Below are 54,512 nucleotides of genomic sequence, written 5' to 3'. Positions count from 1 at the left end.
GCCGGCCGAATTGGCCACCACGTTGCGGTTCAGCACCGAGACCGTGCCGTCGCTCGTCGCCTCGACCGCCGACTGCTCGGCGCCACGGGTCGCCGCGCCGCCGATATGGAAGGTGCGCATGGTGAGCTGCGTGCCCGGCTCGCCGATCGACTGCGCCGCAATGACGCCGACCGCCTCGCCGATATTGACCGTCGTGCCACGCGCCAGGTCACGGCCATAGCAATGGCCACAGACGCCCGACCGCGCATCGCAGGTCAGCACGGAGCGGATATAGACCTCCTCCACCCCGGCCTTCTCTATGCGCTCGGCATCGGCTTCCTCGATCAGCGCGTTGCGCGGCAGCAGCACCTCGCCCGTCGCCGGGTCGAGGATCTCGCGCTGCACCGTCCGGCCGAGGATCCGCTCGGACAGCGAGGAGACCACCTCGCCGCCATCCATCACCGCGCGCACGGTGATGCCGCGCTCGGTGCCGCAGTCGTTCTCGACGATGATGCAGTCCTGCGCCACGTCGACCAGCCGGCGGGTCAGGTAGCCGGAGTTCGCGGTCTTCAGCGCCGTGTCCGCCAGGCCCTTGCGGGCGCCGTGGGTGGAGTTGAAGTACTCAAGGACGGACAGACCCTCCTTGAAGTTCGCGATGATCGGCTGCTCGATGATCTCGCCCGAGGGCTTGGCCATCAGGCCGCGCATGCCGGCCAGCTGGCGCATCTGCGCCGGCGAGCCACGGGCACCGGAATGCGACATCATCCAGACGCTGTTGGTGACGCGGCCGACCTCCTGGCGGGAGATCTCCTTCATCATGGCGCCGGCGACCTCGTCCGTGCAGCGCGACCAGGCGTCGACCACCTTGTTGTACCGCTCGCCGGCCGTGATCAGGCCGTCCAGGTACTGCTGCTCGAACTCCTTCACCTCGGCCTTGGTGCGCGCGATGAGCCCCTCCTTCTCGGCGGGGATCATCATGTCATCCTTGCCGAAGGAGATGCCCGCCTTGGCCGCCTGGCGGAAGCCCAGCGACATCAGGCGGTCGGCGAAGATCACCGACTCCTTCTGGCCGCAATGGCGGTAGACCGCGTCCATCACGTCCGAGATGGTCTTCTTGGTCAGCTGGCGGTTGACCAGCGCATAGGGCAGCGCCGCGTCATGCGGCAGCAGCGCGCCGATCATCATCCGGCCCGGGGTGGTCACCACCCGCTCCGTGATCCGCTGGCCTTCCACGTCCACGCCCTGACGGCGGGCGCGGATCTTGGTGTGCAGCGTCACCACGCCGGCGGCCAGCGCCTGCTCGATCTCGCCCATATCGGCGAAGGCCGGCGCCTTCTGCTCGTCGGCGACGCGGTACTCCGGCGTCTCCAGCGACAGGTAGTAGAGCCCGAGGACGATGTCCTGGCTCGGCACGATGATCGGCTTGCCGTTGGCCGGGCTGAGGATGTTGTTGGTCGACATCATCAGCACGCGCGCTTCCAGCTGCGCCTCAAGCGACAGCGGGACGTGCACGGCCATCTGGTCGCCGTCGAAGTCGGCGTTGAAGGCGGTGCAGACCAGCGGGTGCAGCTGGATCGCCTTGCCCTCGACCAGCACCGGCTCGAAGGCCTGGATGCCCAGCCGGTGCAGCGTCGGCGCCCGGTTCAGCATCACCGGATGCTCGCGGATGACCTCCTCGAGGATGTCCCACACCTCGGGACGCTCCTTCTCCACCATCCGCTTGGCGGCCTTGATGGTGGTGGCGTGGCCGTACTTCTCGAGCTTCGAGTAGATGAAGGGCTTGAACAGCTCCAGCGCCATCTTCTTCGGCAGGCCGCACTGGTGCAGCTTCATCTCCGGCCCGACGACGATGACCGAACGGCCCGAATAGTCGACGCGCTTGCCCAGCAGGTTCTGCCGGAACCGGCCCTGCTTGCCCTTCAGCATGTCCGAGAGCGACTTCAGCGGGCGCTTGTTGGCGCCCGTGATGGCGCGGCCGCGGCGGCCGTTGTCGAACAGCGCGTCGACCGATTCCTGCAGCATGCGCTTCTCGTTGCGCACGATGATGTCCGGCGCCCGCAACTCGATCAGCCGCTTCAGGCGGTTGTTTCGGTTGATGACGCGGCGGTACAGGTCGTTCAGGTCGGAGGTCGCGAAGCGGCCGCCGTCCAGCGGCACCAGCGGGCGCAGCTCGGGCGGGATCACCGGCACGACGTCGAGGATCATCCACTCCGGGCGGGCACCGCCCTCGGCGAAGCTCTCGATCATCTTCAGCCGCTTGACCAGCTTCTTGCGCTTGGCCTCGGAGGTGGTCTCCTTGAGGTCGGCGCGCAGCTGCGTGCTCTCGCGGTCCAGGTCGATGGCGGCCAGCATCTGCTTCACCGCCTCGGCCCCGATGCCGACGGAGAAGGCATCCTCGCCGAACTCGTCCTGCTTGGACTGGTACTGCTCCTCGGTCAGCAGCTGGTGCAGCTTGAGGTCGGTCAGGCCCGGCTCCAGAACCACATAGGATTCGAAGTACAGGACCTTCTCCAGCTCCTTCAGCGACATGTCGACCATCAGGCCGACGCGCGAGGGCAGCGACTTCATGAACCAGATATGCGCGACCGGCGAGGCCAGCTCGATATGGCCCATCCGCTCGCGGCGCACCTTGGCCAGCGTGACCTCGACGCCACACTTCTCGCAGATGATGCCGCGGAACTTCATCCGCTTGTACTTGCCGCACAGGCACTCATAGTCCTTGATCGGACCGAAGATGCGCGCGCAGAACAGCCCGTCCCGCTCCGGCTTGAAGGTGCGGTAGTTGATCGTCTCGGGCTTCTTGATCTCACCATAGGACCAGGAGCGGATCTGCTCCGGGCTGGCGATGGTGATCTTGATCTGATCGAACGTCATCGCCTGGCCGGTCTGGCCCAGGATCTTCATCAGCTCGTTCATGCGGCCGTCCTCTCAAGGTGAGGCCGCCGCGCCGGGGTGACCCCGGCGCGGCTGAGCAAAGGGTGTTGATCGCGCGGCAGCATCACGCCGGGCGGTTTTCCAGATCGACGTTCAAGCCGAGCGACTTCAGCTCCTTCACCAGAACGTTGAAGGATTCCGGAATGCCCGCCTCGAAGTTGTCCTGATCGCGCACGATCGCCTCGTAGACCTTGGTGCGGCCGGACACGTCGTCCGACTTCACCGTCAGCATCTCCTGCAGCGTATAGGCGGCGCCATAGGCCTCCAGCGCCCAGACCTCCATCTCGCCGAAGCGCTGGCCGCCGAACTGCGCCTTGCCGCCCAGCGGCTGCTGGGTGACGAGGCTGTAGGGGCCGATGGAGCGGGCGTGGATCTTGTCGTCCACCAGATGGTGCAGCTTCAGCATGTAGATGTAGCCGACCGTCACCTTGCGCTCGAAGGGCTCGCCGGAGCGGCCGTCGATCAGCGTGGTCTGGCCGGAGGCGTCCATCCCCGCCTTCTCCAGCATCGTCTCGATGTCGGAGATGCGGGCGCCGTCGAAGACGGGCGTCGCGATCGGCACGCCCTTCTTCAGGTTCTCGCCCAGCTCGATCAGCTGCTCCTCGGTCATGTCCTCGATGTCGCGGCCGAAGATCTCTTCGCCATAGACATCGCGGAGCTTGGCCAGGAGGTCGTCGCGCGCGGCGCCGACCCGGCGGTAATCCTCCACCAGCTCGCCGATCTGGCGGCCGACATTGGCGCAGGCCCAGCCCAGATGCGTCTCCAGGATCTGACCGATGTTCATGCGCGAGGGCACGCCCAGCGGGTTCAGCACCAGATCCACCGAGGTGCCGTCCGGCAGGAAGGGCATGTCCTCCACCGGGACCACGCGGGAGACGACGCCCTTGTTGCCGTGCCGGCCGGCCATCTTGTCGCCCGGCTGCAGCTTCCGCTTCACCGCGATGAAGACCTTGACCATCTTCATCACGCCGGGCGGCAGCTCATCGCCGCGCTGCAGCTTCTCGACCTTGCTGTCGAACCGCTTCTGCAGCTTCTCGACCGCCGCGTCGAACTCGCGCTTCAACGCCTCGATCTCGACCATGATGGCGTCGTCCTGCACGCCGATCTGGCGCCAGGTGGCCTTGGCGAACTGGTCCAGCACCTCGTCGGTGATGACGGTGCCCGACTTCACGCCCTTGAAGCCGCCGCTGGCCTTCTGGTTCAGCAGCCGCTCGCGCAGGCGGGAGTGGAAGCTCCGCTCCTGGATCGCCTTCTCGTCGTCGCGGTCCTGCGCCAGGCGCTCGATCTCGGCGCGATCGATCGCCATGGCGCGCTCGTCCTTGTCGACGCCGCGGCGGTTGAACACGCGCACATCGACCACCGTGCCGGTCGTGCCGGGCGGCAGGCGCAGCGAGGTGTCGCGCACGTCGGAGGCCTTCTCGCCGAAGATGGCGCGGAGCAGCTTCTCCTCCGGCGTCATCGGGCTCTCGCCCTTCGGCGTCACCTTGCCGACCAGGATGTCGCCCGGGTTCACCTCGGCGCCGACATAGACGATGCCCGCCTCGTCGAGGTTGCGCAGCGCCTCCTCGCCGACATTCGGGATGTCGCGCGTGATCTCCTCCTGGCCCAGCTTGGTGTCGCGGGCCATCACCTCGAATTCCTCGATATGGATCGAGGTGAAGACGTCATCCTTGGCGATGCGCTCGCTGATCAGGATGGAGTCCTCGAAGTTGTACCCGTTCCACGGCATGAAGGCGACGAGCACGTTCCGCCCCAGCGCCAGCTCGCCCAGCTCGGTGGACGGGCCGTCGGCGATGATGTCGCCGCCCGCCACCTGGTCGCCCACCTTCACCAGCGGGCGCTGGTTGATGCAGGTCGACTGGTTGGAGCGCTGGAACTTCCGCAGGCGGTAGATGTCGACGCCCCGGGTGGTGCCATCCTCGTCATTCGTGGCCCGCACCACGATGCGGGCGCCGTCGATGCTGTCCACCACGCCGCCACGGCGCGCCACGATGGTGGCGCCGGAGTCGCGCGCGACCGCGGCCTCCATGCCGGTGCCGACCAGCGGCGCGTCGGAGCGCACCAGCGGCACGGCCTGCCGCATCATGTTGGAGCCCATCAGCGCGCGGTTGGCGTCGTCGTTCTCCAGGAACGGGATCAGCGCCGCGGCGACGGAGACGAGCTGCTTCGGCGAGACGTCGATCGCCGTCACCTCTTCCGGCTTCACCAGCCGGAAGTCGCCGCCCTGGCGGACGGAGACGAGGTCGGAGCGGAACTCGCCCGTCTCGGCATCCACCTCGGCATCGGCCTGGGCGACCACCAGCTTCTCCTCCTCCATGGCGGAGAGGTAGCGGGGGGAGCCGGTGATCTTGCCGTCCTTCACCAGGCGGTACGGCGTCTCGATGAAGCCGTACTTGTTCACCTTGGCGAAGGTGGCGAGGCTGTTGATCAGGCCGATGTTCGGGCCTTCCGGCGTCTCGATCGGGCAGATGCGGCCGTAATGCGTCGGGTGCACGTCGCGCACCTCGAAGCCGGCGCGCTCGCGCGTCAGGCCGCCCGGACCCAGCGCCGAGAGGCGGCGCTTATGCGTCACCTCGGAGAGCGGGTTGGTCTGGTCCATGAACTGCGACAGCTGCGAGGAGCCGAAGAACTCGCGCACGGCGGCGGCGGCGGGCTTCGCGTTGATCAGGTCATGCGGCATGACGGTGTCGATATCGACCGACCCCATGCGCTCCTTGATCGCGCGCTCCATGCGCAGCAGGCCGACGCGGTACTGGTTCTCCATCAGCTCGCCGACCGAGCGCACCCGGCGGTTGCCGAGGTTGTCGATGTCGTCGATCTGGCCCTTGCCGTCCTTCAGCTCCAGCAGGGTGCGGACGGTCGCGATGATGTCCTGCTTGCGCAGGGTGCGCACCGTGTCCGGCACGTCGTCCAGGCTGAAGCCCAGGCGCATGTTCATCTTGACGCGGCCGACCGTGGAGAGGTCGTAGCGCTCGGCATCGAAGAACAGGCCGCGGAACAGGGTCTCGGCGGTCTCCGGCGTCGGCGGCTCACCCGGGCGCATCACCCGGTAGATGTCCATCAGCGCCTCGTCGCGCGAGGCGTTCTTGTCCACCGCCAGCGTGTTGCGCAGCCAGGGGCCGACATTCTGGCCGATCGCCAGCGTCGGCAGCGCGTCGAGCCCGGCCTGCTCGATGGCGGCCAGCTTCGGCTCGGTCAGCTCGTCGCCGGCCTCGGCCCAGATCTCGCCGGTGGTGAGGTCCACCAGATCCTCGGCGACGAAGCGGCCGAGCAGCTCGGCGCGGCTGACCAGCACCTCCTTGGTGCCGGCCTCGGCGATCTTGCGGGCCAGACGCGGCGTCAGCTTGGTGTCGCGCTCGGCGACCACCTCGCCGCTCTCGGCATCGACCAGGTTCTCGATCAGCTTCACGCCGCGGAAGGAGTCCGGCACGAAGGGCTGGCTCCAGCCCTTGGCGCCACGGCTGAAGACGACCTGGTCATAGAAGGTGTTGAGGATCTCCTCGGCGTCCATGCCGCGGATCTCGCCCGCCTCCAGCGCCTCGCCGCGCTCGGCGCGCAGGGCCTCGGTGCGCTCGGATTCCAGGGCATAGAGCAGCGTCGTGGCGGGCAGCTTGCGCTTCCGGTCGACACGGACGTAGCAGATGTCCTTGGCGTCGAACTCGAAGTCGAGCCAGGAGCCGCGATAGGGGATGACGCGGGCGGCGAACAGGTACTTGCCCGAGGAGTGCGTCTTGCCCTTGTCGTGGTCGAAGAACACGCCCGGGGAGCGGTGCATCTGCGAGACGATGACGCGCTCGGTGCCGTTGATGATGAAGGTGCCGTTGTCCGTCATGAGCGGCATGTCGCCCATGTAGACATCCTGCTCCTTGATGTCGCGGATGGAGCGGCTGCCGGTGTCCTCGTCCAGGTCCCAGACGATGAGGCGCAGACGCACCTTGAGCGGGGCGGCGAAGGTCAGCCCCCGCTGGATGCATTCCTCGACATCGTACTTGGGCTCCTCCAGCTCGTACTGGACGAATTCCAGGCGGCCACGGCCGGCGAAGTCGTCGATCGGGAAGACCGACTTGAAGACCTCCTGCAACCCGGTGTTCGTGCGCGCGTCCGGATCGACCCCCATCTGCAGGAAGGTCTCATAGGAGGCCCGCTGCACGTCGATCAGGTTCGGCATCGGTGCCACTTCGGGCAGACGCCCGAACGACTTCCGGATGCGCTTCCGCCCGGTGAACGACTTCGTGATTGCGTTCATGCCCGTCCTGCTTCCCTTCGCTCCGGCCCAATCGCCCCGGCCGGCGGGTTACCCCACCTCACGCCACGCGGGATCGGCCCCGCGAAACGCAGTCGCGGGCAGGAACCCGGAGGCCCCCGCCCGAACCTTGCTCAAGCTGGCCCGGCCCCTCGCCAAGGCAAGGGGCCGGTAAAACTCACTTGACCTCGACCTTGGCGCCGTTCTCTTCCAGCACCTTCTTGATCTTCTCGGCCTCGTCCTTGGAAACGCCTTCCTTGACGGTCTTCGGCGCGCCCTCGACCAGATCCTTGGCCTCCTTCAGGCCCAGACCGGTGATGGTGCGGATTTCCTTGATGACGTTGATCTTCTTGTCACCCGAGGCGGCGAGGACGACCGTGAACTCGGTCTGCTCCTCGGCCGGAGCGGCGGCGGCGCCACCGCCGGCAGCCGGAGCAGCGGCCACGGCAACAGGAGCGGCGGCGGAGACGCCCCACTTCTCTTCCAGCAGCTTGGACAGCTCGGCGGCTTCCAGAACGGTCAGGCTGGAGAGCTCGTCAACCAGCTTCGCGAGATCGGCCATGTCTTGTATCCTTCCAAATAGTCGCTTGGCATGATGAATGCAATCCCCGGGCGGCGGGGCCGGACCGGCCCCCTTCCCCACCCGGGTGTCTTCCGCGAAAGGCGCCGCTTAGGCCGCCTCGTCCTTCTTGGCGTAAGCCGCCAGCACCCGGGCCACCTGCCCGCCGGGTGCCTGAAGCACGCCGGCGATGCGCGTCGCGGGGGTCTGGATGAGCCCCAACAGCTGCGCACGCAGGGTTTCGAGCGAGGGAAGGGTGGCCAGAGCCTTCACGCCATCGACGTTCAGGGTCTGCTCACCGATCGCCCCGCCCAGGATCACGAACTTCTCGTTACCCTTGGCGAACTCCACGGCGGTCTTCGCCACGGCCACCGGATCCGTCGACCACGCGAGCGCGGTCGGACCCTTCAGCAGCGGCGAGATGCCCTGGAAGCGGGTGCCGTCGAGGGCGAGGGTGGCCAGCCGGTTCTTCGCGACCTTATACGTCGCGCCCGCCGCCCGCATCCTGCGCCGCAGATCACTGACATCCGCGACCGTGAGACCCTTGTTCTGGGCCACGAGCACGAACGACGTATCCGCGAACACATCCGCGAGGGAGGCCACGAACGCACGCTTCTCCGTACGATCCAACTCCCGTCTCCACACGGTGACCGGTGCCTTCTGGAAGGGCCCCGGCCGGTTCACACGGGGGCTCGCCGCCGGATTGGCGGCTCGCCCCGGTTCGCCTGTCTGAGTCTGCGGAAGACCAAGTCCATCACGCCGGCAGCGCGAGGCGTCGCCGGTCAGATCTCCTGGCATCCCCATCTCACGCCTGCGGGGCGGCCGCCCCCTTAAGGCCCGCCATCGCGGGCCACATGCGCTCTCGGACAGGTTGTCAGGGGCCGGCCTCGACCGGCCCCCTGCCCGCGCGCCACCGGAGCGGCGCGCGTATCTCGCTGCGGCCGGCGCGCTCCCCGGGGGAGCCCGCCGCGCCGGATCAGGCCGAGGCCGCCAGGGAGGCGACGTCGACCTTGAGGCCGGGACCCATCGAGGAGGACACCGCCACCTTCTTCACATAGGTGCCCTTGGCGCCGGTCGGCTTGGCGCGCTGGATCGCCTCGATGAAGGCGCGCGCGTTCTCGACCAGCTGCTCCTCGGAGAAGGAGACCTTGCCGATGCCGGCGTGGACGATACCGGCCTTCTCGGCACGGAACTCCACCTGGCCGGCCTTGGCGGCGGCGACGGCGCCCTTGACGTCCATCGTCACCGTGCCGAGGCGCGGGTTCGGCATCAGGCCGCGCGGGCCCAGGATCTTACCGAGGCGGCCGACGATGCCCATCATGTCCGGCGTCGCGATGCAGCGGTCGAACTCGATGGTGCCGCCCTGGACCAGCTCCAGCAGATCCTCGGCGCCGACCACGTCGGCCCCGGCGGCCTTCGCCTCCTCGGCCTTCGGGCCACGGGCGAAGACGCCGACGCGCACGGTCTTGCCCGTGCCATGCGGCAGGGAGACCATGGAGCGGACCATCTGGTCGGCGTGGCGCGGGTCGATGCCGAGGTTCATCGAGATCTCGACCGTCTCGTCGAACTTCGCCTTGGCGCTCGACTTCACCGTCGCGATCGCCTCCGGCAGCGCGAACAGCTTGTCGCGGTCCAGACCGGCATAGATCGCCTTCAGGCGCTTACCCTGCTTGGCCATGGATCAGCCCTCCACCACGGACATGCCCATCGAGCGGGCGGAGCCTGCCAGCATGCGCACGGCGGCCTCGACGTCGTTGGCGTTCATGTCCTTCATCTTGGTCGCGGCGATCTCGCGCAGCTGCGACTTGGTCACGCGGCCGATCACGCCACCCTTGCCCGGGGTCTGGCTGCCCTTCTCGAGCTTGGCCGCCTTCAGCAGGAAATAGGTGTTCGGGGGCGTCTTGGTGACGAAGGAGAAGGTGCGGTCGGAATACGCGGTGATGACGACCGGCGTCGGCGTGCCGGGCTCCATCTGCTGCGTCGCCGCGTTGAACTCCTTGACGAACTGCATGATGTTCAGGCCGCGCTGACCCAGCGCGGGGCCGACCGGCGGCGAGGGGTTCGCCTTGCCGGCGGGGATCTGCAGCTTGATATAGCCGACGATCTTCTTCGCCATGACTCGTTCCTCTGTGCGTTCAGAGGCGCGCGGTGCTGACGGCTGTCCCCGATAGGCTGGGGCCGGGCCTCCCGCGTCCCTGAGAAAAACGCCGCAACAATCCGGGCGCGCAACGGCGCGCGCCACGGGCGGGATGCGGCGGAGGCGCGCCTATACCGGGCCGGGCGGGGAGAGTCTAGCGGAGTCCTCGCCCCGCGCCGCGCATGGCTCGCCTGCGCCCGCCGCGGCAGCCACCTCCACCCTCCCCCGGCGTTATCCCGGAAGCCGATAGCCGGCATCGGCGGCCGCGATGACAAAATCCTTTGCATCCTAATGATGAGGTTTCTATCTGCCCGCCATGCCTGCCCCGCCCCCCCTGCCGTCGCTGGAGGCCCTCCGCCGCTTCGGCGGCCATTTCCAGCTCATCGGTCGCGCCTGGCGCCGGGAGGCCGATCTCTGCCTGGCACCGCTCGGGCTCACCCAGGCCACCGCGGCCCCGCTGCTGCTGCTCCGCGCCCGTGTCGGCGCGCCCTGCCGCCAGCACGAGCTGGCCCAGGCGCTGGGGATCGAGCAGCCCTCGCTGGTGCGGCTGCTGGACCAGCTCGGCGAGGCCGGCCTCGTCGAGCGCCTGGCCGACCCCGCCGACCGCCGCGCCCGGCTGATGCACCTGACCCCCGCCGGCGTCACCGCCGCCGGCGAGGCGGATCGCCGCCTCGGCGCCCTGCGCCTGCGGCTGCTGGGCGGCGCCGCGCCGCAGGACCTGGCCGCGGCCCTCCGCGTGCTGGACGGCATGCGGGTGGCGCTCGGCGGCATGGCCGCTTCGGCCGGGCCCGGGTCGGCGCCGGAAGGCCGCGACTGATGCCCACCGCCCCCTCCCTGTCCGACTGGCTCTTCTCGGCCCGCAGCTTCGCCGCGGCGGCGCTGGCCCTGTTCATCGCCTTCTCGCTCGACCTGCCGCGCCCCTACTGGGCGATGGCCACGGTCTACATCGTCTCGCAGCCCTTCGCCGGGGCGGTGCGCGCCAAGGCGGTCTGGCGGCTGGCCGGCACCCTCGGCGGCGGCGTCTTCGCGATCCTGGCGCTGCCCAACCTGGTCGACGCGCCGGCGCTCTTCGCCCTGGTCATGGCCTGCTGGATCGGCGGCTGCCTGGCCGCCTCGATGGTCGACCCGACCCCGCGCAGCTACGCCTTCATGCTCTCGGGCTACACCGCGGCGCTGATCTGCTTCCCCATCGTGGACAGCCCCGGCACCGTCTTCGACACCGCCGTCTCGCGCATGATCGAGATCAGCCTCGGCATCCTCTGCGCCTATCTGATGCACGGCGTGCTCTTCCCGAAGCAGGGCACGCCCAGGCTGCTCGACGGCACCCGCGCCTGGCTCGCCGACCTCGCCCGCTATGGCGCCGACAGCCTGGCGGGCGAGCACGACCCGGATCGCTTCTCCGCGGAGCGGCGCCGCATCGCCCGGGATGGCGCCGCCCTGCGCCTGCTCTTCCTGCAGGCCCGCTACGAGGCGCCGGACCGCCGCGCCCAGCTGCTCTGGCTGCCCCGGCTGCACGAGCGCGCCCGGGCCCTGCCCACCCTGCTGACCGCCATCGGCGAGCGCGTCCGCACCCTGGCGGCGCTCGACCCCGCCGCGGCCGAGGCGCTGCGCCCGCTGCTACAGGCGATCTCCGACTGGATGGCGCAGAGCATCGACGCGCCGGCCGGCCCGGCCCGCACGCTCGGCGCCCGGCGGCTGGAGGAGCGGCTGCGGGCGATGCAGGAGGCGCCGCCCCCGCCCGGTCTTTCCCCCGGTCTCTCTCCCGGTCTCTCCCCCTGGGCCGCGCTGGTGCGCCAGGGCCTCCTGGAGCGGCTGCGCGAGCTGATCGACGCCTGGCGGGAGTGCCGCCTGCTGACCGAGCGCATCCTGGCCGAGCGGCCGCAGGAGACGGCCCCCGACGAGCCGGAGCCGGTGCCGGGGCATCTCGACCCGCTGCTGGTCGCCCTCTCGGGCCTGGCCGCCGGCCTCGCCACCCTGGCGGGCTGCGCCGTCTGGATCGTCAGCGGCTGGGCGCACGGCTCCAGCCTGGCGATGATGAGCGCCGTCGCCCTGTGCATCTTCGCGCAGCTCGACGACCCCGCGCCGGCGCTGCGCAAGTTCATCCTCGGCGCCGCCCTCGCCGTGCTGATCGCCGGCTTCTATCTTTTCGCCGTGCTGCCGCGGATCGACGGCTTCCCGCTGCTGCTGCTGGTCCTGACGCCGACCTATCTGATCGCCGGCGCGCTGATCGCCCAGCCGGCGATGACCGCCATGGCCCTCTCGGTGGCCGCCACCGTGCCGGCGGTCATGACCCTGCAGGAGACCTACAGCGCCGACTTCGCCGGCTACGTCGATGGCGGCCTCGCCACGCTGGGCGGCCTGGTCCTGGCGCTGGCGATCACCCGGCTGGTCCGCTCCTTCGGCGTGTCCTGGCGCGTCGGCCGGCTGGTGGCGGCCGACCGGCGCGACCTCGCCCGGCTCGCCGAGGGCCATGCGCCCGCCGACCTGCGCCGCATCCTCGGCGTCATGCTGGACCGCTTCGAGGCCCTGGCCGCCCGCCTCTCGGCCGCCGACGCGCAGACCGTGCGCCTGACCGAGCTGGCCGACCTGCGGGCCGCGCTCAACGTGCTGCGCCTGCGCGAGCTGATGGCCGGGCTGCCGCCCGCCTCCCGCGCCCGCGCCGAGGCGGCGCTGCAGGCCCTGGCGGCCGAGGCGCGCGGCCGGCTGCCGCGCGAGGCGCTGCTGGCGCCGCTGGACGACGCCCTGCTGACCTGCGCCGCCGAGACGGCACGCGGCGCCCGCCGCGCCGCCCTCGCCCTCTCCGGCATCCGCCTCGCCCTCTTCCCAGAAGCCGGCCCGCCCCAGGCCGGGCCCGAGCGGAGCCTCGCCGCATGATCGCGGAGATCGACCTCTACGGCATCTTCCTGCCGGCCCTGCTGGTCTGGGCGCTGCTGGCCCTGCCGGCCTCGGTGCTGCTGCGCCGGCTGCTGCGGGCGCTCGGCGTCTACCGCTGGGTCTGGCACGCGCCGCTCTTCGACTTCGCCCTGTTCCTCATCACCCTGGGCGGCCTGGTCGCCTTCTCGGAGATCATCCTGCCATGACGCCGCTGCTTGCCCGCGGGCGCCTCGCCTCCGTGGCGCGTCTCCTGCTCACCCTGGCGCTGGTCTGCGCCGCCGGATTGGTGGGCTGGCAGCTCTGGCGCTACTACATGGAGGCACCCTGGACGCGGGACGGCCGGGTGCGCGCCGACATCATCGGCATCGCCCCCGATGTCTCCGGCTTCGTCTCCGAGGTTCTGGTGGCCGACAACGCCACCGTCACCCGGGGCCAGCCGCTGTTCCGCCTCGACCGGGCCCGCTTCGAGCTGGCGCTGCGCCAGGCCGAGGCGGTGGTGGAGAGCCGCGCCGCCACCCTGGAGCGGGCACGCCGCGACGAGCGCCGCTACGACCGGCTGAACGAGGGCATCGTCTCCGTCCAGCGGCAGGACCAGGCGCATTCCGACGCCGCCGCCGCCCAGGGCGCCTGGGAGGAGGCCCAGGCGCAGCGCGACCTCGCCCGGCTGAACCTGGAGCGCAGCGAGATCCGCGCCCCGACCGACGGCACCGTCACCAACCTCACCCTGCGCCCCGGTGCCTATGTCGCGGCCGGCACCGCGGTGCTGGCCCTGGTCGATGCCGACAGCCTGCATGTGCAGGGCTATTTCGAGGAGACGAAGCTCGGCCGCATCCATCCCGGCGATCCGGCCCGGGTCACGCTCATGGGCCTGCCGGGCACGCCGCTCACCGGCCATGTGGAGAGCATCGCCGGCGGCATCGCCGACCGGGAGCAGGGCAGCGGGCTGGTCGCCAACGTCAACCCGACCTTCTCCTGGGTGCGGCTGGCGCAGCGCGTGCCGGTGCGGATCCGCCTCGACCCGGTGCCGGAGACGGTGCGGCTGATTCCCGGCCGGACCGCCACGGTGGTCATCATGCCGGACGGCGTCGCGCCGTCCCTGCTGCGGCCCTAGAGCGGATCCCGATCAGGTGGAAGCACCTGATCGGGTGAAGATGCTCGCAAAAACAAATGGCCAGAGCGTTTGCCGTGAGCCAGGGCGAACGGAAAATGCTCCAGGTCAGGGCGGCGGCCCGGAGCGGAGTGCTATCCGCGCGGCCCGCCGCCGAGCGCGCGCCACGCCGCCCCGCCCGCCAGCAGGCCGGCGAGCAGCGCCAGGACCAGCCCGCCCACCACCGTCTCCTCCGCCGCCGGCAGCACCGCCATCAGCCAGGCCGGCCCGTGCGCGGGCAGGAATTCCACCCGGGGCGGCAGCAGGAGGCGGCCGATCGCGTACTCGGCCGGCAACAGGATGGCATGGGTCAGGGGATTGCCGAGAGCAAGGCAGGTGCCACCGGCCACCGGCAGGCTGCCGCGCAGGATCAGGGCGAGAAGGGCGGCGACGGCGAGATGCAGGCCGAAGGCCGGCAGCATGGCGGCGGCAGCTCCGGCGGCGACGCCCCGCGCCACATGCGTAGCGCCGCCCGGGGAGGCCATGAGGCTCTCCCAGCGGCCCCGCAGCCCCTGGATCAGGCCGCGGAGCAAGGCAAGGGCCTCAGACCTTCTCGACCTGGGCGTATTCGAGCTCGACCGGGGTGGCGCGGCCGAAGATGGAGACGGAGACCTTCACGCGGCCCTTCTCCTCGTCCACCTCCTCCACCGAGCCCATGAAGCTGGTGAAGGGACCGTCGGCGACGCGCACCTGCTCGCCCACCTCGAAGACGATGGCGGGCCGCTTGGGCTTGTCGGCGCCCTCCTGGACCTGCTGCACGATGCGCAGCGCCTCGGCCTCGCTGATCGGGCTCGGGCGGTTGCGGGCGCCGAGGAAGCCGGTGACCTTGGGCGTGTCCTTGACCAGGTGCCAGGCCTCGTCGGTCATCTGCATCTTCACCAGCACGTAGCCGGGGAAGAACTTGCGCTCGGAATTGACCTTCTGGCCGCGCCGCACCTCCGTCACCTCCTCGGAGGGGACGAGGATGTCGCCGATCTTGTCAGCCAGCCCCTTCTGGGCCGCCTGCTCCTTGATCTGGCTCGCGATCTTCTTCTCGAAGCCCGAATAGACGTGAACGACGTACCACTTCATGTCGGCCATGGAACCGCTCCCGCCCTCAAACACCGAAGCCGAACAGCAGGCTCATCGCGAGCTGGATGAGCTTGTCGGTCGCCAGGAAAAACACCGCCGCCAGGGCCGAGAGCGCCAGGACCAGGCCGGTGGTGATCAGCGTCTCCTTGCGCGTCGGCCAGGTGACGCGGGACACCTCCTGCCGCACATCGCGGATGAACCCCGCGGGATCGAGCTTCGCCAAAACTGCCAACCTTACCTGGTTCCTGGGAAACGACTCTCTGGGAAACACAGCGCGGGCGGTCTCCGGACCGGAGCCACCCCGCAAGACCCGGCCTCGCGCGGCGGGCCGGGCCGGGCCCCGGACTCCTTCGGGGGCCGCACCGGCATCAAAGCCTGGACACTGGCAGGGGCGGAGGGTCTCGAACCCCCAACCTCCGGTTTTGGAGACCGGCGCTCTAGCCAATTGAGCTACGCCCCTGCGCGGCGCCATCGCTGCGCGAGGCTGGGTCTATAAGTCAGCCGGCAACCCCTGTCGAGGGGCCGCCGACATGCAGCACCACGGTGCGCCCCAGCTTGTCGTGCCAGCACTGCCGGCGCGGATCCCAGAGCATCCAGAAGTAGCCGAGGCAGAGCGGCAGGGCGGAGAGGATGTAGCTGCAGTACCGCGCCAGGAGCCGCGGGAAGGAGGCGGGCGCGCCGGTCTCGGCATCGACGATGCGAAGCCCCAGCGCGAGCTTGCCCGGCGTGGCCTGCCGCAGCACCCAGAAGAGCAGGATGATCAGCGCCAGGATGAGCTGCACCATCAGCTCCGACAGCAGGCCGGGGTCCTGCTCGGCGGGATCGCCGCCCTGCAGGGAGATCGACATCGCCTGCACCAGGCCGAGCAGGAATCCCACCGGCAGCAGGCAGAGGAAGTCGATCAGCTGCGCCCCGAGGCGGCGGCCGAAGCTGGCGTAGCGGCTGCCGGCCCAGCCGGGCGGCAGGGGGTCCAGTCTGCTGGGCATCGGCCGTGCTGTCCTTCTGCGGTCCGGGCGGAACTGTAGAGGATTCCGCCGCCCGCCACCCGCCCGGCACAAAAGCCCGCGCAAAAAAAGAGCGGGCGGCCCCCGGGGGACCGCCCGCTCCCTTTCCCCACGCGCCGGCCAGGCCGGCGCGGGAGGCGGATCAGTTGCTGATCTTGGCGACGACGCCGGCGCCGACGGTGCGGCCGCCCTCGCGGATGGCGAAGCGCAGGCCCTCGTCCATGGCGATCGGCGCGATCAGCTCGACGTCCATCGACACGTTGTCGCCCGGCATCACCATCTCGACGCCTTCCGGCAGCGTCACCACGCCCGTCACGTCCGTCGTGCGGAAGTAGAACTGCGGACGATAGTTGGTGAAGAACGGCGTGTGACGGCCACCCTCCTCCTTCGTCAGCACATAGGCCTCCGCCTTGAACTTCGAGTGCGGCTTGATCGAGCCCGGCGCCGCCAGAACCTGGCCGCGCTCCACGTCCTCGCGCTTCGTGCCGCGCAGCAGCGCGCCGATGTTGTCGCCCGCCTCGCCGCTGTCCAGCAGCTTGCGGAACATCTCGACGCCCGTCACCGTCGTCTTCGTCGTGTCCTTCAGACCGACGATCTCGACTTCCTCGCCGACCTTGATGATGCCGCGCTCCACGCGCCCGGTCACCACCGTGCCGCGGCCCGAGATCGAGAACACGTCCTCGATCGGCATCAGGAACGGACGGTCCTTCGGGCGCTCCGGCTGCGGAATGTAGGCGTCCACCGCCTCCATCAGCTTCAGCACCGCCTGCTCGCCCAGCTCCGGGTTCTTGTCCTCCAGCGCCATCAGCGCCGAGCCCTGGATCACCGGAATGTCGTCGCCCGGGAACTGGTAGGAGGACAGCAGCTCGCGCACCTCCATCTCCACCAGCTCCAGCAGGTCGGGGTCCGCCATGTCGCACTTGTTCAGGAACACCACCAGCGCCGGAACGCCAACCTGGCGCGCCAGCAGGATGTGCTCCCGCGTCTGCGGCATCGGGCCGTCGGCCGCCGACACCACCAGGATCGCGCCGTCCATCTGCGCCGCGCCCGTGATCATGTTCTTCACGTAGTCGGCGTGGCCCGGGCAATCCACATGCGCGTAGTGACGGTTCGCCGTCTCGTACTCGACATGCGCCGTCGAGATCGTGATGCCGCGAGCCCGCTCCTCCGGCGCCTTGTCGATCTGGTCATACGCCGTGAACGACGCACCGCCCGACTTCGCCAGAACCTTGGTGATCGCCGCCGTCAGCGACGTCTTGCCATGATCCACATGCCCGATCGTGCCAATGTTGCAGTGCGGCTTCGTCCGCTCAAACTTAGCTTTCGCCATCTATCGTCACCCTGTCGGTCCAGCGCCGATACCGGCGCGACATCCGGCCCTCTGCCCCGCACCCGGCTCCAGCCCCTCGGCAGAGAGATGGAGCGGGTGACGGGAATCGAACCCGCACAACCAGCTTGGAAGGCTGGGGCTCTACCATTGAGCTACACCCGCACCGCACGGGGCCCTTGCGGGCCACCGCGCCGTGGCGCCGTCCAACCGGGGAGGATTGCCGCCCGGCCGGTGCCGCGATGCCTCGCGGCGACAGGCCGGATATGGAGGGGGTTGGATTCGAACCAACGTAGGCGCAAGCCAACGGATTTACAGTCCGTCCCCTTTAGCCACTCGGGCACCCCTCCGCGCTTTCCCCGGCCGGCGGGAGCGCCGCGCACTATCCGGTTTCGGCACCGCCTGTCAACGCACCCCGCGCGAAGGGGGCGAAGAATCCGCTCGCTTCGCCCGCCGCCGCCCGCCGGCCCCGTCATTCGCTTGCTTTGTCCCCGCCGATCCGCAGGATGCCGCCATGTCCCGCCCCCCTCGCCGGCCGGAAGGCCCGCGCCGCCCCGCCCGTACCCCCTTCCGCGCCACCTCCGCCCCGGCCACGCCGGCGCCCGAGCCGCGACAGCCGGACCGCCACCGCGAAGGCGCGCGCGGCCGCCCCGACGCCGCCGGCGAGGCCGCGCCGGCGCGCGACCGCGACCGCGCCGAGGGCGGCACGCTCTGGCTCTACGGCCTGCACACCGTCGCCGCCGCCCTGGCCAATCCGCGCCGCCGCAACCGCCGCCTGCTGCTGACCGCCGAGGCCGAGCAGGCCCTGGCCGCGCGTCTGCCCCGGCCCTGGCCGCTGCAGGCCGAGCGGGCCGAGCGGGGCCGCTTCCAGACCTTCCTGCCGGAGGACGCGGTGCACCAGGGCGCCGCCCTGCTGGCCGAGCCGCTGCCTCCGGTGCCGCTGGACGAGGTGCTGGCCCGTTCGCGCGGCACCGTCCTGCTGCTCGACCAGGTGACCGATCCGCGCAATGTCGGCGCCATCCTGCGCTCCGCCGCCGCCTTCGGCGCCGCCGCGGTGGTCATGCAGGACCGCAACGCGCCACCCGAGACCGGTGCCATGGCGCGCGCGGCCGTCGGCGCGCTCGACGGCGTGCCGGTGGCGCGCGAGGTCAATCTGGCGCGCACCATCCAGACCCTGCAGAAGGCCGGCTACTGGGTGATGGGCCTGGCCGGGGAGGCGCGCGAGGAGCTGGCCCGCGCCAGGCCGCGGGACCGGCCGGTGGCACTGGTGCTCGGCGCCGAGGACAGCGGCCTGCGGCGGCTGCAGCGCGAGACCTGCGACGAGCTGGTGCGGCTGCCGATCTCCGGCGCGGTGGAGAGCCTGAACGTCTCGGTGGCCGCCGCCGTGGCGCTCTACGAACTGGCGCGCGAGGGCTGAGGCCACCGCGCCTTCAGCTTTCGTCAAGCCTCCGGCGGGCAGGCTGCGCCGGCCGCCCCTGAGGCGGGAACCCTGGCCAGGATGGCACAACCTTGGACTGAGCAACCATGGCCCTCGCCACCTGGCATGACTTCACCGAACAGCAGCAGCTCGCCCTGTCGCAGGAGGCGCTGCGCCGCGCCGCGCAACTCCTGGCCGGCCAGGCCGAGACCCTGGCCCACGAGATGGAGGAGGGCGCCCTGATCGACCAGGGCGGGCCGGAGGCGCTGCGCCTCTTCGCCAGCGTCGTTCGCGCCACCACCGAGGATGCCTTCGGCCCCGCCCGGCGGGCCTGACCGCAACCCCGCCCCCGATCGCCCAGTCCCTTGATCGCACAGCGATATTTGCACGCCACGCGGCGATTCGCCCGCCTCCGCCCTTGCCCGGACACGGCGAGGGGCGCATGGTCCGCGGCATCCATGGCCATTGGGAGTGACGGGCGATGAGCGTGACGGCAACCGGGAGCAACGCGGCTCTGCAGGCGAGGCGCGAGGCGGCGGTGCCGCGCGGTCTGGGCATCCAGCTGCCGGTCTTCGCGGCCAAGGCCGAGAATGCCGAGATCACCGATATCGAGGGCAAGCGCTACGTCGACTTCGCCGCCGGCATCGCGGTGCTGAACACCGGCCACCTGCACCCCAAGGTCAAGGCGGCGGTGCAGAAGCAGCTCGACAGCTTCAGCCATACCTGCATCCAGGTGATGCCCTATGAGGGCTATATCCGCCTGGCCGAGCGGCTGAACGAGAAGGTGCCGACGCGCGGCCCGCGCAAGACGGTGTTCCTCACCACCGGCGCCGAGGCGATCGAGAACGCGGTCAAGATCGCCCGCCACCACACCGGGCGGAACGGCGTCATCGCCTTCTCCGGGGCCTTCCACGGCCGCACCCTGCTCGGCATGGCGCTGACCGGCAAGGTGGTGCCCTACAAGGCGGGCTTCGGCTCGATGCCGGGCGAGATCTACCACCTGCCCTTCCCCGTGACCTATCACGGCAAGGAGGTGGCGCAGACGCTGGAGGCGCTGGAGGTGATGTTCCGCGCCGATGTCGATCCGAAGCGGATCGCCGCCATGATCATCGAGCCCGTCCAGGGCGAGGGCGGCTTCTATGTCGCCCAGGCCGAGCTGCTCGCCGGCCTGCGCAAGATCTGCGACGAGCACGGCATCGTCATGATCGTGGACGAGGTGCAGACCGGCTTCGCCCGCACCGGCAAGATGTTCGCCATCGAGCATTCCGGCGTGCAGCCCGACCTGATGACCATGGCCAAGTCGCTGGCCGGCGGCTTCCCGCTCTCCGCCGTCACCGGCAAGGCCGAGATCATGGACAGCCCCGGCGCCGGCGGCCTCGGCGGCACCTATGGCGGCAACCCGCTGGCCTGCGCCGCCGGCAATGCCGTGCTCGACGTGATCGAGGAGGAAGGGCTCTGCGCCCGGGCCGAGCAGATCGGCGAGCTGCTCACCGGCCGGCTGAAGGAGATGCAGTCCTCCAACAGCTTGGAGGGCGTGATCGGCGATATCCGCGGCCTCGGCGCCATGGTGGCGATGGAGCTGGTCTCGGGGAACAACCCCGACCGGCCCGACCCCGACCTGACCAAGGCGCTGATCGCCCGGGCGGCGCAGAAGGGCCTGATCATCCTGGCCTGCGGCGTGCGCGGCAATGTCGTCCGCTTCCTGGTGCCGCTCACCGCCTCCGACGCGCTGATCAACGAGGGCATGGACATCCTGGGCGAATCGCTGCGCGAGTGCGTGGCCGAGCGCGCCGCCTGAACCCGGCCGCCCGGCGGGGGGCCTCCTCCCGCCGGGCACCCCTGGCCCCCGTGCCCTCCTTGCCGGCCTCACGCCCCATGCCCATCTGCCCTGCCGGCCGTTCAGGGAGGGCAGCATGGCCGTCCATCTCCTCCGTCGCATGGCACCGCTCGCGGCCGCCGGCCTGCTGCTGGCCTCCCCCGCCCTCGCCGGGGTGAGCGTGGACTTCGCCGATCCCGCCCGCTTCACCGATGCCCGCCTCGATGGCGGCGGCGGCGCCCGGCCGGACGCGCCGGAACTCCTGGCCCTGCGGCGGCACCTGGAAGCGCTCGGCGCCCGCCTGCCGCCCGGCACCGCGCTTCGCATCACCGTGCTGGACATCGACCTGGCCGGGCGTTGCGAGCCCTGGCGCATCGAGAATCCCGACCTCCGCGTGATGACGCCGGCCACCTGGCCGCGCATCCGCCTGCGTTACGCGCTGGATCGCCCAGGGGATCATCCAGGCGAGGCCCCGGCGATGGCGGAGGAGAGCGTGAGCGACATGGCCTATCTGACGCGCGCCCGCATGGCGCGGGCGGGGGACCGCCTGTGGTACGAGAAGGCCATGCTGGACGACTGGTTCCGGCAGCGCTTCCTCCGGTGAGCGAGGCGATCTTCGGCCTGATCCTGGCCGGCGGCCAGGCGCGCCGCATGGGGGGCGGCGACAAGCCGCTGCTCCCGCTCGGCGGCCGCCCCATGCTGGCCCATGTCATCAGAGGGCTGCGCCCGCAGGTGGCGGGGCTGCTGCTCAGCGCCAACGGGGATCCCGCCCGCTTCGCGCCCTGGGCGGGGCCGGCGATTCCCGTGCTGCCCGACCCCCTGCCCGGGCAGCCGGGGCCCCTGGCCGGCATCCTCGCCGGGCTCGACTGGCTGGCGGAGCGGCGGGACGGGGTCGGCTGGCTGCTCTCCGTGCCGGGCGACACGCCCTTCATTCCCGCCGACCTGGCCGCCCGGCTGCGCGCGGCCCGCGCGGCGGCCGGCACGCCCCTGGCCTGCGCCCGCTCCGGCGGCCGGCTGCATCCGGCGGTCGGCCTCTGGCCGGTGGCCCTGCGCGACGCCCTGCGGCGGGCGCTCCTGGCCGATGAGCGGAAGGTCGCCCGTTGGACGGCGCGCCATGGCTGCGCCGAGGCGGAATGGCCCGGCGGGCCGGCGGACCCCTTCTTCAACGCCAACACGCCGGAGGAGCTGGCGGAGGCGGAGGCGCGGCTGGCGCGGGAGGGCTGAGCCCGGGCCGGAGCGGTTGCCGCTCTGGCCAGTTGTTTTCAGGAGCATCTTCACCCGATCAGGCGATTCCCCCTGGTCGGGATCTGCTCTACCGCTCGCAGCGGATGAAGACGGCACCGCGATTGGCGATCTCGCCAACATCCGCCGCGCTCTTCTCCGCGCCGGCGCTGGAGGCGGTCGCGGGGGCCAGCCCGGCACGGCGGGCGAAGGCCAGGGCGGCCTCGCCCTTCACCGCGAAATTGACGTTCTGCGGGATGTCGCCCGTCTGCTTCGCGATGTTCTGCGCATGCAGCTTGCTCACCACCACGCCGACCAGGTTGCCCTGCAGGTCGAGCAGCGGCCCGCCGGAATTGCCCGGCTGCACCGCGGCGCTGATCTGGTAGTGCGCCGGGTTGTTGCCGAGCCCGTTCAGCCCGTTCACCTCGCCGCGCGTCAGCTTGGGGTCGGAGGAGAGCAGGCCCGGCAGCGGGAAGCCATAGGCGATGACCCCCTCGCCGCGCCGCACCGGCGGCGCGGCGCGGAAGGCCAGCGGCTCACCGGGATTGCCCGGCACGGCCAGCAGGGCGAGGTCCAGCCCGGCATCGACGCGGGCCGGCGGCACGGCGGGCAGCAGGCGGCCATCGGCGGTGCGGATGAAGATGCGGTCGCAGCCGGCGACGACATGCTGGTTGGTCATCACGCGGTCGGTGGCCACCACGAAGCCGCTGCCGGAGGAGACGCGGGCGCGCGGATTGGGCGCGCCGGGCGCCGGCTGGCTGGACGCGGGGCGAAGATCGGCCTCGGTAACGGCGATGCGGGGCTCGGCGCAGATGTCGCGGCCGCGCAGGATGGCCTCGCGGCCGTCCTGCACCACCAGCCGCAGGTCGAAGCGGCAGCCGGCCTCGGGCCGCGTCGCCAGGGTGAACAGCTTGCCGCTGGGCATCGGCGCGGGCAGCGTGTTGCGCCCCCAGCCCTCCGCCCCGCCCTGCGCCGCCCGCCCCTCGCGCAGGGCGTAGAAACCGGTCGCCACCTGGCCGGTGCGGTTCGCGAGCTGGATGCGGTGGCTCCCGCCCGGAGCGGCGTCGGGGGCCTGCGCGGCGGCGGGGCCGGACGCGGCGAGGAGGGCCGCGAGGCCGGCGAGGGGGCGGAGAAGGGGGAGGAGGCGCATGATGCGCGGGGATCAACCCTGCCCTGCGGCGCCGGTCAATGGCGCTCTTGACCTTCCCACAATGAGAAGCCCCATCTCCTCCCCATGCCCGACGCCAGCCCCCCCTCCGAACGGATCACCCTGCCCATCACCGGCATGACCTGCGCCAGCTGCGCCGGACGGGTCGAGCGCGCGCTGCGGCGGGTGCCGGGCGTGGCGGAGGCGCAGGTCAACCTGGCCGGCGAGACCGCCGAGGTGCGCGGCACGGCCGAGCTGCGGGCGCTCTCCGAAGCGGTCGGCCAGGCCGGCTACGGGCTCGGCATCGAGGAGCGCGACCTCGGCATCGGCGGCATGACCTGCGCCAGCTGCGCGGGGCGCGTGGAGCGGGCGCTGAAGGCCGTCCCCGGCGTGCTGGAGGCCTCGGTCAACCTGGCCACCGAGCGGGTGCATCTGCGCCTGCTGACGGGGCTCGACGAGGCTGCGCTGGCGGCGGCGGTGGCGCGGGCGGGCTATCGCGTCACCACAGCCGGGACCACCGCGGCGGAGGCGGAAGGCGGGCGCGGCCCCTGGCGCGACAGGGCCGAGCTGGCGCTGGCCTTCCTCCTGGCCGCCCCCTTCCTGGCCGGCATGCTCGGCATGGCCCTCGGCCGGCACTGGATGCCGCCGGGCTGGCTCCAGCTCGCCCTCGCCGCGCCGCTGCAGTTCGGCCTGGGCTGGCGCTTCTACCGCGCCGGCTGGCGCGCGCTGCGCGCCGGCACCGGCAACATGGACCTGCTGGTCGCCCTCGGCACCTCGGCGGCCTTCGGCCTCTCCGTGGTCCTGCTGGCGCGGGGCGAGGCGCATCTCTACTTCGAGGCCTCGGCCATCATCATCGCCTTCGTGCTGCTGGGCCGCTTCCTGGAGGGCCGCGCGCGGCGCGCCACCGGCGCCGCCATCGCCGCCCTGCTGGCGCTGCGCCCGCGCACCGCCCGCCGCCTGGACGCGGCCGGGCGGGAGGAGGAGGTGCCCGCCGCCACGCTCCGGGTCGGCGACCGCGTCGTGATCCGCCCCGGCGAGCGCATCCCGGCCGACGGGCTGGTGGAGGAGGGCGCCTCGGGCGTGGATGAGAGCGCGCTGACCGGCGAGAGCCGCGCCGTGGAGAAGCATCCCGGCGATACCGCCGCCACCGGCACCGTGGCGCTGGACGGGCGGCTGGTGGTCCGCGCCACCGCCGTCGGCGGCGAGACCCGGCTGGCCCGGGTGGCGGCGCTGGTGCAGGCGGCCCAGGCCAGCCGCGCCCCGGTGCAGAAGCTGGTGGATCGCGTCAGCGCCGTCTTCGTGCCGGTGGTGCTGGGCGTGGCGGCGCTGACCCTGCTCGGCTGGCTGCTGGCCGGCGCCGGGCTGCCGGCGGCCATCCTGCATGCCGTCGCGGTGCTGGTCATCGCCTGCCCCTGCGCCCTCGGCCTCGCCACCCCGGCCGCCATCATGGCCGGCACCGGCGCCGCCGCCCGCGCCGGCATCCTGATCCGCGACGCCGAGGCGCTGGAGCGCGCCGGGCACATCACCCTGGTCGCCTTCGACAAGACCGGCACGCTGACCGAGGGCCGGCCGCACCTGGCCGCCCTGCACACGGCGCCCGGCATGACGCGGGCGGAGGTGCTGGCCGCCGCCGCCCGGCTGCAGGCCGGCAGCGAGCACCCCCTGGCCCGCGCCGTGCTGGCCGAGGCCGAGGCGGAGGGCAGCGGCGGCGGGATGGTGGCGGAGGCCTTCCGCGCCCTGCCCGGCCGTGGCGTCGAGGGGGTGGTCGATGGCCGCCGCCTGCGCCTCGGCAGCCCGCGCCTGCTGGCCGAGAGCGGCGCCGCGCCCGGCCCGCTGGAAGGCGCCGCTGCCACCGAGGCCGGCAAGGGCGCGAGCCTGTCCTGGCTGATCGAGGTCGGATCGATCGAAGCCGGGCCGCCCCGCGTCTTCGCCCTCTTCGCCTTCGCCGACACGCCGCGCGCGGGCGCCGCGGAGGCGGTGCGGGCGCTGCGCGAGCAGGGCGTGGCGGTGGCCATGCTGAGCGGTGACGGCGCCGCCGCCGCCCAGGCCGTGGCGCGGCAGCTCGGCCTCCGCGAGGTCGCGGCCGAGGTGCTGCCGGAGCAGAAGGCGGCGCGGATCGCCGCCTGGCGGAAGGAGGGGCGGCGCGTCGCCATGGTGGGGGACGGAGTGAACGACGCCGCCGCGCTGGCCACCGCCGATCTCGGCATCGCCATGGGCAGCGGCACCGACGCCGCCATCGCGGCCGCCCATGTCACCCTGCTGCGCCCCGATCCCGCCCTGGTGCCGGCGACGCTGGCCGTCACCCGCGCCACCCTGGCCAGGATCCGGCAGAACCTGGCCTGGGCCTTCGGCTTCAACGCGCTCGGCATCCCGCTGGCGGCGCTCGGCCTGCTCTCCCCGGCGCTGGCCGGGGCGGCCATGGCCTTCTCCTCGGTCGCGGTGCTGTCCAACGCGCTGCTGCTCTCGCGCTGGAGGCCCGGACGATGAACATCGGCGAGGCCGCCGGGCGCGCCGGGCTGAGCGCCCGAATGATCCGCCACTACGAGGCCGAGGGGCTGCTGGTCCCGGCCCGGCTGGCCAATGGCTACCGCGACTACACCCCCGCCGATGTCGCCGTGCTGCGCTTCATCCGCCATGCCCGCGCGCTCGCCTTCCCGCTTGAGGATGTGCGCCGCCTGCTGGCGCTCTGGCGCGACCGCAACCGCGCCAGCGCCGATGTGCGGCGCATCGCGCTGGATCATGTCGCGGCGCTGGAGGCCAAGGCCGAGGCGATGCAGGCCATGGCGCGGAGCCTGCGCCACCTGGCCGCGCACTGCCATGGCGACGGCCGCCCCGACTGCCCCATCCTGGACGAGCTGGAGAAGACCCCATGAGCGAGACCATCACCCTGGCCGTGCGCGGCATGAGCTGCGCCCATTGCGTCCGCGCCGTGACCGAGGCGATCCGCGCGGAGGACCCGGCGGCCGAGGTCGCGGTGTCGCTGGAGGCCGGCCAGGTCACCGCGCGCACCCGCCTGCCGCGCGCGCGGGTCGCCGCGCTGATCGCGGCGGAAGGCTACGAGGCCCTCTGAGGTTCCGCGGCATCCACCTTTCGTTCATCCCGCCGTGGCAGAACTCGCGCACCTCAGCGGAGAGCGCGGGATGAGCGACCTTTGGAAGAATCCGAAACAACCGAGCCTGCCGGGGCCCCTGCAGGGGGAACGGCGCAGCCCCTCGCCCCTGGCCGACTACAACAAGGCCCGCTTCACCGGCTATGGCGGGGAGGATGTCCACCAGACCGCCAAGCCGCCCGCCGGCCCGGTCAACCCGGTGATCGGCCGGCTGCGGGATGAGCTGGGCGAGCTGGTCGAGAGGCACCGCGCCTTCTTCACCCTGCATGCCGAGATGGACCCCCGCGCCCTCAGCCGCACGCGGGAGGGCTGGTCGGTCGCCTGGCGCCGCTGGGCGCTCGACGACCTGAACGACCAGGTGGCCGAGAGCCGCGAGGTCTACGTGATCTATCGCGGCGAGAGCTACCGCCATGCGCTCTACCTCGACCGGCTGGGCCAGCAGATGCTGGCGGTGCAGCCGCAGGAGCCGCACGGCAAGCTGCGCTACCGCCGGCTGAGCGCGAAGACCGATCTCTGCGACCTCTACGGCCCCTTCGCCCGGCTGTCCGACAACCCCCTGGGCTGAGGACCGGGCCGGCGGGGCCCATCGGCAGGGCCGGGACTGGGCTTCCGGTGCGCCCGCGCTACTCTGCGCGCGCAACCGGAGGAACCGCAGGCCCATGCGCATCACCGCCATCCGCCAGGGCGTCGCGCCCATCAGCAGCGAGATCGCCAACGCCTATATCGACTTCTCGAAGATGACGGCGAGCATCGTCGCCGTGACGGTGGAGGACGGGCAGGGCCGCAGCGCCACCGGCTTCGGCTTCAACTCCAACGGCCGCTACGCCCAGCCGGGCCTGCTGGCCGAGCGCTTCATCCCCCGCCTCCAGGAGGCGCCGGAGGCGCTGCTGGCGACGCCGGAGGGCGGGCTCGATCCCGCCGGCGCCTGGTCCGCCATGATGCGCAACGAGAAGCCGGGCGGCCATGGCGAGCGCTCGGTCGCCGTCGGCGTGCTCGACATGGCGCTGTGGGACGCGGCGGCCAAGCTGGAGGGGGTGCCGCTCTGGAAGCTGCTGGCCGAGCGCTTCCGCCAGGGCCAGGCGGACGAGACCGCCTGGATCTACGCCGCCGGCGGCTACTACTACCCCGGCAAGGACGTCTCCGCGCTGGTCGAGGAGATGCGGCGCTACCTCGGCATGGGCTATTCGGTGGTGAAGATGAAGATCGGCGGCGCCCCCGGCGTGCCGATCAAGGAGGCGCTGCCCGAGGACGTGAAGCGCATCGAGGCGGTGCTGGCGCTGCTCGGCGGCGACGGCTCGCGGCTCTGCGTCGACGTCAACGGCCGCTTCGGCCTGCATGCCGCCCTGGCCTACGGCGCCGCCCTCGCCCCCTACCGGCTGCGCTGGTACGAGGAGCCCCTGGACCCGCTGGACTACAGCAACCACGCCGCCCTGGCCGAGCAGTACGGCGGCCCGCTGGCCACCGGCGAGAACCTCTTCTCCATGCAGGATGCCCGCAACCTGATCCGCCATGGCGGCCTGCGGCCGGACCGCGACATCCTGCAGTTCGACCCGGCCCTGTCCTATGGCCTGGTGGAATACCTCCGCACGCTGGAGATGCTGGCGCAGCACGGCTGGAGCCCGCGCCGCTGCGTGCCGCATGGCGGCCACCAGTTCGCGCTCAACATCGCGGTGGGCCTCGGCCTTGGCGGCAACGAGAGCTATCCGGAGGTCTTCGCCCCCTTCGGCGGCTTCGCCGACGACACGCCGGTGCGGGACAGCCGCATCCACCTGCACGACAGCCCGGGCATCGGCTTCGAGCGCAAGAACGCCCTCCACGCGGTGCTGAAGACCCTGCTCGACTGAGGCGCCCGGCGGGGGGGGCGTCCCTTGGCGCGCCTCCCCCCTTCCGGCACACTGTCCGCAAGACCCGGCCCGCAGGACCGGGCGACGGGAAGGGTGGAAGCCGGAATTGACACTGCCTCTGTGGGCCAGCGCCCTTGTCGCGACCCTGATCGTCCAGACCATCAGCTCCTTCGCTACCATCGCCATCCCGCTGCTCGGGCCGCCGCTGATGGCCCGCGCCGGCCTGCCGCCGGAGGGGATCGGCCTCGTCTCCGCCATGACCTCGGCCGGCATCTGCTGGTGCCTGGCCTGCGGCGGGCCGATGCTCGGCCATCACGGGCCGGTGCGGACCCTGCAGATCGGCCTGGCCTGCACCGCCCTCGGCCTGTTCGTCCTGTCGCAGCCACTCGGGCTCCCGGCCCTGCTCGGCGCGCTGGCCATCGGCTTCGGCGCCGCGCCGAACACCCCGGCGGGCAGCCAGATCCTGATGCGCGCCGCGCCGCGCCGGCACCGCACGCTGATCTTCTCGATCAAGCAGGCGGGCGTGCCGCTGGGCGGCGCGCTGGCCGGCCTGATCGTGGCGCCGCTGGTGGCCGGCCAGGGGCTTTCCGCCGCGCTCTGGATGCTGATCGCCGTCAGCCTCCTCACCATCCTGGTGGTGCAGCCCTTCCGGCGCCGCCTGGACGGCGAGCGCGGCGAGACCCGGCCGGGCTGGGCCCGCGCCTTCCTCTCCCCCGCGGCGCTGCTCCGCTCCGCCAGCATCCTGCGCAGCCACCCCACCCTGCCGCTGCTGACGGCGCTGGGCGCCTCCTTCTCGGTGATGCAGGCCTGCCTGATGGCCTTCACCGCCACCTATCTCGTCACCCGCCACGGCGCCTCGCTGGCCGAGGCGGGGCGGACCATGGCGGCGATGCAGGGCGCCAGCATGCTGGGGCGCATCGCCATGGGCTGGCTGGCCGACCGCATGGGCCAGGCGATGCGCCACCTGGTGCTGCAAGCCGCCGCCTCGGCCCTGGCGGTGGGCCTGCTCGTCACGCTGGGCGGACAGGGCGGCTGGCTGCTGCAGGGCTGCGCCATGCTGGTGGGCTTCACCGCCATCGGCTGGAACGGCGTGCATATCGCCGAGCTGGCCCGGGTCGCGCCCGCCGCCCTGGTCAGCGACGTCACCTCCGCCGCCAGCCTCTTCGGCTTCCTCGGCTCGATCGGCGGGCCGCTCGCCTTCACCCTGCTGGTGGGCTGGACCGGCCGTTACGACCTGGCCTTCCTGCTGGTGGCGGCGCAGCTGGCGGGCTGCGGGCTGGCCTGCTGGCTGCTGCGGCCGCGGGAGGCCTGAGGCCGGGCGGCGTTCGCCCCGGCCCCGCCGCTCACCCCTCCCGCACCTGGAAGGCCATGCGCCGCACCAGGGCGTCCACCGCCGCCGCCGGCAGCAGCGGCGCGAGGCGCAGCGCCCAGGCCAGGGGCCAGGGGAAGGCGAGCTGCGCGTCGCCCTGCTGCAGGGCGCGGGCGATGCGGTCGGCGGCCGCCCCGGCGGTGAGGGAGAGCGGGCGCGGGCCGACCCAGCGCTCCCCCATGGCGCTCTCGAAGAAGCCGGGTGCGATCAGCGTGACGCGCAGGCCGCGCGGCCCGAGCCCGGCCCGCAGCGCCTCGCCATAGGCCCAGAGCCCGGCCTTGCTGGCGCAATAGCCGGGACTGTCCGGCAGGCCCCGGAACGCGGCGAGCGAGGCGACCAGCCCGAGGCTGCCCTGGCGCCGCGCCTGCATCCCCGGCAGCACCGCCTCCACCAGATGCACGGCGCCCAGCAGGTTCACCTCGATCTGCGCCCGCAGCGCGGCCAGCCCCTCGGCGCGGCCATCCGGCCGCGTGCCGGCGCTGATCCCGGCATTGGCGATGGCCAGGTCCACCGGCGCCTCGGCCTCCCAGCCGGCGACGATCCGCGCCAGCGCCTCCGCCTCGCGCACATCGCAGCGCGCCACCTGCGGCAGGGCGCCACGGGCGGCGCAGTCGGCGGCCACCCCGGCCAGGGCCGCCTCGTCCCGGGCGATCAGGCCGAGCCGCACGCCCGGCGCGGCGAAGCGCCGCGCCAGGGACGCGCCCAGCCCGCGCGAGGCGCCGGTGATGACGACGTGGCGGAACCTCACCGCAGCCGCCCGATCCGGGCCAGCGCGGCGCGGATGCGGCCCTCCAGCCCGCGGTGCAGCGTCCAGGGGGAGAGGGTCCAGGCGCCGGGGTCGTCCAGGCGCTCCAGCACGGTCTCGGGCGGGCAGGGCAGTTCGGTCACGGGGTCCACCTGACGAGGAAAGAGGATCAGCGCGCCGGCGACAAGGGCATCGAGGCTGAGGCGGCGCCCGCGCCGGGGCGGCGGGTTGCGGTCCTCCGTCAGGCCCCAGCCGGCATAGAAGGGCTGCCCCCAGGTGGTGACGGGCAGGCCGCGCAACAGGGCCTCGAAGCCGGAGAGGGAGGTCAGTGTGTGCAACGCGTCAATCTGCGGGAAAAGTGCCGCGAGCGGCGCGCCCGTCACCACCTGGTCGGCCAGGGCGGCGAGTTCCCCGGCCTCCAGCCGCCCGCGGCGGAAGCCCGCTTCCAGATCGGGGTGCGGCTTGTAGATCAGGAAGGCCTCCGGATGCGCGGCGCGGACGGCGCGCAGCAGGGCCAGGTTGCCCTGGATCGGCCCGCCGCCGAGTCGCACCGAGGCATCCCCCTCCACCTGCCCCGGCACCAGAAGGCGCTGCCGGCCGGGCGGCGCGGCGATCGCCGGCGTGGCGCCGCCCAGATTGTACTTGGTGACGCCGCGCGCCACGATCGCCCGGCGCAGCGCCGCGGCGCGGGCCAGCAGGGCCGGCGGGAAGTCGGCCTCGGCCAGCAGGACCTCCAGCTGGCTCGGGCGCGCGGGGTCGTAATAGATGCCGCGCGCATCCACCGCATAGGCGGCGCCGGGCAGGAAGCGCGCGCCGAGCCCGCGCGAGCGGACGAAGCCGTCCTCCACCGCGAGCAGCGCCACGCCCTGGGCGGCGCAGGCCTCGCGGAAGCCGGGCGGGATGGCGGCGGCCCAGGCGGCGACGGCCCCGCCCCGCCGCTTCGCCCGCCGCAGGGCGCCCGCCGGGGTGGCGGCGAAGCCCGGCCCGCCGCCGGCATGGGCGAAGAGCGCGGCGATGCGCCGCCGCTTCCAGAAGGCCATGCCGAGGCAGACGGCGACGCGCCGGTTCTCCTCCTGCCGCGCCCGCCACTCGGCCAGTTGCGCCAGGGCCTGCTCGAAGCGCCAGGGGCGGGAGAGGAAGGGGTCGGCGCAGCGCGTGGCGGCGATCAGCGCGGCCAGCCGCGGCAGCGGCGCCAGGCGGTACCCGGCCACCGCGACGCCGGCAATGGCCGCCAGCAGCGCCATGCCGGCATCGGCGCCATAGAGATCCTCCGCGAGGTCGAGCAGGGTCCAGGGCGCCAGCGGCCGGTCCAGCCAGTGCGCGCCCGCCGGCGGCGCCAGGACCGGACGGGCGCCCGGCGGCGCGGCGGGGTCGCGCGCCAGGATCAGCGGCCGCCCGCCCCCCCGCCCCTGGGACCGCGCCTGGGCCTGCGCCAGGTCGGCGCGGGCGGCGGCGGCGCGCTCCGGCCGGCAGGGGTCGAGCACCAGCAGGGCGGCGCGGGACGGCAGGCGCAGCGCCGCGGCGCCGGGGTCGGGCAGGCCCGCCGCGCCGCCGATCCGCGCCTCCGCCATCAGCGCCGTCGCCGCGGCCGCGCGGGCCGCGGCCTCCGGCGCCAGTTCCGGCGGCGCGGCCAGGGGAGTGGCGAGCAGGCAGGCCGCGGCGCCCTCCACCGGCAGGAGGGCGACCGCACGGCCGCGCCCGGCGAAGCGGGGAGAGGGCAGCAGGCCGGTGGCATAGCGCAACAGCCCGGTTCCGCGCGGCGGGCAGGGCACGGCCCTGTCGGCCGGCACGGCCCAGAGGCCGGCCTCGCTGGCTGGGCGGAGATCGTGCTCCGGCCAGAAGGCGGCGAGATGCCGGGCTTCGGCCGGGGCCAGACCCGGAAAGGCGATACCGGGCTTCAGGTGGTTCAGCGTCGCCCTCGCACAATCTGAGATGAATCGGATATTAATGTTAAAACCATAGGTAGGTTTTGCCATGCGCACTGCACTGCGGTAAGTTTTTATCATGCAATCAGGCGTGCATGCCACCGGAGTCAAGGATATCAACGTGCTGAAGACCATTCCCATCAGCATCTCCAGGTTGTTTCCTCTGCTCCTGATCGCGGCCGTCCTGGGGGGATGCGGCAGCCTGCCGGGACTCGGGACGGCCCGGGAGCCCGTTCCTCCCGCCCAGGCCACCCTGCCGCCGCCGCGGCCCGAGGACCCTCTCGCCGCCTTCGCCGCCACCGCGCGGGAGGGCCAGCAGGCGATGCTCCCCCCCGCCCCCGGCGCGCCGCCGGCGCTGGTGCGGGTGGCGCGCAGCTACTTCGCCGGCAGCGGCCGCAACTGCCGCGAGCTGGCGATGGGTGGCGGCCGGGCGGCGCTCTATTGCGAGGACGCCTCCTCCGGCTGGGCCGCGGCGCGGCCGCTGCTGCGCGGCGGCGCCGTGGCGCGGCCGTGATCGAGGACATCCCGCGCCGCCTCCCGAGCAGCGCGCTCTCGGCGCAGATCCGGGTCATCGGCGCGCTGTTCACGCGCGAGATGCTGACCCGGTTCGGCAGCAGCCGGGTTGGCTATGTCTGGCTGTTCGGCGAGCCCATGCTGCTCTCCACCATGATCTCGCTGATCCACTGGAGCAGCGGACATCAGATGCCGAACAACCTCCCGGTCTTCCTGTTCTACGCCCTCGGCTATGTCCCCTTCATGATGTTCCGCTCCATCGTCAACCGGGGCGCGCACGGCATCCAGGCCAATATCTCCCTGCTCTTCCATCGCAGCATCTCGCTGACCGATATCATGTTGGCCCGCAACCTGCTGGAGATGATGGTCTGCGCCGCCGTCATCACGATCTTCGTCGCCGTCGCGATGGTCTTCTTCGGGGAGTATCCGCATCAGCCCGCCGTCTTCGTCGCGGGCCTGCTGATGAGCGCCCTGCTCGGGCACGGCTTCGGCATGCTGCTGGCGGCGCTGCAGGTCTTCTACGAGCCGGTCGAGCGGATCGTGCACCCGCTCACCTATATCCTGATGCCGATCTCGGCGACCTTCTACATGGTCGACATGATGCCGAGCGAGACGCAGGCGCTCCTGCTCTGGAACCCGCTGGTGCATGTGCACGAGCTGAACCGCTGGGCGCAGTTCGGCGACCGCACCATGCCGCATTACGACATCCCCTATGTCCTGATCTGGATCCTGGCACTGAACATCCTGGGCCTGGCCGGGCTGCGCGCCGCCCGATCCCGCCTCTCCATCATGGGCGAGTGAGCATGGCGGGCGCGATCGAGCTGGAGAACGTCTGGAAGAGCTTCGAGGTGCGGCAGGGCACGGCGCGCCGCCACGTGCTGCGCGGCGTCAATGCCCGCATCACGCCGGGCGATCATGTCGGCATCCTGGGTCGCAACGGCGCCGGCAAGTCCACGCTGCTGCGCATCCTGGCCGGGGTCGAGCGGCCGACGCGCGGCCGGGTGCGGCGCGACCTGTCGATGTCCTGGCCGATCGGCGGCAATTACGGCATCCAGTCGAGCCTGACCGGCGCCGCCAACGCCCGCTTCATCGCCCGCCTCTATGGCACGCCGCTGAAGCGCACCGAGGAGTTCGTCGAGGACTTCGCCGAGCTCGGACCCTATTTCCGCGAGCCGGTGCGGACCTATTCCTCCGGCATGTCCTCGCGCCTGCTGATGGCGCTCTCCTTCGCCGTCAACTTCGACTGCTACCTGGTGGACGAGGCGCTCTCCACCGGCGATGCGCGCTTCGCCAACAAGTGCCGCGAGGTGCTCGACACCCGCCGTGCCCACGCCGCGATGATCATCGTCTCGCACAACGCCCTGCATGTGAAGAAGTACTGCAAGACAGCGGCGATCCTGCGGAACGGCATGCTGGAATTCTATGAGGATGTCGATGAAGCTATCGCCGCCTACCAGGGTCTCTGACCCCGCCATCTCCGGCGCGGCGCAGAGCCACGCCGCTCCTCGCCGCCCCTCGCCGCTGCTGCGCAGCCTCTGGCGCAAGCGCTTCTTCCTGCTGCTGGTCGTACTGCCGACGCTGATCGCCGGCATCTACTTCTACGGCTTCGCCGCCAGCCAGTATGTCTCGGAGGCGCGCTACCTGGTGCGCGGACGGCAGGACAGCCGCGGCGCCAGCTCGCTCACCGAGATGATGGGCGCCGCCGGCTTCAAGCAGGTCAGCGAGGAATCGCTCAGCGTGCGCGACTACCTGCAATCGCACGACGCGCTGCACGCGCTGAAGGAGGGCATCGACATCGTCGGGCTCTACCGGCGGCCGGAGGCGGACCTGCTGGGCCGGCTGTGGTTCGCCGACCCGCCGGACGAGATCCTGAAGATGTACCATGGCATGATGAACACCGTGGTGAACGATTCCACCTCCGGCATCACCACGCTGCGCGCCCGCGCCTTCCGGCCGGAGGACGCGCAGCGCATCGCCGAGGAGCAGCTCCGCCTGGCGGAGCTCTTCGTCAACCATCTCTCCGCGCGCTCGCGGGAGGAGTCGCTGCGCAGCGCGCGCGACGAGCTGGAGCGGGCCGAGCAGCGCGTGCTGGCCTCCCAGGCCGCAATCACCGAGTGGCGGCTGCGCGAGCAGTCGGTCGATCCCACCGGCAACGCGCAGATCGGCATGGAGGGCCTCGGCGCGCTGGAGGGCGCGCTGACCGGCGCCCGCGCCGAGTTGCAGGAGAAGTCGAGCTTCATGCGGCCGGACAACCCGCAGATCGTGACCATCCGCAACCGCATCGCCTCGCTGCAGCGCGAGATCGCCGAGCAGCGGCGCCGCATGACCCATGACGGCGCCCTGCCCGGCCAGCTCGCGACCTATGAGCGGCTGGCGCTGGAGCGGGAGTTCGCCAACAAGCAGCTCGCCTCCGCCACGCTGTCGCTGGAGACGGCGCGGCTCGACGCGCAGCGCCAGCAGATCTTCCTCGCCCGCGTGGTGGAGCCCAACCTGGCCGACTACCCCCTCTACCCCCGCGCCGCCGTCACGCTGCTCAGCATCTTCATCGTCCTCTCGGTGCTCTACGGCATCGGCTGGATGATGCTCGCAGGAATCCGAGAACATGCCTTCTAGCCGCGCGCTCCTGGCCGCCCTCCTCGCCCTCCTGGCCGGTGCCGCCCCTGTCCTGGCGCAGCAGAACCCGCTGCTGAACGCGCCGAGCCCGGGGCTGATGTCGCGCGGCGGCGCCTCTCAGCCGCAGGCGGTGCCGCAGCTGCTGCCCGAGGAGACGATGATCAACCGCGCCGGCAGCACCACCGAGGCGGAGGCCAGCGCCACCGCCGAGGGGCCGCTCGCCGAGCCCTATCGCCCGCCCGGGCCGAGCCGCACCGTCTTCGGCGCCGCCCTCTTCGCGCGCGGCGCGCCCACGCCCTCCGAGACCTCGAACCCGAACTACCGCCTCTCCGCCGGGGATCGGATCAGCGTCCGCGTCTGGGGGCCGGTGGAATCGGAGGTGATGGGCGCCATCGACCCGGACGGCAACCTCTTCCTGCCCTCGATCGGCCCGCTGCGCCTGGCCGGCACCCGCGCCGGCGACCTGCAGCGCACCGTCGAGGCGGAGGTGCGGCGGATCTACACCCAGCAGGTGCAGGTCTATGCCGTGCTGCTCTCGGCCAGCCAGATCGGCGTCTACGTCACCGGCTTCGTCAAGCTGCCGGGCCGGCACCTCGGCTCGGGCTCCGAGACCGTGCTGGACTTCCTGATGCGCGCCGGCGGCGTCGATCCGGTGCGCGGCTCCTACCGCGACATCACCATCAACCGTGGCAGCCGGCCGCTGGTGCGGATCGACCTCTACCCCTTCCTGCTGCAGGGCAAGCTGCCGCGCCTGACGCTGCAGGACGGCGACACCATCGTCGTCGCCAAGCAGGGCTCCACCGTCTCGGCCGATGGCGCGGTGCGCAACAACTACCTCTTCGAGGTGGCCGGCGGCGGCATGGCGGGCAGCGAGCTGCTCGACCTCGCCGGCGCCCTGCCGGCGGTGACCAACGCGGTGATCCGCGGCACGCGGCGCGGCCAGCCCTGGTCGCGCTACGTGGACATGGCGGCGCTGCGGCAGCAGACCCTGCTCGACCAGGACGTCGTCACCTTCATCACCGACGCCCCGGCGCCCACCGTGCGCGTCTTCGTCGAGGGCAGCCGCATCGGTCCCTCGGTGCTGGTCGCCGACCGCGACATGAACCTCTGCCAGCTGCTCGACCATGTCGCGGTGGACGCGGCGCTGGCCGACACCCGGTCGGTCTTCCTGCTGCGGCCGCGCATCGCCGCGCAGCAGCGCCGCGCCATCAACGAGGCGCTGGACCGGCTGGAGCGGCAGCTCTTCACCGCCACCTCCGCCACCACGGGCGTCGCCGAGATCCGCAGCCAGGAGGCGCAGCTCGTCTCCAACTACATCCAGCGCGGCCGGCGGCTGCAGCCCGAGGGGCGCCTCGTGGTGATGGACAATGGCGGCCGCTGCTCGGCGGTGCGGCTCGAGGACGGCGACACCATCGTCATTCCCGAGCGCTCCGACACGGTTCTGGTGGCCGGCGAGGTGACGACGCCGCAGGCCATCCTGTGGCGGCCGGACATGACCATCGACGACTACATCAAGGCCGCCGGCGGCTACACCCAGCGCGGCGACAGCGGCGGAGTGATGATCCGCCGCGCCAGCGGGCAGATCATCCTCGACCCGCGCGAGGGGCCGCGCCCGGGGGATGAGCTGATCATCCTGCCGCAGCTCGGCGCCAAGAGCTTCCAGATCGCCCGCGACCTGCTGCAGCTGATCTACCAGTCGGCGCTGTCGGTGCGGGTGTTCAACTGAGGGCGGGGCGCTGACGCGGCGGGACCGGGAAGCCGGCCCCGCGAGCCCCGGCTGCGAAACCCCCGCCCCGCCGGCGGGGGTTTCCTCTTTCCGGCCCTCAGCGCCGCAGGCAGACCACCGCCCGGCGCCTCTCCCAGCCTTCCGCCTCCAGCTCCGGCCGATCGCTCTCCGCCTCCGGCCAGCCCAGGCAGGCATAGCCGATGAAGCGCCAGGCCGCCGGCACGTCGAGCGCCGCCGTCACCGCCTCCGGCTCCAGGATCGAGACCCAGCCGAGGCCCAGCCCCTCGGCCCGCGCCGCGAGCCAGAGCGTGTGCAGCGCCATCACCGCCGAATAGGCCAGGGTCTCCGGCATGGTGCGGCGGCCGAGGCCGTGGCCCTGCTCCGGGTCGGGCAGGCAGAACAGCGCCAGCTGGCAGGGCGCGCGGTCCAGCCCCTCCAGCTTCAGCCGGGCATAGAGCGCGGCGCGCTCCGGCGCCTGCCCGGCCAGGGCCTCGGCATTGCTGCGGGCGAAGAGGGCGCGGATCGCCGCCCGCCGCTCCGGCGATTCGACGCGCACGAAGCGCCAGGGCTGGCTGAGCCCGACCGAGGGGGCCGTGCCGGCCAGCTCCAGCAGCGCGGCGATGCGCGCCTCCGGCACCGGGTCGGGCCGGAAGCGCCGCACGTCGCGGCGCCACAGGAACAGCGCGCGCAACGACTCGCGGAACGCCGCGCCGAACTCGGGCGGCGGCATCAGGCCGGGATGGGCAGCGCCCGGCGGAAGCGGCGGCCCTCCAGCAGCGCCAGCCGCCCGGCCGGATCATCCTCGCGCGCCAGGGCGAAGCCGGTGACGCCGATGCCGATCGGCCGTGCGCCCTCGATCGCCGGCCCCGCGGCGGTGATCTCGACGCGCAGCGCCGCCTCCTCGGCCCCCCCGCCGGGCGGCAGGCGCAGCGCGACCACCGCCGCGGCGCCGGCGGCCAGGCTCAGCCGCACGGGGGCGGCGGCCCGCGCACCGCGCCAGGCCAGGATCTCCACCTCGCGCGGGGCCTCCCCCGGCGCGCGCAGATCCAGCTCCAGCCGCAGCGCCGTGCCGCCCACGCCCGGCGGCGCCAGCGGAAGGGTCAAGCCGGCGGTGCCGGGCCGCGTCCAGGTGCCCCACACCTCCAGCCCGTGCCAGCCGCCGCCGTCGCGCACCGCCTCGGCCACCGCGGCCTCCAGCCCGGGCCGGGGGGCGCCGTTCCGCAGCGGATGGCGCCGCCCCGTCTCCAGCGGCAGCAGCGCCAGCGGCACCCGCTCCTCCGCTTCCGCCGCCAGCCGCCGCGCCTCGGCCAGGAGCTGCCCGGCCAGCGCCGCCCAGCCGCGCCGGGGCGGGGCGGCGGCGATGGCGGCCTCGGCCGCGGCGCGGCAGGCCGGATCGGTGATCAGCCGGGTCAGCTTGTCGAGCAGGTCCGACTCGTGGCCCGGCGCGAAGAAGACGGCGCCGCCCTCCCCGGCCTCCAGCAGCCCGGAATGGGCCGGCACCAGCGCGACCTTGCCGGCGGCGAGGCTCTCCGTCACCGGCAGGCCCCAGCCCTCGTGATGGCTGTTGTAGAGGGTGAAGAGGCAGGCCCGGTACAGCGCCGCCAGCAGCGGGTCCGGCACATCGGACAGGATGCGGACCTTGTCGCGCAGCTCCGGCGCATGGGCCAGCAGGTCGAGCGCCGCCTCGGCCCGCCAGCCCGGCCGGCCGACGCAGACCAGCTGCGGCACCGCCGCCGCGCCCAGGCGGCGCGCCAGGGTCAGCCAGGCCTGGAAGACCATCAGGTGGTTCTTGCGCCCCTCGATGGTCGAGACGAAGAGGACGAAAGGCCGGCCGCCGCGCAGCAGCGGATGGTCCGGCGCCGCCCCCGCCACCGGCCGCGGCGCCGCGTCGAGCGGCACCACCGCGACCGGCGGCGCCGGGATCTCCGGCAGCAGCGCCGCGTGCAGGCGCCCGAGGTCCGCGGCGGTGGAGCGGGAGACGGCGAGCACGCCATCGGCATGCAGGGCCAGGTTGGAGAACCAGTGGGCATAGCCGCGCACCGTGCCCTCGGTGCAGTGCTCGGGCAGCAGCAGCGGCACGCAATCGTGCAGCAGCGGCACATGGCGCAGCCCGTCGCGCTGGCGGGCCAGGCGCAGCTGGCCGAGGTAGTCCTCCACCCCCCAGGTGCCGCCGAGCGTGACCAGCACGGCGGCCTCGCCCGCCTCGTCGCGGGCGAAGCGCAGCGGCGGCGCCTGCATCCGCTGGTTCAGCACCGCCACGGCCTCGTGCCAGTCCGGCGCCTCCATCCCTGCCCCCTGGGTCATGAGGTGGTCGAGCCGGCGGAACAACGGCGCCGGCAGGTCGCGCCAGCCGCCGCCCTCGGCCGGCATGGCACAGAGGCGGGGCGGCGCGGCGCCCGCCGAGGCGGCTTCGGCCAAGGTGGGATGGGCCAGGGCGGCATCGGCGATGCCGAGCTGCACGCGCTGGATGCCGCTCGGGGCGCGCCGCCCGCCGCGGACCCAGGCGACCAGGTCGGTCAGGTCCAGCACCACGCCGCCGGCCGCGGGCACCGGGCGCCGCGCCGTCTCCGCCAGGGCCCGCCACTCCGCCCAAGGCGCGGCGGCGGCGGGATCCAGCAGCACGGCCCGGCCATAGGCCTCCAGCGCGGCGGCGGCCTCGCCCCGCAGCTTCTCGGCATGGCCGATCTGCAGCGCGATGTCGGCCTCGCCGGGGCGCTGCGCCGCCGCCACGCGGTAGAGCGCCAGGGCCTCCCCGACGCGCCCGGCCTCCTTCAGGCAATGCGCCTGCTGCACCCGCATGCCGGCATCCTCCGGGCGCAGCTCCAGGAAGGCGGCATAGGCCGCGGCGGCGCGCAGCCAGTCGCGGCGGTCGCGCAGACCGTCCGCCTCGCGCCGCAAAGCCTCCGCCGGATCCTGGATCATGCTGCCCTCATGAAAACGCGCTTGCGATGCAGCATAACTCTTCGCCTATGAGCAATAAACCGTTAGGGTTTTGCTATGACCGCTCGCATCGCCATCGATGGATACAACCTCGCCCTCGATAAGGGCACGGGTGTCGCGACCTATGCGCGAAACCTCAGCTTCCGCCTGGGCGCGCTGGGCGCCGAGGTGGACGTGCTCTATGGCACCCGCGCCAGCCCGAGCCGCAACGAGCTGATCCGCGAGATCGCCTTCTTCGATGACCGGGTCGGCGACACCGAGCGCTGGCTGCGCTGGGTCCGCGCCACCCGCCGCACCCTGATGGGCCCCTTCGGCGAGGTGGCCACCCGCGTGCCGATCACCGGCCGGGTGGTATCCAACACCTTCGAGGCGCGGATGCCGCATTTCGACCGGCTGTGGAATGTCGAGAACGGCTTCACCATGGCCGCCAACTACTACAAGTGGTACAAGCGCCGGCTCAAGGTCTGGATGCCGCGCAGCCCGCAGGTGATGCACTGGACCTACCCGATCCCGATGCGGATCCCGGGCGCCCGCAACATCTACACCCTGCACGACCTGGTGCCGCTGCGCCTGCCCTTCACCACGCTGGACAACAAGCGCCGCTACTTCCGGCTGAACCGCCTGCTGGTGAAGAAGGCCGACCATATCATCACCGTCAGCGAGGCCAGCCGGCGCGACATCATCACCCTGCTGGGCGCCAGGCCGGAGAAGGTGACCAACACCTACCAGTCGGTCGAGATCCCCCGCAAGTTCGCCGAGAAGCCGCTGTCCGAGGCGCAGGACGAGATCCGCGGCAGCTTCGGGCTGGAGTGGAAGAACTACTTCCTGTTCTTCGGCGCCATCGAGCCGAAGAAGAATGTGGGCCGGATGATCGAGGCCTTCCTCGCCGCCGACACCGACCTGCCGCTGGTCATCGTCGGCAAGCAGGCCTGGAAGAGCGAGGAGGAGCTGCGCCTCCTGTTCGACGACCACATCCGCTACCAGGTGCAGGAGGGCAGCATCCTGCGCACGAAGCGCAAGATCGTGCTGCTCGACTACGCGCCCTTCCGCCTGCTGGTCTCGCTGGTGCGCGGCGCCAAGGCGGCGCTGTTCCCCTCGCTCTACGAGGGCTTCGGCCTGCCGGCGCTGGAGGCGATGAAGCTCGGCACGCCGGTGATGACCTCCAACACCTCCTCGCTCCCCGAAGTGGTGGGCGAGGCGGCGATCACCGTCGATCCCTATGACGTGCGGGCCATGGTCGAGGCGATCCGCGCGCTGGACCGCGACGCCGACCTGCGCGGCTGGCTGGAGCAGGCCGGGCCGAGGCGCGCGGCGGTGTTCAGCAACGAGGCCTATGAGCGGCGCCTGGCCGAGGTCTATGCGCGGATGGGGGTGAAGCTCGACCGGCCTCCCGCGCCGCCGGTCCGGGCACCGGAGGCCGAGGCGGAGGCCGTGGCGGCGGAGTGAGCCGCGCCGGCCGCTTCCCGCGGATCTAGATTCCCTGGCCGGCGAGCTCCGGAGCGGGCCGCGCCCCCTCCGCTCCCGCCTCCCCTCCGGCCCCCAGGCGCACCACCCGCCCCGCCACCTTCTCCGCCAGGGCCGCCTCATGCGTCACCACCAGCAGGGCGGTGCCGCGCTCGGCCGCGGCCTCGCCGAGCAGCGCCATCACCTCCTGCTGCATCAGCGGGTCGAGGCGCGAGGTGGCCTCGTCGGCGAAGAGCAGGGCGGGCTCCAGCAGCAGCGCCCGCAACAGGCCGAAGCGCTGCAACTCGCCGCCCGAGACCTCCGAAGGGCGCCGCGCCAGCAGCGCGGGCGCCAGCCGCAGCCGGGGCAGCAGCGCCGCCACCCCGCCCGCCGCCAGCCCATGCCGGCGGCACAGCTCCGCCAGGCCCTGGCCCAGCGGCTGGCTTGGCGCGAAGGCCGCCAGCGGGTCCTGGTAGAGCTTCTGCAGACCGAGCGGCCCCACCTGGCCGCCCCGCCGCACCATCCCGGCATCGGGCCGCGCCAGGCCGAGCAGCAGGTTGCCCAGCGTGGTCTTGCCGCAGCCGCTGCGCCCGGCGATGGCCACCACCTCGCCCTCGCCCACCGTCAGGTCCAGCCCGCCGAACAGCTCCCGGCCGCCCAGCCGCTTGCCGAGGCCGCGCGCCTCCACCACCATCCGCCCCGCGGCGCGGCGCGGCCAGGGCGCCCAGCGCGACGGCTCGGCGCCGACCAGCCGCCGGGTGTAGTCGTGGCGCGGCGCCTCCAGCAGGTCCGGCAGGGGGCCCTCCTCGATGACCTCGCCCGCCAGCATCACCATCGCCCGCCCCCCCAGCAGGCGGGCCAGCGCCACGTCATGCGTGATGACCAGCAGCATCCGCCCGGCCTCCGCCTCGGCCCGCAGCAGGCGCCCGGCGGTGTCGCGCAGGTCGGCGTCCAGCCCCTTGGTCGGCTCGTCGGCGATCAGCAGATCGGCCCCGGCCGCCTCGGTCGCCGCCAGCGCCACGCGCTGGTTCATGCCGCCCGAGAGCTGGAAGGGGTAGCGCCCGCCGGCCCCCTCCAGCCCGAGATGGCGGAAGCGCGCGGCGGTCCGTCGCCGGGCCTCGGCGGCGGGGCGGCCATGCACCAGCCGGTCCACCTCCTCGACCTGCGGCGCGGCGCGCATGGCGGGATCGAGCGCCGCCCAGGGCTCCTGCGGCAGCATGGCGATGCACCGCCCCCAGAGCGCCCGGCGCTCGCGCGGCGGCAGCGGCAGGAGGTCCCGCCCCGCCAGCACGATCCGCCCCTCCGCGCGGAGGCCGGGCGGCAGCGCGCCCATCACCGCCTGGGCCAGCAGCGACTTGCCCGAGCCGGTCTCGCCCAGCAGCACCAGCGGCTCACCCGGGCGCAGCGTGAAGCCGGCCCCGCGCACCAGCACCCCCTCGGGGCCGGTGACCCGGAGATCCTCGACGATCAGTCCCATCGGCGCGGTCATGCCCGTTCGCGCCCGGCCAGCAGGTGCAGGCCGAGCACCGTCAGGAAGATCAGCATCCCCGGCAGCAGCAGGGCGAGCGGCGCCTCGGCATGGTAGGGCAGCAGCTCGGTCATCATGCTGCCCCATTCCGGCACCGGCGGCCGGGCGGCGACGCCGATGAAGGCCAGCGCGGCGATGGTGGTGACGGCGGTGCCGGCGGCGAAGGCGAAGAGCGTGGCGGCCAGCGGCGCCACCTCGGGCCAGAGATGCCGGCGCAGGATGTGCCAGCGGCCGAAGCCGAGCAGCCGCGCCGCCTCCACCTGCGGCCGCGCCAGCACGCCCGCCGCCGTGTTGCGGCTGATGCGGAAGAACTCCACCCAGAGGGCGAGCGCGAGGCCGAGATAGAGCGGCAGGAACGCGCCGGGGGCGAAGGCCGTGACCAGCACCACCAGCAGCAGCGCCGGCAAGGCCTGCACGGCGTCGGCGAGGCCCAGGAGCAGCCGCTCCGTCCAGCCGCCGCTGAGCGCCGCCAGCAGGCCGAGCAGCGTGCCCGGCACGGCGGCGGCCAGCGCCGCCAGCAGCGCGAAGCCGAAGGAGAGCCGCGCCCCGGCGGCCAGCCGCGCCAGCAGATCCCGCCCCAGATGATCGGTGCCGAGGGGATGGGCGCCCCCGGGCGGCAGCAGCGCGTCGGAGAGGTTCTGGCGCAGCGGATCGGCGCCGTGCAGCGGGCCGAGCAGGGCGAAGGCGGCGACGGCCGCGAGCATCAGCCCGCCCGCCAGCCTCTTGCGGGAGAGCCTCATGCGTGGCGCCGCCGCGGGTCCAGCGCCCAGCAGGCGAGGTCGGTCAGCGCGTTCAGCGTCACGAAGAGCAGCCCCATGGCCAGCGCCGTGCCCTGCACCATCGGGATGTCGCGCCCCAGCACGGCATGCACCAGCGCATGGCCGATGCCGGGCCAGGCAAAGAGAGACTCCACCACCACCACCCCTTCGATCAGCACCACCAGCTGCAATCCGAGATAGGCCACCACCGGAATGGCGGCGTTGCGCGCGCCGTGCCGGCGGAAGGCGGCGGCGTCGGACAGGCCCTTCATCCGCGCGAAGCCGAAGAAGGGCGAGGCCACCACCCCCGCCACCGCGTCCCGCGTCACACGGGACGAGGCGGCGGCCAGGCCGAGCGCCAGGGTCAGGGCCGGCAGCACCACCTCGCGCCAGCCGCCCACGCCCGCCACCGGCAGCCAATCCCAGGACACGCCCAGCCAGAGCATCAGCCCGATGCCGATGACAAAGGCCGGCAGGGCGCGCAGCGCCGCCGAGGCGGCCAGCAGCGCGCCATCCCACCCGCCGCCGGCACGCAGCCCGGCCAGCGCGCCGAGCGGCGGCCCGATCAGCAGCGAGAGCAGCAGCGCCGCGACCGAGAGCAGCAGGGTATGGCCAAGCTGGACGGCGAGCGCGTCCGTCACCGCCTCGCCCGAGGCCAGCGAGGTCCCGAGGTCGAGGCGCGCCAGATCGGTGAACCAGGCGCCGAGCTGCGCGATCCAGGGCCGCTCCAGCCCCAGCTCCCGCCGCACCGCCTCGGCCGCGGCGCTGTTCACCAGGTCGTAGCCGTAGCGGCTGGCGGCGATGCGGTAGGCCATGTCGCCCGGCAGCAGCCGCACCATCAGGAAGCAGGCGGTGCCGACCAGCAGCGCCACCAGCACGGCCTGGGCGGCGCGCCCGGCGAGCAGCCGGATCAGCGCGCCCATGTCGCGCCCGCCACGCGGTAGGACAGCTCCAGGGGGTCGATCGAGAGGCCGCGCACCTGCCGCGAGACGGCGGTGGCCAGGTCGAACCAGCTGACCGGGATGACCGGCATCTCCTCCTGCAGGATGGCCGAGGCGCGGCCGCGCAGCGCGGTGCGCTCGGCCGGGTCGGCCGTCTCGCCGAGCCGCTCCAGCACGCCGTTCAGCGCCTCGCTGGACCAGCCCATGGCGCCCCAGTCGCCGCCCCGCGGCCCGTAATCCTGCAGCATGGTGCCCAGCGGGTCCGGCACCAGGGAGAAGTTGCGCGCCATCAGCGCCGCCTCCAGCGTGCCGTCCCGGTGCCCGGCCGGGATCTCGCCGCTGTTGACGATGGCGACCTTCATCTCGACGCCGATCTCCCGCAGCTGCGCCTGCATGGCGGTGGCGAGCCCCGGCAGCTCCGGCCGGTCCGAGAAGGTGCGGAGCGTGAAGGAGAAGGGCTTCCCCTCCCGCACCAGCAGCCCCTCGGCGCCGGGCTGCCAGCCCAGCTCCGCCAGCAGCCGCCGCGCCTCCGGCAGGTCCCGCCGCAGCGGCGGCAGGCCGGGCACATGCCACTCCGCCAGGGCCGGGGGAAAGAGCTGGGTCGCCATCGAGGCGGGCGAGCGCAGCAGCGCCGCCGCCATCCCCTGGCGGTCCAGCGCCAGGGAGAGGGCGCGGCGGGCGCGGACGTCGCGAAACAGCGGCAGGCCGCAGTTGAGCTTGATCAGCCGGGTGCGCGGAATGGCGCGGGTGTCGATGGCGAGCCGCGGGTTGCGGCGCAGCCGCTCCACCGTCTCGGGGGCGAGCTGCGCCACCAGCTCGGCCTGCCCGCCCTCGGCCATGGCCGCCCTGGTCTCGCCCCGAGCCGCCGCCAGGTAGGAGACCCGCGCGATGGCCGGCGCCGCTCCGTCCCAGTGCGCCGAGCGCCCGGCCTCCAGGCGTTGCGGCAGCAGCAGGCGCGTCACCTGGTAGGGGCCGCTGCCGATCACGGCGCGCACCGCGCCGCCCTCGAAGGCGGCGGGGGCCAGGATGCCGGCGCTGTAATGCGCCAGGAAGGCGAGCAGCGGGGAGAAGGGCCGGGTGGTGCGAAGGACCACCTCGCCCGGCTCGCCCGGCTCGATCGCCGCGATCGGCAGATTGCCCAGCAGCCCGCCCTGCTCCCGGGCGCGGCGCAGGGCGGCGGCCACCGCGGCGGCGTCCACCGGCGTGCCGTCATGGAAGCGGGCGCCCGGCCGCAGCCGGAAGCGCCAGGTGAGCCGGTCCTGCGACAGATCCCAGCCCCGCGCCAGGCCCGGCACCGGCAGGCCGCCGTCGTCGGCGCCGACCAGCGTCTCCACCACCTGCATGCGCTGGAAGACATAGCCGGAGCGTGCCGGCTCCAGCCCGTTGATCTCGTTCGAGGTGACGACCCGGAAGAGATCGGCGGCGGGCTGGGCGCGGAGCGGGCGCGCCAGCAGCGGCAGGCCCGCTGCGGTGAGCAGGCCGAGGGAGCGGCGGGAAAGCGGAGCGGCTGTCATGGCGCAGCCTTGTGCATGAAACGTTATAACGGTTCAAGTGGGCTCGTGCCGACGAGGGATCCCGGCCAGGGCGTCCATCACCCGCCTGCTCCGTGCCCGGCCGTCGCGGCTACGCCGCCCGCAGGCACAGCAGCCGCGCCGCGCCGTGCTCCCGCTCCGCCAGCACCGTGAAGCCGGGCGGCTCCGGCGCCTCCTCCCGCCCGGTCTCGGCGACGACCAGCGCCCCGGGCGCGATCCAGCCGGCCGCGCCCAGCGCCGCCAGGGCGCGCGGCACCAGCGCCTGGCCATAGGGCGGATCGAGGAAGACCAGGCCGCAGGCGCAGGGCGCGCGCGGCGGGCGGGTGGCGTCGCCGGGCAGGATGCGGGCGCGCTCCGCCTCGCGGCAGGCGGTGATGTTCGCCCGCAGCACACCCAGCGCCACGCGGTCCCGCTCGATGAAATGCGCCGCCGCCGCGCCGCGCGAGAGCGCCTCCAGCCCCAGCGCCCCGGTGCCGGCGAAGGCATCCAGCACGACGGCCCCCTCGATGGCGCCGCGCCCGGCCCAGGGCGCGTGCCAGAGCATGTCGAACAGCGCCTGCCGCACCCGGTCGGCCGTAGGGCGGGTGGCGGCGCCGGGCGGCGCCTCCAGGCGGCGGCCCCGATGCCGGCCGGCGATGATCCGCACCCGCTGTCCTCAGCCCGGCTTGCGCGGCCCGCGCCGCCGGGCGCCGCCGGGGCCTTCCGGCTGGTCGGCATCCGGCCCCTGGGCCACGGCGCCCCAGGCGCGGCGCAGCGGCTCGGTGGCGTTGCGCGCGCGGGGCGGCTTCGCCGGGCGGCTGCGCTGCACCGCCTCGGGCTTCGGCGCCCCCTCCCCTCCCTGCGCCAGGGCGCGGGCCGCGGCGGTCTCGGCGGCGGCGCGGGCCTGGGCGGCGCGCTCGACGCCGCGCTGCAGCCGGGGCGGCGCGTCGAGGCCGAGCTGCTCGCGCAGCACCTTGGCGTTGATCTCCTCCACCGCGCCGCGCGGCAGCGGCCCCAGGGTGAAGGGGCCGTAGGCGGTGCGGATCAGCCGCGTGACGGTGAGGCCGAGATGCTGCAGCACGCGCCGCACCTCGCGATTCTTGCCCTCGGCCAGCGAGACGGTCAGCCAGGCATTGGTGCCCTGGCGCGAATCCAGCCCCGCCTCGATCGGGCCGTAGGCCACGCCCTCCACCGTGACGCCATGGGCCAGCGCCGCCAGCGCCCGCTCATCGACACGGCCGTGCACGCGGGCGCGGTAGCGGCGGATCCAGGCATTGCCGGGCAGTTCCAGCTTGCGACTCAGCGCGCCGTCATTGGTCAGCAGCAGCAGCCCCTCGGAATTGAGGTCGAGCCGGCCGACCGAGACCAGGCGCGGCAGCGCCGTCGGCAGCTCCTCGAAGACCGTGCGCCGCCCCTCGGGGTCCTTGTGCGTCGTCACCAGCCCGGGCGGCTTGTGGTAGCGGAACAGCCGCGTGCGCTCCGGCGCGCCGACCGGCTTGCCGCCCACCGTCACCCGGTCCTCCGGGCCGACGAAGGTCGCCGGGCTTTCCACCGCGCGGCCGTTCAGCGAGACCGCGCCCTCGGCGATCAGCCGCTCGGCGTCGCGCCGGCTGGCCACCCCGGCGCGGGCCAGCCACTTGGCGATGCGCTCGCCGCGCTCCTCCGTGGCCGGGCCGCCCTCCGCCGTCTCCTCGCCGTTCATGCGGCCCTCCGCGCGGCGGCGGCCTCGCGGCAGGCGGCGACGAACCCGTCCAGGATCGCCTGGTCCCTCGGGTCCACGGCGTATTCCGGGTGCCACTGCACGCCGAGGGCGAAGCGGTGCCCGGTGCTCTCGATCCCCTCGATGACCCCGTCCGGCGCCACGGCGTTGACCGCCGCGCGCGGCCCCGGCGCCGCCACCGCCTGGTGGTGCGCCGAGTTCACCGCCATGCGCGGCACGCCCACGAGGCGCGCCAGCAGCGTGCCGCCGGTGATCGCCACCTCGTGCCCGGGCTCGGTGCGCGGGTTGGGCTGCTCATGCGCCAGCGCCGCGGGGATGCTGTCCGGGATGTGCTGGATCAGCGTGCCGCCCAGCGCCACCGCCAGCAGCTGCTCGCCGCCGCAGATGCCGAGCACCGGCATGTCCCGCTCCAGCGCGCCGCGCACCATGGCCAGCTCGAAGGCGGTGCGCCCCTGCTTCAGCGCCACCGTCGGATGCGCCGGCCCGCCGCCATAGAGCGACGGATCGACATCGAAGGCGCCGCCGGTGACCAGCAGCCCGTCGATCTCGTCGAGATAGGCGCCGGCCAGCGACAGCTCGTGCGGCAGGGCGACCGGCAGCCCGCCCGCCGCCGTGACGCCGGAGAAGTAGTTCTGCCGCAGGGCGTACCAGGGCAGCCTGGAATAGCCGCCAGGCTGTTCCGCATCGAGGGTCAGGCCGATCAGGGGGAGGGTGCGCATGGCTGCGGTTGCTAGCCCCGCCGCCCGGTGAGAACAATGCATTTCAGAATCCGAGGGAGGCCCCGATGCAGTTGAGCGGCAAACGCGTGGTGGTGATGGGCGGCAGCCGCGGCATCGGCCGTGCCATCGCGCTGGGCTTCGCGCAGGAGGGTGCCGCGGTCGCGATCTGCGCGCGCGGCGCCGGGGCGCTGGAGGCGACGCGGGCGGAGATCGCGGCGCTCGGCGTCACCGCCTTCGCCGCGCCCTGCGACCTCGCCGAGGCGGCGCAGATCGCCCGCTTCATCCCCGAGGCGGCGGCGGCGCTGGACGGGCTCGACGTGCTGGTGAACAACGCCTCCGGCTTCGGTTCCACCGATGACGAGGCCGGCTGGTCCGCCGCCTTCCACATCGACATGATGGCCACCGTGCGCGCCAGCCAGGCGGCGCTGCCCTTCCTGGAGCGGTCCGGGGCGGGGGCGATCGTCAACGTCTCCTCGATCTCGGCGCTGCGCGCCAGCGCCCGCAGCGCGCCCTATGGCGCGATGAAGGCGGCGATCGACCACTACACCGGCAGCCAGGCCAAGATGTACGCCGCGCGCGGCATCCGGGTGAACGCCGTGGCGCCCGGCTCCATCGAGTTCCCCGGCGGCATGTGGGAGAAGCGCCGGCTGGAGGGCGCGCCGCTCTACGAGGAGATCCGCCGCCAGATCCCCTCCGGCCGGCTGGGCGAGCCCGAGGCGGTGGCCGACGTGGTGCTGTTCCTGGCCTCCCGCCGCGCCCGCTGGGTGACCGGGCAGAGTGTCGTGGTCGATGGCGGGCAGCTCATCGGGCCGGGGAGCTGAGGGCCTTCCCCGGACCCGCGCCGGCTCAGCCGCCGGTCCTGCCGGCCGCGGTCTGATCCTTGACCGGCGTCGCCGCGCCGGTGCCCTTCACCAGCTCGATCGCGGCCAGGCAGTCGCGCTTGTTGTGGTAGGTCTCGCCGCCGGCGACGATCTGGTGGTTGGCGGATCTGAGGTTCCAGTAGTACTGGCCGGAGGCGTTCTGGCTGATCGTGAAGTACATGGCGGAACTCCCTGGATACGGTGGCCGGGGATGCGGTGGCCGCCGAGGATAGCGCAGGCTTGGCCCCGCCCGCTGCCGGATTCGTTCCCCACCGATGGTTCCGCCGCATGCCCAGCCCCGGCCCCTCCGCCCCCAGCCCCATCGCCCTCGCGCTGGAGGAGGCGCGCGCCGCCGCCGCGCGCGGCGAGGTGCCGGTGGGCGCCGTCGTCACCGCGCCGGACGGCACGGTGCTGGGCCGCGCCGGCAACCGGGTGGAGGAGCTGTGCGACCCCACCGCCCATGCCGAGATCCTGGCCCTGCGCCAGGCGGCCGCGGCGCGCGGCGAGCCGCGCCTGCCCGACTGCACCCTGACGGTGACGCTGGAGCCCTGCCCGATGTGCGCCCAGGCGGCGAGCTTCTTCCGCGTGCGGCGGCTGGCCTTCGGCGCCTATGACCCGAAGGGCGGCGGCGTCGAGCATGGCGCGCGCGTCCTGGCCGCCGGCTCCTGCCATCATGCGCCGGAGATCGTGGGTGGCCTGCGCGAGACGGAATGCGGCACCCTGTTGCGCGCCTTCTTCGCGGGGCTGCGGGAGAGGAGGGACCGATGCTGACCGGAGGCTGTCTCTGCGGCGCCATCCGCTACGAGGCGGGCGGAACGCCCTTCCACGCCACACTCTGCCACTGCGCCTCCTGCCGCCGCGCGGCCGGCGCGCCCGTGGTCGCCTGGTTCAGCGTGGCGCGGCGCGACTTCCGCTGCACCACCGGCCGGCTCGGCCTGTTCGAGTCGAGTCCCGGCGTCTGGCGCGGCTTCTGCGCCGCCTGCGGCACCAGCCTGACCTACCGGCATGACGACCTGCCGGACGAGATCGACATCACCATCGCCAGCCTGGACGATCCCGGAGCCCTCCCGCCGGCCGACCACACCCAGGCCGCCGAGCGCCTCCCCTGGCTGCCGCTCTGCGATGGCCGGCCGGCCTATCCGGGGGGACGCAGCGAGGGCTGAGCCGCGTGGATTCTCCCGCACCCCGGTTGCCGCCGCCGGCATCGCCCCACAGCATCGGCGGCATGGACAACCCCTTCGCCGATCCCCGGACGCTGCGCCGGATGATCGTGGTCTTCGGTTTCGCGGGCTTCTCCGGCGCCCTGGCCGGGCGGGCGCTCGATCCGCTGATGGCCGAGCTGGCCCTCGACTTCGCCGCGCCGCATGAGCGCGTGGCGCTGCTCGCCAGCGCCTTCGCCCTGCCCTATGCGCTGGTGCAGCCGGTGCTGGGCCCGATCGGCGATGCCTTCGGCAAGCGCCGCGTGGTGCTGCTCTGCATCGGATTGCTGGCGGTGACGCTGGCCCTCTGCGCGCTGGCGCCGGGGCTGGACGGGCTGTTCGCCGCGCGGATCGCCGCCGGGCTGGCGGCCGGCGGCATCTTTCCCCTCACCCTCGCCCTGTTCGGCGATTCGGTGCCCATGGCCCAGCGCCAGGTGGCGATCAGCCGAGTGCTGGCCTGCGCCATCCTGGGCCAGCTGGCGGGCGGGGCGGTCTCGGGTGGGATCGCGCCGCTGGTCGGCTGGCGGGGCGTGATGTGGGTCTGCGCCGCGGCGGCGGCGCTGTCCTGGGCGGTGCTCTGGCGCGACGCGCGGCGGCAGCCGGCGGCCGCTCCGCCGGGCCCGGCCCCCTCCCCCGCCGAGGTGGCGCGGCGCTACCGGGCCATCCTGGCCAATCCGCGCGCCCACCCGCTCTATGGCGGCGTCTTCATCGAGGGCATGCTGGTCTTCGGCCCCATGCCCTTCCTGGCCGTCCTGCTGGGACAGGACGGGCATGGCACGCTGCGGGCCGGGATCGCCATCGCCGCCTTCGGCCTCGGCGGCTTCGGCTATGCGCTGTTGGCGGCCTTCCTGCTGCGCGCCATCGGGCAGGCGGCGATGATGCGGCTGGCCGGGGGCCTGGTGGCACTGGGCATGACCGCCACCGCCCTGGCCTGGGGGCTGGAACGGCCCTGGGCCGGAATCGGCGGCAGCTTCCTCATCGGGCTCGGTTTCTTCATGCTGCACAACAGCATCCAGGTGCGGGTGACCGAGGTGGCGCCCCTGGCGCGGGGTTCGGCCGTCGCCCTGCATGCCTTCAGCTATTTCCTGGGGCAATCGGCGGGGCCGGGCGTCTTCGGCCTGGCCATGGCGCTGGCGGGGGCGGTGCCGGCGCTGCTCGCCGCGGGCCTGGGGGTCCTGGCGGTCAGTCTCTGGCTCAGCCTCGCACCCGCGACACAGCCGAACAGAACCTGAACGGTTACACGGGCGCGCCCTCTCGAATCAAGGCCATGCTCCGAGTCGCGCGAACGAATCGCTGACGTTCGGTAACGCTCTCAGCCACCAGATCTGGTGTGCGCCGCGCCGACGCCCGCCCCAGACGGTTCGCTTTCCATTCCGGTCAGAAGTCGCTGACGCGGCCCTTCCTTTCCCAGTCGCCATAGCGCGTGGGTTCCGGCCCGGCGGGGCCGTCGATCTCCTTGGGCATGGGGCCGGGGACGGGACGGGCCGCCTGGTCGGCGGCAGGCGCCGGGGTGGAGGTCTGGGCGGGGCCGGCCGGGCGGTCGGCCTCTTGTGGAAGTGTCGTCATGCTTCCCATCTGGGGTGGAAAGGGTGCTGAGGAAAAGAGGGGCATGAACGGATACCTGCGCACGACCCTGCTGCTCGCGGCCATGACCGCCCTCTTCGTCGTCGTCGGCGGCGCCATCGGCGGGCGGAGCGGCATGATGGTGGCCTTTCTCTTCGCCTGCGCCACCAATCTTTTCGCCTGGTGGAACAGCGACAAGATGGTGCTGCGGATGAACAATGCCCAGCCCATCGGGCCGCAGGACGCGCCGGAGCTCTACCGCATGACGGAGCGGCTGGCGCGCAACGCCGGCATCCCGATGCCGGCCCTCTATATCATCCATGAGGATCAGCCGAACGCCTTCGCCACCGGCCGCAACCCGCAGAACGCGGCGGTCGCCGTGAACACCGGGCTGCTGAACCGCATGCCACCCGAGGAAGTGGCCGGCGTCATCGCCCATGAGCTGGCGCATATCCGCAACCGCGACACGCTGATCATGACCATGACGGCGTGCCTCGCCGGCGCCATCGGCATGATCGCGCAGTTCGGCTTCCTGTTCGGCGGCAACCGGGACGGTCGCGGCCTGGGACCGATCGGCACGCTGCTGATGATGATACTGGCCCCTCTCGCCGCCATGCTGGTGCAAATGGCGATCAGCCGCTCCCGCGAGTACGAGGCCGACCGGGTGGGCGCGGAGATCAGTGGCAATCCGGCGGGGCTTGCCAATGCCCTGTTGCGGCTGGAGCAGGGGCGCCTCGCCTTCGTCAATCAGGCGGCCGAGAACAATCCAGCCATGGCGCATATGTTCATCGTCAACCCGCTCTCCGGCGCGCGGATGGACAACCTCTTCTCCACGCATCCGAAGACCGAGAACCGCGTGGCGGCGCTGCGGCAGATGACGGGCCAGAGCCGTGGCGGGGGCCGTTCGGGCATCCCGGAGATGGCGGCGCGCCCGGCTGCGGGTACCGCCTCCGGCCCGTGGAGCCGCGCCCGACCCGGCCCGCAGCGGTCCCGCGGCCCCTGGGGTTAGACCATCGCCTCCGGAGTGCATCCCCGGGCTGAACGCGGAAAGGCCGGGCGATCGCCCGGCCTTTCCTTCATCGGGCGCCCTGGCGCCGGCCGTCAGCGGACCACGCGGGTCGTGCCGTCAGGCAGATGTTCCAGCACCAGGCCACCGCCATTGAAGGCACCGTTCCCGACGCCGGGCTGCGACGGCAGCGTGACGCCGGCCAGCGGATCGCTCGGCGTGGTGGACCTGCCGCCGCTCATGTCCCCACCGCTGCCTGCCATTCCGCCGCTGCTGCCCATCGGGGCGGCCGAGCCCATGGGACGATGGCCATGCATCGGCCGGCCCTGCATGCCTTGCTGCCCGGTCTGGGGATACTGCGCGGCCGGCGTCGAGGCCGAGGAACCCGTGATCGGGCCGGCCCCGGTGTTGTAGCTCTGGGCCTGGGCGAAGGAGGCGCCCGCCGTCATCGCGGCGGCGAGCAGGGTGAGGCGGGTGATCCGGAAAGTCATGCGGCGTTCCTCCACTGTGTCGAGAAACCCTGACGGGTTCCGATGGACGCCTAACGCCGCGTGGTCCGGCCGGTTTCGCCCCTTCAGGAGGCGTGGGGGCGCCTCCGGAACGGCACCCCCGATGCCTTTCAGAGAGCGCCGCCCTTGCGGCCGGCCATGGCGCCGAGGCGCAGGCGCAGCGCGTTGAGCTTGATGAAGCCCTGGGCGTCGAACTGGTCGTAGGCGCCCTGGTCGTCCTCGAAGGTCACGTGCTTCATGGAGTAGAGGCTGTTCGGGGACTGGCGGCCCGTCACGATGGTGTTGCCCTTGTACAGCTTCAGGCGGACGGTGCCGCTGACGCTCCTCTGGCTTTCATCGACCATCGCCTGGATCATCCGGCGCTCCGGCGCGAACCAGAAGCCGTTGTAGATCAGCTCCGCGTACTTCGGCATCAGGCTGTCCTTGAGGTGGGCGACCTCACGATCCAGAGTGATGCTCTCGATGGCGCGGTGGGCGGCGTGGAGGATGGTGCCGCCGGGGGTCTCGTAGCAGCCGCGGGACTTCATGCCGACGAAGCGGTTCTCCACGAGGTCCAGCCGGCCGATGCCGTTGGCCTTGCCGAGGGCGTTCAGCCTGGTCAGCAGCGTGGCGGGGGAGAGGCGCTCGCCATTGATGGCCACCGCGTCGCCGCGCTCGAACTCGATGGTGATCTCGGTCGCGACGTCGGGCGCGTCCTCGGGGCGGATGGTGCGCTGCCAGACGATTTCCGGGGGCTTGTCCCACGGCTCCTCCAGGATCTTGCCCTCGGAGCTGCTGTGCAGGAGGTTGGCGTCGACGCTGAAGGGGGCCTCGCCGCGCTTGTCCTTGGCGATGGGGATCTGGTTCGCCTCGGCGAATTCCAGCAGGCGGGTGCGGCTGGTGAGGTCCCATTCGCGCCAGGGGGCGATGACCTTCACGTCCGGCTTCAGGGAGTAGTAGCCGATCTCGAAGCGGACCTGGTCGTTGCCCTTGCCGGTGGCGCCGTGGCTCACGGCGTCGGCGCCGACCTGCTCGGCGATCTCGATCTGGCGCTTGGCGATCAGGGGGCGGGCGATGCTGGTGCCCAGCAGGTAGCAGCCCTCGTACAGCGCGTTG

The 54,512-nt window shown here is 72.8% G+C and carries 52 protein-coding genes, 3 tRNA genes and 1 pseudogene (2 of these 56 only partly in view); 26 read left to right on the top strand and 30 right to left on the bottom strand.

Translation table 11 applies throughout. From position 1 onward, the window contains the following. From rpoC to rplK, 6 genes are all read right to left on the bottom strand, one after another. A protein-coding gene (rpoC, locus tag ACF3NH_RS08425; protein WP_422922514.1) for a DNA-directed RNA polymerase subunit beta' crosses the window boundary here: on the bottom strand, positions 1-2,895 show its 5' portion. Its footprint begins 1,287 nt before the window's first position; only the first 2,895 of its 4,182 coding nucleotides appear in the window; its start codon is at positions 2,893-2,895; its stop codon lies off the left edge, out of view. Between the two features lie 82 nt (positions 2,896-2,977). Further along, the gene (rpoB, locus tag ACF3NH_RS08420) at positions 2,978-7,159 is read right to left on the bottom strand and encodes a DNA-directed RNA polymerase subunit beta (RefSeq protein ID WP_198365205.1); all 4,182 of its coding nucleotides are present in this window, start codon (positions 7,157-7,159) and stop codon (positions 2,978-2,980) included. 175 nt (positions 7,160-7,334) lie between these two features. Beyond that, the gene (rplL, locus tag ACF3NH_RS08415; protein WP_198365204.1) at positions 7,335-7,718 is read right to left on the bottom strand and encodes a 50S ribosomal protein L7/L12; all 384 of its coding nucleotides are present in this window, start codon (positions 7,716-7,718) and stop codon (positions 7,335-7,337) included. A gap of 108 nt (positions 7,719-7,826) precedes the next feature. After that, a complete protein-coding gene (rplJ, locus tag ACF3NH_RS08410) occupies positions 7,827-8,345 on the bottom strand; it encodes a 50S ribosomal protein L10 (protein WP_422922513.1) in 519 nt (172 codons plus the stop codon). Positions 8,346-8,691: 346 nt separating this feature from the next. Next, complete coding sequence (gene rplA, locus ACF3NH_RS08405) at positions 8,692-9,393, bottom strand: 50S ribosomal protein L1 (RefSeq protein WP_198365202.1); 702 nt, start codon at positions 9,391-9,393, stop codon at positions 8,692-8,694. A gap of 3 nt (positions 9,394-9,396) precedes the next feature. Then, entirely contained in the window at positions 9,397-9,831 is a 435-nt protein-coding gene (gene rplK / locus ACF3NH_RS08400; RefSeq protein ID WP_198365201.1) for a 50S ribosomal protein L11, read from the bottom strand. Positions 9,832-10,168: 337 nt separating this feature from the next. On the opposite strand from rplK, the gene ACF3NH_RS08395 reads away from it, so the two are divergent. Genes ACF3NH_RS08395 through ACF3NH_RS08380 form a run of 4 tightly spaced genes read left to right on the top strand, consistent with a single transcriptional unit; the run spans position 10,169 to position 13,837 of the window. Continuing rightward, positions 10,169-10,669 carry a MarR family winged helix-turn-helix transcriptional regulator gene (locus ACF3NH_RS08395; RefSeq protein WP_422922512.1) on the top strand — a complete coding sequence of 167 codons (501 nt, stop codon included), beginning with the start codon at positions 10,169-10,171 and terminating at the stop codon, positions 10,667-10,669. After that, a complete protein-coding gene (locus ACF3NH_RS08390) occupies positions 10,669-12,726 on the top strand; it encodes an FUSC family protein (protein WP_422922511.1) in 2,058 nt (685 codons plus the stop codon). The genes ACF3NH_RS08395 and ACF3NH_RS08390 overlap by 1 nt, the downstream gene beginning before the upstream one ends. Continuing rightward, the gene (locus tag ACF3NH_RS08385; protein WP_422922510.1) at positions 12,723-12,932 is read left to right on the top strand and encodes a DUF1656 domain-containing protein; all 210 of its coding nucleotides are present in this window, start codon (positions 12,723-12,725) and stop codon (positions 12,930-12,932) included. Before ACF3NH_RS08390 ends, ACF3NH_RS08385 begins: the two co-directional genes overlap by 4 nt. Continuing rightward, the gene (locus ACF3NH_RS08380) at positions 12,929-13,837 is read left to right on the top strand and encodes an efflux RND transporter periplasmic adaptor subunit (protein ID WP_422922509.1); all 909 of its coding nucleotides are present in this window, start codon (positions 12,929-12,931) and stop codon (positions 13,835-13,837) included. Before ACF3NH_RS08385 ends, ACF3NH_RS08380 begins: the two co-directional genes overlap by 4 nt. Before the next feature lie 131 nt (positions 13,838-13,968). On the opposite strand, the gene ACF3NH_RS08375 is transcribed toward ACF3NH_RS08380, so the two are convergent. The 8 genes from ACF3NH_RS08375 to ACF3NH_RS08340 form a co-directional block, all read right to left on the bottom strand. Then, complete coding sequence (locus tag ACF3NH_RS08375) at positions 13,969-14,406, bottom strand: DUF2062 domain-containing protein (RefSeq protein WP_422922508.1); 438 nt, start codon at positions 14,404-14,406, stop codon at positions 13,969-13,971. A gap of 10 nt (positions 14,407-14,416) precedes the next feature. After that, positions 14,417-14,953 carry a transcription termination/antitermination protein NusG gene (gene nusG, locus ACF3NH_RS08370; protein ID WP_198365196.1) on the bottom strand — a complete coding sequence of 179 codons (537 nt, stop codon included), beginning with the start codon at positions 14,951-14,953 and terminating at the stop codon, positions 14,417-14,419. A gap of 16 nt (positions 14,954-14,969) precedes the next feature. Then, complete coding sequence (secE, locus tag ACF3NH_RS08365; RefSeq protein WP_198365195.1) at positions 14,970-15,176, bottom strand: preprotein translocase subunit SecE; 207 nt, start codon at positions 15,174-15,176, stop codon at positions 14,970-14,972. Between the two features lie 151 nt (positions 15,177-15,327). Next, positions 15,328-15,404 (bottom strand) — tRNA-Trp (locus ACF3NH_RS08360). A 37-nt stretch (positions 15,405-15,441) separates the two neighbouring features. After that, positions 15,442-15,930: an RDD family protein gene (locus tag ACF3NH_RS08355; RefSeq protein WP_198365194.1), complete on the bottom strand. Its 489-nt coding sequence runs from the start codon at positions 15,928-15,930 to the stop codon at positions 15,442-15,444. Positions 15,931-16,090: 160 nt separating this feature from the next. After that, on the bottom strand, positions 16,091-17,278 hold the full coding sequence (gene tuf, locus ACF3NH_RS08350) for an elongation factor Tu (protein WP_198365193.1): 1,188 nt from the start codon (positions 17,276-17,278) through the stop codon (positions 16,091-16,093). An 88-nt stretch (positions 17,279-17,366) separates the two neighbouring features. Continuing rightward, positions 17,367-17,440, bottom strand: a tRNA-Gly gene (locus tag ACF3NH_RS08345). Between the two features lie 102 nt (positions 17,441-17,542). After that, a tRNA-Tyr gene (locus ACF3NH_RS08340) sits at positions 17,543-17,625 on the bottom strand. A gap of 164 nt (positions 17,626-17,789) precedes the next feature. Between ACF3NH_RS08340 and rlmB the strand changes: the two genes are divergently transcribed. The 5 genes from rlmB (at position 17,790) to mobA (ending at position 21,732) form a co-directional block, all read left to right on the top strand. Continuing rightward, positions 17,790-18,692: a 23S rRNA (guanosine(2251)-2'-O)-methyltransferase RlmB gene (gene rlmB, locus ACF3NH_RS08335; RefSeq protein ID WP_422922507.1), complete on the top strand. Its 903-nt coding sequence runs from the start codon at positions 17,790-17,792 to the stop codon at positions 18,690-18,692. Positions 18,693-18,799: 107 nt separating this feature from the next. After that, positions 18,800-19,027, top strand: coding sequence for a hypothetical protein (locus ACF3NH_RS08330; RefSeq protein ID WP_422922506.1), 228 nt, complete (start codon positions 18,800-18,802; stop codon positions 19,025-19,027). Positions 19,028-19,173: 146 nt separating this feature from the next. After that, complete coding sequence (gene gabT / locus ACF3NH_RS08325; RefSeq protein ID WP_422922505.1) at positions 19,174-20,490, top strand: 4-aminobutyrate--2-oxoglutarate transaminase; 1,317 nt, start codon at positions 19,174-19,176, stop codon at positions 20,488-20,490. A gap of 115 nt (positions 20,491-20,605) precedes the next feature. After that, positions 20,606-21,112 (top strand): DUF3016 domain-containing protein, encoded by a 507-nt coding sequence (locus tag ACF3NH_RS08320; RefSeq protein ID WP_422922504.1) that lies wholly within the window; start codon positions 20,606-20,608, stop codon positions 21,110-21,112. After that, entirely contained in the window at positions 21,109-21,732 is a 624-nt protein-coding gene (gene mobA, locus ACF3NH_RS08315; protein ID WP_422922503.1) for a molybdenum cofactor guanylyltransferase MobA, read from the top strand. Before ACF3NH_RS08320 ends, mobA begins: the two co-directional genes overlap by 4 nt. 88 nt (positions 21,733-21,820) lie before the next feature. On the opposite strand, the gene ACF3NH_RS08310 is transcribed toward mobA, so the two are convergent. Continuing rightward, entirely contained in the window at positions 21,821-22,879 is a 1,059-nt protein-coding gene (locus tag ACF3NH_RS08310; protein WP_422922502.1) for a trypsin-like peptidase domain-containing protein, read from the bottom strand. Positions 22,880-22,963: 84 nt separating this feature from the next. Between ACF3NH_RS08310 and ACF3NH_RS08305 the strand changes: the two genes are divergently transcribed. The 6 genes from ACF3NH_RS08305 (at position 22,964) to ACF3NH_RS08280 (ending at position 29,141) form a co-directional block, all read left to right on the top strand. Beyond that, on the top strand, positions 22,964-25,363 hold the full coding sequence (locus ACF3NH_RS08305) for a heavy metal translocating P-type ATPase (RefSeq protein WP_422922501.1): 2,400 nt from the start codon (positions 22,964-22,966) through the stop codon (positions 25,361-25,363). Then, a complete protein-coding gene (cueR, locus tag ACF3NH_RS08300) occupies positions 25,360-25,749 on the top strand; it encodes a Cu(I)-responsive transcriptional regulator (protein WP_198365186.1) in 390 nt (129 codons plus the stop codon). The genes ACF3NH_RS08305 and cueR overlap by 4 nt, the downstream gene beginning before the upstream one ends. Continuing rightward, a complete protein-coding gene (locus ACF3NH_RS08295) occupies positions 25,746-25,946 on the top strand; it encodes a heavy-metal-associated domain-containing protein (protein ID WP_198365185.1) in 201 nt (66 codons plus the stop codon). Before cueR ends, ACF3NH_RS08295 begins: the two co-directional genes overlap by 4 nt. 70 nt (positions 25,947-26,016) lie before the next feature. Then, complete coding sequence (locus ACF3NH_RS08290; protein ID WP_198365184.1) at positions 26,017-26,550, top strand: hypothetical protein; 534 nt, start codon at positions 26,017-26,019, stop codon at positions 26,548-26,550. A 94-nt stretch (positions 26,551-26,644) separates the two neighbouring features. After that, positions 26,645-27,829 (top strand): enolase C-terminal domain-like protein, encoded by a 1,185-nt coding sequence (locus ACF3NH_RS08285; protein WP_198365183.1) that lies wholly within the window; start codon positions 26,645-26,647, stop codon positions 27,827-27,829. A 106-nt stretch (positions 27,830-27,935) separates the two neighbouring features. Beyond that, positions 27,936-29,141 (top strand): MFS transporter, encoded by a 1,206-nt coding sequence (locus tag ACF3NH_RS08280; protein WP_422922500.1) that lies wholly within the window; start codon positions 27,936-27,938, stop codon positions 29,139-29,141. A gap of 31 nt (positions 29,142-29,172) precedes the next feature. On the opposite strand, the gene ACF3NH_RS08275 is transcribed toward ACF3NH_RS08280, so the two are convergent. Both ACF3NH_RS08275 and ACF3NH_RS08270 read right to left on the bottom strand, forming a co-directional pair. Beyond that, positions 29,173-29,946 carry an SDR family NAD(P)-dependent oxidoreductase gene (locus ACF3NH_RS08275; protein ID WP_422922499.1) on the bottom strand — a complete coding sequence of 258 codons (774 nt, stop codon included), beginning with the start codon at positions 29,944-29,946 and terminating at the stop codon, positions 29,173-29,175. Beyond that, positions 29,943-31,685 (bottom strand): capsular polysaccharide export protein, LipB/KpsS family, encoded by a 1,743-nt coding sequence (locus ACF3NH_RS08270; protein ID WP_422922498.1) that lies wholly within the window; start codon positions 31,683-31,685, stop codon positions 29,943-29,945. The genes ACF3NH_RS08275 and ACF3NH_RS08270 overlap by 4 nt, the downstream gene beginning before the upstream one ends. Positions 31,686-31,989: 304 nt before the next feature. On the opposite strand from ACF3NH_RS08270, the gene ACF3NH_RS08265 reads away from it, so the two are divergent. From ACF3NH_RS08265 to ACF3NH_RS08245, 5 genes are read left to right on the top strand one after another with little or no spacing between them, the layout of a single operon-like run. Further along, positions 31,990-32,382 (top strand): hypothetical protein, encoded by a 393-nt coding sequence (locus tag ACF3NH_RS08265; RefSeq protein ID WP_422922497.1) that lies wholly within the window; start codon positions 31,990-31,992, stop codon positions 32,380-32,382. Continuing rightward, the gene (locus tag ACF3NH_RS08260) at positions 32,379-33,182 is read left to right on the top strand and encodes an ABC transporter permease (RefSeq protein ID WP_422922496.1); all 804 of its coding nucleotides are present in this window, start codon (positions 32,379-32,381) and stop codon (positions 33,180-33,182) included. Before ACF3NH_RS08265 ends, ACF3NH_RS08260 begins: the two co-directional genes overlap by 4 nt. Before the next feature lie 2 nt (positions 33,183-33,184). Next, positions 33,185-33,847: an ABC transporter ATP-binding protein gene (locus tag ACF3NH_RS08255; RefSeq protein ID WP_198365177.1), complete on the top strand. Its 663-nt coding sequence runs from the start codon at positions 33,185-33,187 to the stop codon at positions 33,845-33,847. Continuing rightward, positions 33,816-34,994: a capsule biosynthesis protein gene (locus tag ACF3NH_RS08250; RefSeq protein ID WP_422922495.1), complete on the top strand. Its 1,179-nt coding sequence runs from the start codon at positions 33,816-33,818 to the stop codon at positions 34,992-34,994. The genes ACF3NH_RS08255 and ACF3NH_RS08250 overlap by 32 nt, the downstream gene beginning before the upstream one ends. Next, positions 34,984-36,720: a polysaccharide biosynthesis/export family protein gene (locus tag ACF3NH_RS08245; protein WP_422922494.1), complete on the top strand. Its 1,737-nt coding sequence runs from the start codon at positions 34,984-34,986 to the stop codon at positions 36,718-36,720. Before ACF3NH_RS08250 ends, ACF3NH_RS08245 begins: the two co-directional genes overlap by 11 nt. Positions 36,721-36,817: 97 nt before the next feature. Here the strand turns inward: ACF3NH_RS08245 and bluB are convergent, their stop codons facing one another. Both bluB and ACF3NH_RS08235 read right to left on the bottom strand, forming a co-directional pair. Next, positions 36,818-37,450, bottom strand: coding sequence for a 5,6-dimethylbenzimidazole synthase (bluB, locus tag ACF3NH_RS08240; RefSeq protein WP_422922493.1), 633 nt, complete (start codon positions 37,448-37,450; stop codon positions 36,818-36,820). Further along, positions 37,450-39,642 (bottom strand): glycosyltransferase, encoded by a 2,193-nt coding sequence (locus ACF3NH_RS08235; RefSeq protein ID WP_422922492.1) that lies wholly within the window; start codon positions 39,640-39,642, stop codon positions 37,450-37,452. Before ACF3NH_RS08235 ends, bluB begins: the two co-directional genes overlap by 1 nt. A gap of 75 nt (positions 39,643-39,717) precedes the next feature. Between ACF3NH_RS08235 and ACF3NH_RS08230 the strand changes: the two genes are divergently transcribed. Next, positions 39,718-41,106, top strand: a complete 1,389-nt coding sequence (locus tag ACF3NH_RS08230; RefSeq protein ID WP_198365173.1) for a glycosyltransferase family 4 protein — start codon at positions 39,718-39,720, stop codon at positions 41,104-41,106. A gap of 25 nt (positions 41,107-41,131) precedes the next feature. Here the strand turns inward: ACF3NH_RS08230 and ACF3NH_RS08225 are convergent, their stop codons facing one another. The 7 genes and pseudogenes from ACF3NH_RS08225 to ACF3NH_RS08195 all read right to left on the bottom strand — a co-directional run bounded on the left by ACF3NH_RS08225 (position 41,132) and on the right by ACF3NH_RS08195 (position 48,280). Continuing rightward, complete coding sequence (locus tag ACF3NH_RS08225; RefSeq protein ID WP_422922491.1) at positions 41,132-42,592, bottom strand: ABC transporter ATP-binding protein; 1,461 nt, start codon at positions 42,590-42,592, stop codon at positions 41,132-41,134. Beyond that, positions 42,589-43,371, bottom strand: a complete 783-nt coding sequence (locus tag ACF3NH_RS08220) for an ABC transporter permease (RefSeq protein ID WP_198365172.1) — start codon at positions 43,369-43,371, stop codon at positions 42,589-42,591. The genes ACF3NH_RS08225 and ACF3NH_RS08220 overlap by 4 nt, the downstream gene beginning before the upstream one ends. Continuing rightward, entirely contained in the window at positions 43,368-44,312 is a 945-nt protein-coding gene (locus ACF3NH_RS08215) for an ABC transporter permease (protein ID WP_422922490.1), read from the bottom strand. The genes ACF3NH_RS08220 and ACF3NH_RS08215 overlap by 4 nt, the downstream gene beginning before the upstream one ends. Then, positions 44,300-45,844 carry an ABC transporter substrate-binding protein gene (locus ACF3NH_RS08210; RefSeq protein WP_422922489.1) on the bottom strand — a complete coding sequence of 515 codons (1,545 nt, stop codon included), beginning with the start codon at positions 45,842-45,844 and terminating at the stop codon, positions 44,300-44,302. Before ACF3NH_RS08210 ends, ACF3NH_RS08215 begins: the two co-directional genes overlap by 13 nt. Positions 45,845-45,953: 109 nt before the next feature. Then, positions 45,954-46,508: a 16S rRNA (guanine(966)-N(2))-methyltransferase RsmD gene (gene rsmD, locus ACF3NH_RS08205; RefSeq protein WP_422922488.1), complete on the bottom strand. Its 555-nt coding sequence runs from the start codon at positions 46,506-46,508 to the stop codon at positions 45,954-45,956. A 267-nt stretch (positions 46,509-46,775) separates the two neighbouring features. Continuing rightward, positions 46,776-47,543, bottom strand: a pseudogene (locus ACF3NH_RS08200) (pseudouridine synthase); the annotation flags it as partial. Beyond that, the gene (locus ACF3NH_RS08195; protein WP_198365167.1) at positions 47,540-48,280 is read right to left on the bottom strand and encodes a gamma-glutamyl-gamma-aminobutyrate hydrolase family protein; all 741 of its coding nucleotides are present in this window, start codon (positions 48,278-48,280) and stop codon (positions 47,540-47,542) included. The gene ACF3NH_RS08195 and the pseudogene ACF3NH_RS08200, both read right to left, overlap by 4 nt. Before the next feature lie 65 nt (positions 48,281-48,345). On the opposite strand from ACF3NH_RS08195, the gene ACF3NH_RS08190 reads away from it, so the two are divergent. Next, on the top strand, positions 48,346-49,101 hold the full coding sequence (locus ACF3NH_RS08190) for an SDR family NAD(P)-dependent oxidoreductase (protein WP_422922487.1): 756 nt from the start codon (positions 48,346-48,348) through the stop codon (positions 49,099-49,101). Positions 49,102-49,126: 25 nt separating this feature from the next. On the opposite strand, the gene ACF3NH_RS08185 is transcribed toward ACF3NH_RS08190, so the two are convergent. Further along, positions 49,127-49,321, bottom strand: a complete 195-nt coding sequence (locus ACF3NH_RS08185) for a YegP family protein (protein WP_198365165.1) — start codon at positions 49,319-49,321, stop codon at positions 49,127-49,129. Between the two features lie 107 nt (positions 49,322-49,428). Here ACF3NH_RS08185 and ACF3NH_RS08180 point away from each other — a divergent pair, with 107 nt between their 5' ends. The 3 genes from ACF3NH_RS08180 to ACF3NH_RS08170 all read left to right on the top strand — a co-directional run bounded on the left by ACF3NH_RS08180 (position 49,429) and on the right by ACF3NH_RS08170 (position 51,571). Then, a complete protein-coding gene (locus ACF3NH_RS08180) occupies positions 49,429-49,911 on the top strand; it encodes a nucleoside deaminase (RefSeq protein ID WP_422922486.1) in 483 nt (160 codons plus the stop codon). Further along, the gene (locus ACF3NH_RS08175; RefSeq protein WP_198365163.1) at positions 49,905-50,303 is read left to right on the top strand and encodes a GFA family protein; all 399 of its coding nucleotides are present in this window, start codon (positions 49,905-49,907) and stop codon (positions 50,301-50,303) included. Before ACF3NH_RS08180 ends, ACF3NH_RS08175 begins: the two co-directional genes overlap by 7 nt. A gap of 62 nt (positions 50,304-50,365) precedes the next feature. Continuing rightward, complete coding sequence (locus ACF3NH_RS08170) at positions 50,366-51,571, top strand: MFS transporter (protein WP_422922485.1); 1,206 nt, start codon at positions 50,366-50,368, stop codon at positions 51,569-51,571. A gap of 145 nt (positions 51,572-51,716) precedes the next feature. Here the strand turns inward: ACF3NH_RS08170 and ACF3NH_RS08165 are convergent, their stop codons facing one another. Beyond that, the gene (locus ACF3NH_RS08165) at positions 51,717-51,905 is read right to left on the bottom strand and encodes a succinate dehydrogenase assembly factor 4 (RefSeq protein ID WP_198365161.1); all 189 of its coding nucleotides are present in this window, start codon (positions 51,903-51,905) and stop codon (positions 51,717-51,719) included. 43 nt (positions 51,906-51,948) lie between these two features. On the opposite strand from ACF3NH_RS08165, the gene htpX reads away from it, so the two are divergent. Beyond that, positions 51,949-52,911, top strand: a complete 963-nt coding sequence (htpX, locus tag ACF3NH_RS08160) for a zinc metalloprotease HtpX (protein ID WP_422922484.1) — start codon at positions 51,949-51,951, stop codon at positions 52,909-52,911. Positions 52,912-53,003: 92 nt separating this feature from the next. Here htpX and ACF3NH_RS08155 read toward each other — a convergent pair whose 3' ends face one another. Further along, on the bottom strand, positions 53,004-53,399 hold the full coding sequence (locus tag ACF3NH_RS08155; RefSeq protein ID WP_422922483.1) for a hypothetical protein: 396 nt from the start codon (positions 53,397-53,399) through the stop codon (positions 53,004-53,006). 128 nt (positions 53,400-53,527) lie between these two features. Continuing rightward, positions 53,528-54,512 carry the 3' portion of an argininosuccinate synthase gene (locus ACF3NH_RS08150; protein ID WP_422922482.1) on the bottom strand. 251 nt of this gene lie beyond the right edge of the window, so the window shows 985 of its 1,236 coding nt (coding positions 252-1,236); the start codon falls outside the window, past its right edge; the stop codon is at positions 53,528-53,530.

It is taken from the genome of Pseudoroseomonas sp. WGS1072, assembly GCF_049340465.1.
Taxonomy (GTDB): Bacteria; Pseudomonadota; Alphaproteobacteria; order Acetobacterales; family Acetobacteraceae; genus Pseudoroseomonas.
This window is presented reverse-complemented; position numbering and strand designations above follow the sequence as displayed.

Excerpts from the sequence above, each read along its gene's own strand:
- rpoB (WP_198365205.1), bottom strand. The coding sequence starts at position 7,159 with ATGAACGCAATCACGAAGTCGTTCACCGGGCGGAAGCGCATCCGGAAG.
- rplL (WP_198365204.1), bottom strand. The coding sequence starts at position 7,718 with ATGGCCGATCTCGCGAAGCTGGTTGACGAGCTCTCCAGCCTGACCGTT.
- rplA (WP_198365202.1), bottom strand. The coding sequence starts at position 9,393 with ATGGCCAAGCAGGGTAAGCGCCTGAAGGCGATCTATGCCGGTCTGGAC.
- rplK (WP_198365201.1), bottom strand. The coding sequence starts at position 9,831 with ATGGCGAAGAAGATCGTCGGCTATATCAAGCTGCAGATCCCCGCCGGC.
- ACF3NH_RS08395 (WP_422922512.1), top strand. The coding sequence starts at position 10,169 with ATGCCTGCCCCGCCCCCCCTGCCGTCGCTGGAGGCCCTCCGCCGCTTC.
- ACF3NH_RS08390 (WP_422922511.1), top strand. The coding sequence starts at position 10,669 with ATGCCCACCGCCCCCTCCCTGTCCGACTGGCTCTTCTCGGCCCGCAGC.
- ACF3NH_RS08385 (WP_422922510.1), top strand. The coding sequence starts at position 12,723 with ATGATCGCGGAGATCGACCTCTACGGCATCTTCCTGCCGGCCCTGCTG.
- ACF3NH_RS08380 (WP_422922509.1), top strand. The coding sequence starts at position 12,929 with ATGACGCCGCTGCTTGCCCGCGGGCGCCTCGCCTCCGTGGCGCGTCTC.
- nusG (WP_198365196.1), bottom strand. The coding sequence starts at position 14,953 with ATGGCCGACATGAAGTGGTACGTCGTTCACGTCTATTCGGGCTTCGAG.
- ACF3NH_RS08355 (WP_198365194.1), bottom strand. The coding sequence starts at position 15,930 with ATGCCCAGCAGACTGGACCCCCTGCCGCCCGGCTGGGCCGGCAGCCGC.
- tuf (WP_198365193.1), bottom strand. The coding sequence starts at position 17,278 with ATGGCGAAAGCTAAGTTTGAGCGGACGAAGCCGCACTGCAACATTGGC.
- rlmB (WP_422922507.1), top strand. The coding sequence starts at position 17,790 with ATGTCCCGCCCCCCTCGCCGGCCGGAAGGCCCGCGCCGCCCCGCCCGT.
- ACF3NH_RS08330 (WP_422922506.1), top strand. The coding sequence starts at position 18,800 with ATGGCCCTCGCCACCTGGCATGACTTCACCGAACAGCAGCAGCTCGCC.
- gabT (WP_422922505.1), top strand. The coding sequence starts at position 19,174 with ATGAGCGTGACGGCAACCGGGAGCAACGCGGCTCTGCAGGCGAGGCGC.
- ACF3NH_RS08320 (WP_422922504.1), top strand. The coding sequence starts at position 20,606 with ATGGCCGTCCATCTCCTCCGTCGCATGGCACCGCTCGCGGCCGCCGGC.
- ACF3NH_RS08310 (WP_422922502.1), bottom strand. The coding sequence starts at position 22,879 with ATGCGCCTCCTCCCCCTTCTCCGCCCCCTCGCCGGCCTCGCGGCCCTC.
- ACF3NH_RS08305 (WP_422922501.1), top strand. The coding sequence starts at position 22,964 with ATGCCCGACGCCAGCCCCCCCTCCGAACGGATCACCCTGCCCATCACC.
- cueR (WP_198365186.1), top strand. The coding sequence starts at position 25,360 with ATGAACATCGGCGAGGCCGCCGGGCGCGCCGGGCTGAGCGCCCGAATG.
- ACF3NH_RS08295 (WP_198365185.1), top strand. The coding sequence starts at position 25,746 with ATGAGCGAGACCATCACCCTGGCCGTGCGCGGCATGAGCTGCGCCCAT.
- ACF3NH_RS08290 (WP_198365184.1), top strand. The coding sequence starts at position 26,017 with ATGAGCGACCTTTGGAAGAATCCGAAACAACCGAGCCTGCCGGGGCCC.
- ACF3NH_RS08285 (WP_198365183.1), top strand. The coding sequence starts at position 26,645 with ATGCGCATCACCGCCATCCGCCAGGGCGTCGCGCCCATCAGCAGCGAG.
- ACF3NH_RS08255 (WP_198365177.1), top strand. The coding sequence starts at position 33,185 with ATGGCGGGCGCGATCGAGCTGGAGAACGTCTGGAAGAGCTTCGAGGTG.
- ACF3NH_RS08250 (WP_422922495.1), top strand. The coding sequence starts at position 33,816 with ATGAAGCTATCGCCGCCTACCAGGGTCTCTGACCCCGCCATCTCCGGC.
- ACF3NH_RS08245 (WP_422922494.1), top strand. The coding sequence starts at position 34,984 with ATGCCTTCTAGCCGCGCGCTCCTGGCCGCCCTCCTCGCCCTCCTGGCC.
- bluB (WP_422922493.1), bottom strand. The coding sequence starts at position 37,450 with ATGCCGCCGCCCGAGTTCGGCGCGGCGTTCCGCGAGTCGTTGCGCGCG.
- ACF3NH_RS08235 (WP_422922492.1), bottom strand. The coding sequence starts at position 39,642 with ATGATCCAGGATCCGGCGGAGGCTTTGCGGCGCGAGGCGGACGGTCTG.
- ACF3NH_RS08230 (WP_198365173.1), top strand. The coding sequence starts at position 39,718 with ATGACCGCTCGCATCGCCATCGATGGATACAACCTCGCCCTCGATAAG.
- ACF3NH_RS08225 (WP_422922491.1), bottom strand. The coding sequence starts at position 42,592 with ATGACCGCGCCGATGGGACTGATCGTCGAGGATCTCCGGGTCACCGGC.
- ACF3NH_RS08220 (WP_198365172.1), bottom strand. The coding sequence starts at position 43,371 with ATGAGGCTCTCCCGCAAGAGGCTGGCGGGCGGGCTGATGCTCGCGGCC.
- ACF3NH_RS08215 (WP_422922490.1), bottom strand. The coding sequence starts at position 44,312 with ATGGGCGCGCTGATCCGGCTGCTCGCCGGGCGCGCCGCCCAGGCCGTG.
- ACF3NH_RS08210 (WP_422922489.1), bottom strand. The coding sequence starts at position 45,844 with ATGACAGCCGCTCCGCTTTCCCGCCGCTCCCTCGGCCTGCTCACCGCA.
- ACF3NH_RS08195 (WP_198365167.1), bottom strand. The coding sequence starts at position 48,280 with ATGCGCACCCTCCCCCTGATCGGCCTGACCCTCGATGCGGAACAGCCT.
- ACF3NH_RS08190 (WP_422922487.1), top strand. The coding sequence starts at position 48,346 with ATGCAGTTGAGCGGCAAACGCGTGGTGGTGATGGGCGGCAGCCGCGGC.
- ACF3NH_RS08185 (WP_198365165.1), bottom strand. The coding sequence starts at position 49,321 with ATGTACTTCACGATCAGCCAGAACGCCTCCGGCCAGTACTACTGGAAC.
- ACF3NH_RS08180 (WP_422922486.1), top strand. The coding sequence starts at position 49,429 with ATGCCCAGCCCCGGCCCCTCCGCCCCCAGCCCCATCGCCCTCGCGCTG.
- ACF3NH_RS08175 (WP_198365163.1), top strand. The coding sequence starts at position 49,905 with ATGCTGACCGGAGGCTGTCTCTGCGGCGCCATCCGCTACGAGGCGGGC.
- ACF3NH_RS08170 (WP_422922485.1), top strand. The coding sequence starts at position 50,366 with ATGGACAACCCCTTCGCCGATCCCCGGACGCTGCGCCGGATGATCGTG.
- ACF3NH_RS08165 (WP_198365161.1), bottom strand. The coding sequence starts at position 51,905 with ATGACGACACTTCCACAAGAGGCCGACCGCCCGGCCGGCCCCGCCCAG.
- htpX (WP_422922484.1), top strand. The coding sequence starts at position 51,949 with ATGAACGGATACCTGCGCACGACCCTGCTGCTCGCGGCCATGACCGCC.
- ACF3NH_RS08155 (WP_422922483.1), bottom strand. The coding sequence starts at position 53,399 with ATGACTTTCCGGATCACCCGCCTCACCCTGCTCGCCGCCGCGATGACG.